Origin of the sequence: Vibrio sp. MM46 (genome assembly GCF_027587135.1) — a bacterium.
GTDB lineage: Bacteria > Pseudomonadota > Gammaproteobacteria > Enterobacterales > Vibrionaceae > Vibrio > Vibrio harveyi.
Genome location: NZ_JAPPTO010000001.1, coordinates 1 through 57,671, shown reverse-complemented (window position 1 = coordinate 57,671; position 57,671 = coordinate 1). Strand labels below are relative to the sequence as shown.

At 46.5% G+C, this 57,671-nt stretch carries 45 protein-coding genes and 1 pseudogene (1 of these 46 running past the window's edge); 28 read left to right on the top strand and 18 right to left on the bottom strand.

Annotated elements, in window-relative coordinates; all coding sequences use genetic code 11:
• Positions 1-788, top strand: a pseudogene (locus OH459_RS00225) (glycerate kinase); it begins 345 nt to the left of the window's first position.
• Between the two features lie 122 nt (positions 789-910).
• Here OH459_RS00225 and pulA read toward each other — a convergent pair.
• Positions 911-4,900, bottom strand: coding sequence for a pullulanase-type alpha-1,6-glucosidase (gene pulA / locus OH459_RS00220; RefSeq protein WP_269984611.1), 3,990 nt, complete (start codon positions 4,898-4,900; stop codon positions 911-913).
• Between the two features lie 513 nt (positions 4,901-5,413).
• On the opposite strand from pulA, the gene OH459_RS00215 reads away from it, so the two are divergent.
• The 6 genes from OH459_RS00215 (at position 5,414) to pdxY (ending at position 13,130) form a co-directional block, all read left to right on the top strand.
• The gene (locus tag OH459_RS00215; RefSeq protein ID WP_269984610.1) at positions 5,414-6,619 is read left to right on the top strand and encodes a tetratricopeptide repeat protein; all 1,206 of its coding nucleotides are present in this window, start codon (positions 5,414-5,416) and stop codon (positions 6,617-6,619) included.
• A gap of 497 nt (positions 6,620-7,116) precedes the next feature.
• Positions 7,117-7,563 carry a helix-turn-helix domain-containing protein gene (locus OH459_RS00210; protein WP_005447369.1) on the top strand — a complete coding sequence of 149 codons (447 nt, stop codon included), beginning with the start codon at positions 7,117-7,119 and terminating at the stop codon, positions 7,561-7,563.
• A gap of 710 nt (positions 7,564-8,273) precedes the next feature.
• Positions 8,274-10,454 carry an ornithine decarboxylase SpeF gene (speF, locus tag OH459_RS00205; RefSeq protein WP_005447371.1) on the top strand — a complete coding sequence of 727 codons (2,181 nt, stop codon included), beginning with the start codon at positions 8,274-8,276 and terminating at the stop codon, positions 10,452-10,454.
• 65 nt (positions 10,455-10,519) lie between these two features.
• Positions 10,520-11,830 carry a putrescine-ornithine antiporter gene (potE, locus tag OH459_RS00200; RefSeq protein ID WP_005447372.1) on the top strand — a complete coding sequence of 437 codons (1,311 nt, stop codon included), beginning with the start codon at positions 10,520-10,522 and terminating at the stop codon, positions 11,828-11,830.
• 146 nt (positions 11,831-11,976) lie between these two features.
• Positions 11,977-12,159: an AbrB/MazE/SpoVT family DNA-binding domain-containing protein gene (locus tag OH459_RS00195; protein WP_005447373.1), complete on the top strand. Its 183-nt coding sequence runs from the start codon at positions 11,977-11,979 to the stop codon at positions 12,157-12,159.
• 107 nt (positions 12,160-12,266) lie between these two features.
• The gene (gene pdxY / locus OH459_RS00190) at positions 12,267-13,130 is read left to right on the top strand and encodes a pyridoxal kinase PdxY (RefSeq protein WP_114321873.1); all 864 of its coding nucleotides are present in this window, start codon (positions 12,267-12,269) and stop codon (positions 13,128-13,130) included.
• A gap of 53 nt (positions 13,131-13,183) precedes the next feature.
• On the opposite strand, the gene OH459_RS00185 is transcribed toward pdxY, so the two are convergent.
• From OH459_RS00185 to OH459_RS00170, 4 genes are all read right to left on the bottom strand, one after another.
• The gene (locus tag OH459_RS00185; protein ID WP_009698044.1) at positions 13,184-13,678 is read right to left on the bottom strand and encodes a hypothetical protein; all 495 of its coding nucleotides are present in this window, start codon (positions 13,676-13,678) and stop codon (positions 13,184-13,186) included.
• A 169-nt stretch (positions 13,679-13,847) separates the two neighbouring features.
• Positions 13,848-14,525 (bottom strand): 3-oxoacid CoA-transferase subunit B, encoded by a 678-nt coding sequence (locus tag OH459_RS00180; RefSeq protein WP_005447379.1) that lies wholly within the window; start codon positions 14,523-14,525, stop codon positions 13,848-13,850.
• A complete protein-coding gene (locus tag OH459_RS00175) occupies positions 14,525-15,178 on the bottom strand; it encodes a CoA transferase subunit A (RefSeq protein ID WP_009701518.1) in 654 nt (217 codons plus the stop codon). Before OH459_RS00175 ends, OH459_RS00180 begins: the two co-directional genes overlap by 1 nt.
• Before the next feature lie 27 nt (positions 15,179-15,205).
• Positions 15,206-16,411, bottom strand: a complete 1,206-nt coding sequence (locus tag OH459_RS00170) for an acetyl-CoA C-acetyltransferase (RefSeq protein WP_188014490.1) — start codon at positions 16,409-16,411, stop codon at positions 15,206-15,208.
• Positions 16,412-16,591: 180 nt separating this feature from the next.
• Between OH459_RS00170 and OH459_RS00165 the strand changes: the two genes are divergently transcribed.
• Together OH459_RS00165 and OH459_RS00160 are read left to right on the top strand one after the other, a co-directional pair.
• Positions 16,592-17,479, top strand: a complete 888-nt coding sequence (locus tag OH459_RS00165; RefSeq protein WP_069217722.1) for a TIM barrel protein — start codon at positions 16,592-16,594, stop codon at positions 17,477-17,479.
• Positions 17,480-17,510: 31 nt separating this feature from the next.
• Positions 17,511-18,260 carry a sulfite exporter TauE/SafE family protein gene (locus tag OH459_RS00160; protein ID WP_047514355.1) on the top strand — a complete coding sequence of 250 codons (750 nt, stop codon included), beginning with the start codon at positions 17,511-17,513 and terminating at the stop codon, positions 18,258-18,260.
• 12 nt (positions 18,261-18,272) lie between these two features.
• Here the strand turns inward: OH459_RS00160 and OH459_RS00155 are convergent, their stop codons facing one another.
• Complete coding sequence (locus OH459_RS00155; RefSeq protein ID WP_017189707.1) at positions 18,273-19,163, bottom strand: LysR family transcriptional regulator; 891 nt, start codon at positions 19,161-19,163, stop codon at positions 18,273-18,275.
• Positions 19,164-19,233: 70 nt separating this feature from the next.
• Positions 19,234-20,676: a sugar porter family MFS transporter gene (locus OH459_RS00150; protein WP_005447390.1), complete on the bottom strand. Its 1,443-nt coding sequence runs from the start codon at positions 20,674-20,676 to the stop codon at positions 19,234-19,236.
• Positions 20,677-21,214: 538 nt separating this feature from the next.
• Between OH459_RS00150 and iolE the strand changes: the two genes are divergently transcribed.
• The 9 genes from iolE to iolG all read left to right on the top strand — a co-directional run bounded on the left by iolE (position 21,215) and on the right by iolG (position 31,162).
• A complete protein-coding gene (gene iolE / locus OH459_RS00145; RefSeq protein WP_005437833.1) occupies positions 21,215-22,108 on the top strand; it encodes a myo-inosose-2 dehydratase in 894 nt (297 codons plus the stop codon).
• A 93-nt stretch (positions 22,109-22,201) separates the two neighbouring features.
• Positions 22,202-24,073 carry a 3D-(3,5/4)-trihydroxycyclohexane-1,2-dione acylhydrolase (decyclizing) gene (gene iolD, locus OH459_RS00140; protein ID WP_005437835.1) on the top strand — a complete coding sequence of 624 codons (1,872 nt, stop codon included), beginning with the start codon at positions 22,202-22,204 and terminating at the stop codon, positions 24,071-24,073.
• Between the two features lie 98 nt (positions 24,074-24,171).
• Positions 24,172-25,347, top strand: coding sequence for a Gfo/Idh/MocA family protein (locus tag OH459_RS00135; RefSeq protein ID WP_005437837.1), 1,176 nt, complete (start codon positions 24,172-24,174; stop codon positions 25,345-25,347).
• A 12-nt stretch (positions 25,348-25,359) separates the two neighbouring features.
• Complete coding sequence (gene iolC / locus OH459_RS00130; protein ID WP_017189702.1) at positions 25,360-26,346, top strand: 5-dehydro-2-deoxygluconokinase; 987 nt, start codon at positions 25,360-25,362, stop codon at positions 26,344-26,346.
• Between the two features lie 181 nt (positions 26,347-26,527).
• Positions 26,528-27,397 (top strand): 5-deoxy-glucuronate isomerase, encoded by an 870-nt coding sequence (locus tag OH459_RS00125; protein WP_101905812.1) that lies wholly within the window; start codon positions 26,528-26,530, stop codon positions 27,395-27,397.
• A gap of 10 nt (positions 27,398-27,407) precedes the next feature.
• Positions 27,408-28,235, top strand: a complete 828-nt coding sequence (locus tag OH459_RS00120; protein WP_005437843.1) for a class II fructose-bisphosphate aldolase — start codon at positions 27,408-27,410, stop codon at positions 28,233-28,235.
• Positions 28,236-28,307: 72 nt separating this feature from the next.
• Positions 28,308-29,141 carry a MurR/RpiR family transcriptional regulator gene (locus OH459_RS00115; RefSeq protein WP_005447408.1) on the top strand — a complete coding sequence of 278 codons (834 nt, stop codon included), beginning with the start codon at positions 28,308-28,310 and terminating at the stop codon, positions 29,139-29,141.
• Positions 29,142-29,326: 185 nt separating this feature from the next.
• Positions 29,327-30,154, top strand: coding sequence for a sugar phosphate isomerase/epimerase family protein (locus OH459_RS00110; protein ID WP_269984609.1), 828 nt, complete (start codon positions 29,327-29,329; stop codon positions 30,152-30,154).
• 21 nt (positions 30,155-30,175) lie between these two features.
• Positions 30,176-31,162: an inositol 2-dehydrogenase gene (gene iolG, locus OH459_RS00105; protein WP_269984608.1), complete on the top strand. Its 987-nt coding sequence runs from the start codon at positions 30,176-30,178 to the stop codon at positions 31,160-31,162.
• Between the two features lie 79 nt (positions 31,163-31,241).
• Here iolG and sstT read toward each other — a convergent pair whose 3' ends face one another.
• The 8 genes from sstT to malT all read right to left on the bottom strand — a co-directional run bounded on the left by sstT (position 31,242) and on the right by malT (position 40,825).
• Positions 31,242-32,459, bottom strand: coding sequence for a serine/threonine transporter SstT (gene sstT / locus OH459_RS00100; RefSeq protein ID WP_026000277.1), 1,218 nt, complete (start codon positions 32,457-32,459; stop codon positions 31,242-31,244).
• A gap of 363 nt (positions 32,460-32,822) precedes the next feature.
• On the bottom strand, positions 32,823-33,899 hold the full coding sequence (gene rsgA / locus OH459_RS00095) for a ribosome small subunit-dependent GTPase A (RefSeq protein WP_050921718.1): 1,077 nt from the start codon (positions 33,897-33,899) through the stop codon (positions 32,823-32,825).
• Between the two features lie 254 nt (positions 33,900-34,153).
• Entirely contained in the window at positions 34,154-34,456 is a 303-nt protein-coding gene (locus tag OH459_RS00090; protein WP_009698030.1) for a glucose PTS transporter subunit EIIB, read from the bottom strand.
• A 177-nt stretch (positions 34,457-34,633) separates the two neighbouring features.
• Complete coding sequence (locus tag OH459_RS00085) at positions 34,634-35,101, bottom strand: copper chaperone PCu(A)C (protein ID WP_005447418.1); 468 nt, start codon at positions 35,099-35,101, stop codon at positions 34,634-34,636.
• Complete coding sequence (locus OH459_RS00080; RefSeq protein ID WP_269984607.1) at positions 35,091-35,702, bottom strand: SCO family protein; 612 nt, start codon at positions 35,700-35,702, stop codon at positions 35,091-35,093. Before OH459_RS00080 ends, OH459_RS00085 begins: the two co-directional genes overlap by 11 nt.
• 9 nt (positions 35,703-35,711) lie before the next feature.
• Positions 35,712-36,137, bottom strand: a complete 426-nt coding sequence (locus OH459_RS00075; protein ID WP_029788351.1) for a hypothetical protein — start codon at positions 36,135-36,137, stop codon at positions 35,712-35,714.
• 184 nt (positions 36,138-36,321) lie between these two features.
• Entirely contained in the window at positions 36,322-37,239 is a 918-nt protein-coding gene (locus OH459_RS00070) for a DUF368 domain-containing protein (protein WP_005437870.1), read from the bottom strand.
• Positions 37,240-38,116: 877 nt separating this feature from the next.
• Positions 38,117-40,825, bottom strand: a complete 2,709-nt coding sequence (malT, locus tag OH459_RS00065) for an HTH-type transcriptional regulator MalT (protein ID WP_009698026.1) — start codon at positions 40,823-40,825, stop codon at positions 38,117-38,119.
• Between the two features lie 567 nt (positions 40,826-41,392).
• On the opposite strand from malT, the gene OH459_RS00060 reads away from it, so the two are divergent.
• The 5 genes from OH459_RS00060 (at position 41,393) to OH459_RS00040 (ending at position 51,964) form a co-directional block, all read left to right on the top strand.
• Entirely contained in the window at positions 41,393-43,846 is a 2,454-nt protein-coding gene (locus OH459_RS00060) for a glycogen/starch/alpha-glucan phosphorylase (protein ID WP_005447423.1), read from the top strand.
• Positions 43,847-44,221: 375 nt separating this feature from the next.
• Entirely contained in the window at positions 44,222-46,402 is a 2,181-nt protein-coding gene (gene malQ, locus OH459_RS00055; RefSeq protein WP_005447424.1) for a 4-alpha-glucanotransferase, read from the top strand.
• A gap of 226 nt (positions 46,403-46,628) precedes the next feature.
• A complete protein-coding gene (gene glgB, locus OH459_RS00050) occupies positions 46,629-48,857 on the top strand; it encodes a 1,4-alpha-glucan branching protein GlgB (RefSeq protein WP_269984606.1) in 2,229 nt (742 codons plus the stop codon).
• Between the two features lie 177 nt (positions 48,858-49,034).
• Positions 49,035-49,712 (top strand): monofunctional biosynthetic peptidoglycan transglycosylase, encoded by a 678-nt coding sequence (mtgA, locus tag OH459_RS00045; RefSeq protein ID WP_005447428.1) that lies wholly within the window; start codon positions 49,035-49,037, stop codon positions 49,710-49,712.
• A gap of 191 nt (positions 49,713-49,903) precedes the next feature.
• Positions 49,904-51,964, top strand: coding sequence for an alpha-amylase (locus tag OH459_RS00040; protein ID WP_269984605.1), 2,061 nt, complete (start codon positions 49,904-49,906; stop codon positions 51,962-51,964).
• Positions 51,965-52,075: 111 nt separating this feature from the next.
• Here the strand turns inward: OH459_RS00040 and OH459_RS00035 are convergent, their stop codons facing one another.
• Positions 52,076-52,792: a DsbA family protein gene (locus tag OH459_RS00035; RefSeq protein ID WP_005447441.1), complete on the bottom strand. Its 717-nt coding sequence runs from the start codon at positions 52,790-52,792 to the stop codon at positions 52,076-52,078.
• A 90-nt stretch (positions 52,793-52,882) separates the two neighbouring features.
• Positions 52,883-53,206 (bottom strand): hypothetical protein, encoded by a 324-nt coding sequence (locus OH459_RS00030; protein ID WP_005447443.1) that lies wholly within the window; start codon positions 53,204-53,206, stop codon positions 52,883-52,885.
• A 422-nt stretch (positions 53,207-53,628) separates the two neighbouring features.
• Between OH459_RS00030 and OH459_RS00025 the strand changes: the two genes are divergently transcribed.
• The 5 genes from OH459_RS00025 (at position 53,629) to OH459_RS00005 (ending at position 57,186) form a co-directional block, all read left to right on the top strand.
• Positions 53,629-54,369, top strand: coding sequence for a nucleoside recognition domain-containing protein (locus OH459_RS00025; RefSeq protein ID WP_269984604.1), 741 nt, complete (start codon positions 53,629-53,631; stop codon positions 54,367-54,369).
• Positions 54,369-54,836, top strand: a complete 468-nt coding sequence (locus OH459_RS00020; RefSeq protein ID WP_005374849.1) for a YjiG family protein — start codon at positions 54,369-54,371, stop codon at positions 54,834-54,836. The genes OH459_RS00025 and OH459_RS00020 overlap by 1 nt, the downstream gene beginning before the upstream one ends.
• A 9-nt stretch (positions 54,837-54,845) precedes the next feature.
• Positions 54,846-55,970, top strand: a complete 1,125-nt coding sequence (locus OH459_RS00015) for a M20 family metallopeptidase (protein WP_188014500.1) — start codon at positions 54,846-54,848, stop codon at positions 55,968-55,970.
• 221 nt (positions 55,971-56,191) lie between these two features.
• Positions 56,192-56,566 carry a YkvA family protein gene (locus OH459_RS00010; RefSeq protein ID WP_269984603.1) on the top strand — a complete coding sequence of 125 codons (375 nt, stop codon included), beginning with the start codon at positions 56,192-56,194 and terminating at the stop codon, positions 56,564-56,566.
• A 176-nt stretch (positions 56,567-56,742) separates the two neighbouring features.
• A complete protein-coding gene (locus OH459_RS00005; RefSeq protein WP_050903021.1) occupies positions 56,743-57,186 on the top strand; it encodes a DUF6795 domain-containing protein in 444 nt (147 codons plus the stop codon).
• 133 nt (positions 57,187-57,319) lie between these two features.
• Here OH459_RS00005 and OH459_RS28240 read toward each other — a convergent pair.
• On the bottom strand, positions 57,320-57,671 hold a 352-nt coding region (locus tag OH459_RS28240), incomplete at its 5' end, for a DUF6795 domain-containing protein (protein ID WP_333482887.1).

The following is a 57,671-nucleotide window of genomic DNA, read 5'->3' as shown; positions in this document are numbered from 1 at the left end:
AGTTAATTTCGAATGCGCTTGACCGCGGTATTCAACGTTTGATCATCGGCTTAGGAGGTAGCGCAACCAATGACGGCGGTACGGGTATGCTGGCGGCGTTAGGGGTGAAGTTCTTAGACCGTTCTGGTCGTGAAATCACCCTCAATGGTGGTGGTTTGGTTGAGCTAGCAAGCATTGACGTGTCTGGTCTCGACGCTCGCTTAGCTGATTGTGAGGTGCTGGTGGCGTGTGATGTTGATAACCCACTGTGTGGAGAGAAAGGCGCATCAGCAATTTTTGGTCCGCAAAAGGGCGCAACGTCAGCAGATGTTGAGCTATTAGATTCCGCTCTCAACAAATTCGGCGAACTGACAGAGCAAGTGACGGGCAAGCACGTTCTGACTCAAAAAGGCGCAGGTGCAGCCGGTGGTATGGGCGCGGCGTTGCTTGGTTACCTGCCAGCACGACTGAAGCCGGGTATCGAGATTGTGCTAGACACCGTAAAGCTCGCAGAGCACGTAGCAGACGCTGATATTGTCTTTACTGGTGAAGGTCGTATTGACCATCAAACCGTGCATGGCAAGACACCAATGGGTGTGGCGAAAGTGGCGAAAGAATATGGTTTGCCAGTGATTGCCCTAGCAGGCTGCACAGGTGATAACTTCCAAGCAGTCTACGAATATGGCATTGATGCGGTATTCGTGTGTGTGCCACGCGCCATGAGCTTGCCTGAAGCGATGGAAGAAGCGGATACAAACCTAGTCAATTTGGCAGAAAACGTGGCGAGGTTGTGGCAGTTGCCACACTAACTCTCGCTGTGTTTAGGAGCGATGAGCTGTGGAGGTTTGTGGTTTTCGTCGTTGCGGAAAACAGACCCAAAAAAGGGGAGGTGTTACCCTCCCCAAGCTAGCACATGATTGCGCCTACTGTTTTACTTCTTAGTTACCGTTACGATTGGTGCCGCCTTGTCTGCCGCATTGAAGTGGAAGTTGTAGTTTCCTGCTTCAGCAATCGTAATTTTAAGGTTTTTGCTACCGCCACCGGCATTCATGGTGACCGCTTTACCTAGCTCCACGTTGCCGTCACCACCAAAGTTGGTCGCATCAGCCCAGTCTGCGCTTGCGATCTTCATTTCGTAGCTGCCTGCTGCTAGAGCGATGTCTAGTGAGTAAACATCAGCGGCTACGTAAGAGAATTTAGCGCTAGAGTCTTCAGCTGGCGTATCCCAAGTGGTGATAGTGCCGCGTAAGAACAGTGACGTGTCACCAAACGTTGGTGCATCTGCTGCTTTCGTTACTGAAATTACTGGTTTTTCTACGCTTTCATCTTGAACATTCAGTGCGTTTAGAGTGAAGTTGTATTTGCCAGTTTCAGCCACTGATAGCTTACAGTTGCCCGCTGCACCTAGGTCTAAAGAGTCACTTGCTTGGGTTGCTGCATCACAACCGATGTTTGGATTTGACCAACCTGAATCTGCAAACTTGAACTCGTGATCACCAGCTTCAAGTACACCTGTTACTGAGTACAAGCCATTGCCGATAAAGGTCATTGCCCAATCGCTGCTATCAGACCAACCGTTCATAGAACCCTTCACGTAAACCACAGTTTCGCCGTAAGGAGGAATGCTTGATACGTCTTTGTTGTCCTTGTTAACCGGTAGACCGTCGCCTTGTGCACCGCCCTGAGGCTGTACAAATACCGCTGTTGTTAGCGCAGGAACTGTGAACGTCTCACCCGCGAAGCTTGCACCTTTTACGATGTCGTCTGCTGAGTTCTTCTGAATCTCATGCAGCTCGAAACCTGTTGCACCTTTCACTGTGAAAGATTGCTCTTTAGACGTTGAGTTCACCACTGCCACAACGGCATCGTAGTTGGTGTCTAGGTCTTTACCTGCTGATTTACCGTCATCGATAGACATAACGATCAAGCCTTCTACTTGGTCTTTGCCTACGTTACGGAAATCGACGCGGTTCATTACCTCTTGTGCAGTATCTAAGCGGAACAGTTCGCTAGAGCTGCGGATTTTCAGTAGTTCTAGGAATTGCTTCTTAGTTAGCTCGATATCTTCAGCACTTGGTTTCGCAGAACTGTCACCAACGATCTTCTGGATAAGCTCCCAGTTTGCGCCATCTTTATCTTGACGAGGTAGACCGACGTTCCAGTTGTTGTCCGTACCGTTGAAGAACACACGGTTGAACCAGTCACCAGAATCGTAAGAGTCACGCTGCATCGATTTCGAACGTAGCAGCTCAGAACCCATGTGAATGAATGGAATACCTTGCCCCAACATTACCGTAGATAGAGACACGTTTTGCATACGAGCACGTTCAGCAGAAGGGGTGCCTGTAGCAATCTTGTAAGCGTTGTTGTCCCAAAGCGTTTGGTTATCGTGCTTAGATACGTAAGAGATGTTCTCTGATGGCATCTTAGTGTAGCCCGCAGGTGCACCGTTGTAGTCTACGTTCTTACCAAGTTTAGTGTCGCCCTTGTAATCAAGAAGAACGAATTCAGCCAAGTTACCCGCCATACCTAGGCGAACAAGATCTTGGTTGTGTAGACGACCGTTTACTGAATCAGCGTCTGTCTTCGTTTCTTCGTTAGCGTATGCCGCGTTACCAAAACCTTGGTTGAAGCGAAGTGGGTGGTTACCTTCTGAGTCTTTACCGCCATCGAATGGGCTGCCGCCACGAACTGCATCACGTAGACGGTCCGAGAAAGTACCGATCTCTGTGCCAGCCATGTTGACTTGCGTCGCTTGGTCGAAGCGAGCGTTTTGTGCCACTTCACCAAAGTCCCAACCTTCGCCGTAGAATAGTGTGTTAGGGTCAACTTTACGTACTTGCTCTAGCGCGTAAACCATCACGTCTTTTGGCTGGTGACCCATCAAGTCAAAACGGAAACCATCCACTTTGTAGTCGTCTGCCCATACTAACAATGAGTCAACCATCAGTTTACCCATCATTAGGTTCTCTGTTGCTGTGTTATCACAACAAGTTGAGTTCTCTACGCCACCCGTGTTTACGTTCAAGCGGTGGTAGTATCCAGGGACAATCTTATCCAGAACCGACTTATCATTTACGCCAGATGCGTTAGTGTGGTTGTACACCACGTCCATGATAAGTTTTAGCTTCATTTTGTGTGTTGCTTGAACCATTTCACGGAATTCAACAATACGCTTAGAACCATTAGGATCGGTCGCGTAGCTGCCTTCTGGCACTGTGTAATGGAATGGGTCATAGCCCCAGTTGAAGCTGTCTAGCATACGTAGGTCATTCATCAGAGCCTGAGCTGAACCCGTTGTTGGATCGTAGCTGTTTAGGACATCTTCAATGACTTTACTTTCGTTTTCTGTACCACAAACAGAAGCGGCTGGTTTAATGTCACAGAGTTTGCCAACCGTGTCAGTAATATCCACGCGGTTTGCTTCGTTTTCATCGACGGTAGCGATATCGAATGCTGGCAGAATGTGAAGCGTAGTGAGACCTGCGTCTTTCAAAGCTTGAAGGTGTGAAACCGATTCACGATCCGCTTCTGTCAGAGCAAGGTACTTACCATTGTATGCTTTGGTCCCTTTGGTATCGCTAAAGCTGAAATCACGTAGGTGCGACTCGTACAGTACGTGGTCTTCGTCTTTAGCAAGTTCAGGACGTTTGTAATCATTCCAACCTTGAGGTTTCAAGCTATCGCTGTCTAGGTCTACAACTTGTGAGTACAGAGAGTTTTGAGACAAGCTTAGCGAGTATGGGTCAGTAACAAGGCGGGTTTCTACAACACCTGTTGTTGGGTGGTAAACCTTAACTTGGTAACGATAGTATTTGTTTAATACGTCGCTTTGCGCTTCTGATGCCCAGATACCTGTAGCTGGATCTTCTGTCATCGCAACGGTTGCTTGTTCTTTCAAATCTGCATCGTAAATGATCAGGTCAACGTCTTGCGCTGTTGGTGCCCAAAGCTTGAATGTTGCTGCGTTGCCATCAACAATTGCGCCAAGTTCCTGACCGATTGCGTTACCTGCATCTTTGTTAGCAAATACGGCATCAAGTACGCCTGGTTTTTGTACTTCAGTTGCAGAAATAACATCGCCATCTGCGTTGTAAGCCACCATGACGATTTGCGATTTTAGAATGGTGTGAAGTACGTCAGCATCAACATCGATACCTGCTGCTTGTAGGCTAGAAAGGTGACGGAAACGTTTTTTCAGTGCTTCAGACAATTCACCTGCTTTCGTCAGCTCAACTGCTGTACCACCAGTGATTTGCTTGTCTTTATCCATCTTGATGTCGTTAGTCAAGCTGTAGTAAAGCTTCATTGAGTCTGCATTCGCCGCCGCTTCCCAAGCGATGGTATTAGCATCTAGCCAATGCGCTTTTTGACCGTCAATTTCGACAGGACGTTCTTCAATTGGTTCGTAGTAAAGCTCGCTGCTGCCGTGGAAGCCGAACAAACCTTTCGATTCACCTAGCTTAGTCAGCTCAACTTTTGAGTTTGCACTGCCGAATGCCTTCTCATCGCCTTTGTGTAGGATGAAGTTCATACAGTTGTGTGGGTCAGATGCGTCTGGGTTCACTTTCAGAACGTAGTAAGCACCGTAAGTGTCACTGATGCCGTCGAATGGGCGAGGTGACCCCCAGTCCGTGCCGCCCTCTGGGAGCCCCATTTCTTCAAGATCGGTACTGGTACAGCCTTCGCCATTCCAAAGGTGTAGACCCCAACCTTCGTAATCGCTTGCTGATGATGCAGCTGCGACATCGCGTTTGTAATAGATGACAACTTCGTTCTCTCCCGCAGGGTGTAGACCAGAGCCAGGGTTCGTTGTGTCATCGCTTGTGCTATCACTGCCACAACCGCTGATGACTGCCACAGAAAGGAGCGGCAGTACGGTTTTAGCAATCGCTGATAATTTAAATGTTTTATTGTCCACGTTTACAAATCCATTGTTATTGAATTGATAATAGATTGGCAAAATGCCGAAAAGGAAATGTTCAACAAGATGCTAATACACTGAACTATCAGCAAAATGTGAGAGCAGGCAGTTAAGTTTTTTACAAGTAAAAATTTTCTGTCACAGTAGATTTTGTTCACAAATTAAATAATAAAACGGTCTCATAGTGAGATATTCAGCACAGCCTAAAGATGTAAATTTTTATAGGAGGAGAAAGGGGGGATGATAGGGGCGGAGAATGTCTAAGCCCCAAAACTGTGACTCATTTCTATAAAATTAGGGGTGTTATTTTTTAATTAAAAATAAGTTGCGGTGATATCGAATAAAAATTCGCCATACTCGACCAGTAAACTTCAGATTTTACCTACATGGTCGTTATATAATAGAGCGGAGTACGCCAAAGATGGCGCAATTATACCCCGAGTTAGAATTTTGCAGATTTTCCCAAGCGCGGAAAGTCTCGGTGAGCACTGACCTAAAAAGAGGCGGTTTATGAGTAGTATGGGCATTGCTATTACAGCAACTGGCCTTTCACTCATCCTGATATTTGTTTGGATGATCTCGTTGTCGATGCGTAAGCAACGTCTAGAGGCAGAGAGGAAAGCGCGTGAAGTGGCGTATCGCAAGGCGATGCAAAAAGCGCGCGAACAAGAACGTAAAGAGCGTGAGTTTAAGGCGGAGACCGGTCATATTCCGACAATTCTCTATTTAGCGAAAGAATCAGAGCGAGACAATCTCAAGCGCGCTCTGTATTGGTACGACAAAGCTGCCAAACTGGATAACGTCACAGGTATGTATGGTGTGGTGCGTTTGGCTGAGCGAATGCGTGAAGATGTTATCTTAAGAGAGCAAGCGAATTTTTGGCGTACTGCGATTGCCGGTATGGAAGGTGATATCGACGCGAAATTTGCAACGGGTAAGGCACTTTTGTCTGGACGTGGTACCGAGAAGAATATTCCCAAAGGGCATCAACTCATCGAAATGGCAGCAGATGAGGGTTGTATTCCTGCCATGTTGTATATGGGGGAATGGCAGTTATCACCGGAGAATACGGCAGGGCGTAGTGCTGATGCTTTGTTCTGGTTTATGAAAGCTGCCGAGCAAGACAGTGCTGAAGGTAAAATCCAAGTGGGTTTGTGTTATCTAAGAGGCACTGGCACTGATAAAAGCATGGTGAAAGCGTGTTATTGGCTTGAAAGAGCGGCGGAGAGTGGCAGCGCAGAGGCAATGTTTCACGCGGGAGAAGCGTGGAAAGATACCGGTAAAACAGGCAATGCGATTGCTTATATTTGGCTGTTTTTATCCGCGAACATGGGCTATGAGGCAGCACGTGTCGTTCGTGATGAAGTCGCAAGCAACATCGGCGTGGATGTTGTAGTGGGGCTGCAATCTATCGCTAAACCGCTGCAGAGGAAGCTCGCATCTGGTTTCGTCAAAAAGCACTCTATCATTCGTGCGTTAAACAAGGTCTACAAACGTGAACCTTACTTCCCAGATCAAGATGAACTCAATGAGTTGCTGAGTGAAGAACATCATGAAGAAGAAAGTTTGCTTGATGGCGCACCAGAGCTGAACTTTGATGCTGAGGTTCCACCACAGCAAGAGTTTGCCTCTCCACCCAAGCAACCATCAAAAGAAGTGCTCGACTTTACTCAGAACTTCTTACAGCCACAGAATCTCAACAAGCCTCATTCGTGAGGCTTTTTTATTGCCCGTGTTATAAGAAATTCCACCAAGTGCATATACCCAAGCATCTCTTAGGTATAAAGAGGTGAGTGATCTTTATGCAATTTTTCAACAGAAATCCATCACTTAATCACCTATCGTTATATAAATCGACAAATAGAGGGAAATCCCCCCTTGTTGGAAATACACGAATTAAGCTCCAATCCAATATTATTGATTAGCCAATAAAACGGCTATGAAAATAATTTGTTAGCTTAATTTGTGTTGATCTATCTAGATTCATTACTTTAACTAATATTAGCTATTAAGTTTTATATTACTAAATCTTAATTTCTATTTTCGGTTTTCTATTATCTCTATTGATCTTTAACTTAATTGAGCGCAATATACCCAAAAAATAAAATAGCGCACACTCTGCGTATAAATACAGTAAGAAGCAACCTGTTATTATCCTTTTCAACATAAAGGGGCAAACTCACGCTCTTTTTATGTCTATTAGAGATTTGTGTATGTTGAGAATCATTAGTGCAGATAAGTTCATCTCTTCAAGGTTTATCTTGGAATACAGCAAAGTGGAATTTGCATCTTTGTTGGGAGTTTCCGTTGCTAAGATAACCAATATAGAGAATGGCAAAACATCGATTCCTCCGGTGTATGATTATGCCATCAACCACTTGCTCAGTGAGCACCCGTTTAAAGACAGCGCTGTTGAGGCTCTAAGCTCGCATGAAACGCTGAACTTCGCCCGTCGTGTGGATGTAAACAGTAAGGTGCAGCGCTTGTCTTGTAAGCGCTGTGACAGTCGAAGGTTACATGTTATGGCTGGCATGAGTGGTCTGTACTTTGTGGAATGTATGGACTGTAAGCACACCATGTACTCGTCTGGAATCGCGGTGAAACGGTATCAATTGTGGTCGAATAATGGCGTGAGGCTCGATAGCCATTTGTTTGATTAAACTGGCTCTCGCTGCTATCAAAGTAAAACCACCAAAGTAAAACAATAAAGTAAAAAGCCATCAGCAGAAATGTTGATGGCTTTTTGTTTATACCCAAGTAACCTCGATATGCTAGGTTCAGCGAGACTGACTTGGTTTGTAGACGCGGCGGCGATTTAAAGGTTTAGTGGGTCTAAATCAAGAATCGGTAACAAAGTATACAAGCCAAGGCAGCTCACCCTTTGGGAGCGTGTCATTGACCCGATTGCTGCGTCAAACAACTTGGAAAGAGCTGGCTATTACACTGCGTTGTTTTCCTTGCTCTCGAATCAATGACAACGCTCTGAACCCTGCATCTTGAAGTTACTTGGGTATATAGTTTATAAATTGTTAAATATAAGCGTAATTATTGTTTGTATTTAATCTATTAAATCAAAGTGATTAAATATAGAGTGATGAAAATCGCAAAATTTTATTTTCTTTTGATTCCTTTTTTAATAATAACTGGTGAGGTCACATAATTCTTCACCTAAATTCAATTTAAGCCAGAATCTAATATCATTGGCTTATCGAAAGGAAAGTGATAAAGATCGCGAAATTTTATTTCGAGAAAATAAGAGTTTTAATTATGAACTAATAATCACGAAATTTGTTTTTTGAATTTTAAATATTAATTTCGTTTGTAATATCTGTGCTTGTCGTCTTTACAGAACAAATAAGAGATATTTCAAATGAAACGTTTAATTATCGGTGTTAGTAATTACATGCCAGAAGACTTCAGTTTATTATCTGAATCTTTGGATGAGCAATTTAACCGAACTTTAAAACCACTTGAACACGTCGAATTAACTGACGTTGGCGCTGCAATTATTACTTCTGCAGATATTAAGGCTGGTCTACACAAAATTATTTCTGAAACGGGTTATGGCATTCCGGTTTTCTTGGTCACAGATGAAACCCCAGTTTCAGCAGAAGATTACGTATGGTTAACCGGCGTTATCGATTTGGAAAGACAGTCAATCGAATACTACGGTCGCCAAATCAATGAGGCTGTCACCAAATACGAATGTCGCCTACTTCCACCTTTCTTCAAACAATTGACTCACTACGTGGAAATGGGCAACTCTGCATTCGACTGTCCAGGACACCAAGGTGGCCAGTTCTTCAAAAAACACCCAGCAGGTAAACAGTTCTACGATTTCTTTGGTGAAAACCTATTCCGTAGTGACTTGTGTAACGCGGACGTTGATTTAGGTGACTTGCTGATCCACGAAGGTTCTGCTCACCAAGCTCAAGCACACGCAGCAAAAGTGTTCAACTCAGACAAAACCTACTTCGTACTTAACGGCACTTCGGCTTCAAACAAAGTGGTTTGTAACGCGTTAGTGACCGAAGGTGACTTGGTGATGTTTGACCGTAACAACCACAAATCAAACCACCACGGTGCATTGATCCAAGCGGGCGGTATGCCGGTTTACCTAGAAACGGCACGTAACCCTTGGGGCTTTATCGGTGGTATGGATGAGCACTGTTTTGATGAAGAATACATCCGTGCTCAAATCGCGAAAGTGTCACCAGAGCGCGCTCGTGATGAACGTCCTTTCCGTCTTGCGATCATCCAATTGGGTACTTACGACGGTACCATCTACAACGCACGTTACGTGATGGATAAGATTGGTCATCTATGTGACTACATCCTATTCGACTCGGCATGGGTGGGCTACGAGCAGTTCATTCCTATGATGAAAGACTGTTCTCCATTGCTACTGGATCTGAAACCAGAAGATGCGGGTGTGATTGTGACTCAGTCTGTTCACAAGCAACAAGCAGGCTTCTCTCAAACATCGCAAATCCACAAAAAAGACCACCATATCAAAGGTCAGGCTCGCTACTGTAACCACAAACGCTTCAACAACGCGTTTATGATGCACGCGTCAACTTCACCATTCTACGCGCTGTTCTCAGCATTGGATGTGAACGCGAAGATCCACGATGGTGAAGCGGGTCTGCGCCTATGGCGTGATGCGGTTAAGACTGGTATCGAAGCACGTAAAGAAATCCTGAAAAGTTGTGAGCTGATTCGTCCGTTCATTCCTGACCAAGTTGATGGTCAACCATGGGGCAGTTACGACACCGATCTTATCGCAACCAATAAGAAGTTCTTCATGTTCGAGCCAGACGCAAGCTGGCATAAATTTGAAGGCTACGGCGAAGGTCAGTACTTCGTTGACCCATGTAAATTGCTACTCACTACAGCAGGTATTGCTGAAGATGGTAGCTACGCAGACTTTGGTATTCCTGCAACGTTATTGGCTAACTTCCTACGTGAGAACGGCATCATCCCTGAGAAGTGTGACTTGAACTCTATCTTGTTCCTTCTCACTCCAGCAGAGGACATGGGTAAGATCCGTCATCTTGTGGCGCAAATTAACCGCTTCGAGAAATTTATTCGTGATGATGCGCCGCTAAACATCGTGCTTCCTCGCGTCTATGAAGCGAACAAAGAGCGTTACCGCGGCTACACCATCCGTCAGCTATGTCAGGAAATGCATGACATGTATAAAGAGCTGAATGTGAAACAGCTACAAAAAGCGATGTTCCGTAGCGAATACTTCCCAACTATGGTGCACAAACCAGATGTGGCAACACGCAAATACTTCCGCGGCGAGTGTGATTACTTGCCTCTGAAAGAAGCGGTAGGTCGTGTCGCTGCAGAAGGTGCGCTTCCTTACCCTCCAGGCATTATCTGTGTGATCACGGGTGAAATCTGGACTCAACAAGTGGTCGATTACTTCTTATCTCTAGAAGAAGGCATCAACCGATTCCCAGGCTTCGCACCAGAGATTCAAGGTGTGTACCTAGAAGACGTCAATGGTCGCACCACCGCCCATTGCTACGCCCTTAAAGATTAATCTACCCCGTTCGCATCGTGACTTGGTTGTCGCGGTGCGAACCGTTTATTCGTGGAGAATAATTTATGAGTACTGAAACCAAAAAAATGTCGGTGGTGCAGCTAACCATTCTGACATTCATTAACATGGCTGGCTCGGGCATCATTATGCTGCCAAGTAAGCTGGCGCAAGTGGGCACGATTTCGATTCTATCTTGGCTGATTACTGCGGCGGGTTCATTGGCTCTTGCCTATGTATTTGCAAAGTGTGGTCGCTTTAGTAAACGTGACGGTGGTATGAACGGTTATGCGTCGTACGCGTTTGGTAAATCGGGTGCGTTTATGGCGGGTTGGACCTACGGCTTGTCGTTGTTGATCGCCAACATCGCGATTGCGATAACCTGTGTTGGCTACGGATCTGCGTTTTTTGAAGTGACCTTGTCGCCAGTAGAGACCTGTCTGTACACCATCGCTATCCTTTGGATTTGTACCTTCGCTAACTTTGGTGGTGCGAAGATTACTGGTCAAATCGGCTCGTTTACGGTCTGGGGCGTTATCCTTCCTGTGTGTTCTTTGGGTATTGTTGGTTGGTTCTACTTCAGCCCAACCATGTACGTAGAAGCGTGGAACCCACACCACCTACCATTTGGTGAAGCGGTAAGTGCGTCGATCGCGATGACACTTTGGGCATTCCTAGGTCTTGAATCGGCTTGTGCGAACTCAGAAGCGGTAGAAAACCCAGAGAAGAACGTACCAATCGCAGTATTGGGCGGTACGCTGATTGCGGCAGTGGTTTACATTGTTTCAACCAACATCTGTTCTGGTATCGTAGCGAACTCTGAGCTTGCTGCATCTACAGCGCCATTCTCAACAGTATGGACAGTGATGCTAGGTTCTACGGCTGGTAAAGTGGTTGCAGGCATGGCAGTTCTTGCTTGTGCAGGTTCACTACTGGGTTGGCAGTTCACTATCGCGTCAGTATTCAAATCATCTTCAGATGCAGGCTTCTTCCCGAAACTGTTCTCACAAGTTGATAAACGCGGTACACCAATCAAAGGCATGGTGGCTATCACGGTTATCCAATCGGTGCTTTCTTTAATGACTATCTCGCCAACATTGAACGAGCAATTTGAAGCACTGGTTAACCTAGCGGTAGTGACAAACGTTATCCCTTATATCCTATGTATGGGCGCAATCTTCATCATGCAGCAAGTGGCGCACGTGCCTGAGCGCGAGATGAAGACAACGAACATCATCGCTCTGATTGGTTCTCTGTACAGCTTCTATGCGTTGTACGGTTCTGGCTACGAAGCCATGATGTGGGGCTCTATCGTTACCTTCCTAGGTTGGAGTGCGTACGGTCTGATCGCTTCTAAACACGAACCTCTCGTGAACTAAGTTTTTTCAATCGAGCCTTCCCATACGCGGTGTGGAGGGCTCTTTTGCTTTTATCCATAACCTTTTGATTTGAAACACTAGGTAAGTTGAGGACACAACACCACTCATAACGTGAAAACTCATTTTCGACAATTGGGGGACGAAAGATGATTAGCCAACCTGTTAAAATCGGTGACGATACCGTCGTAGTCATTCCAAGCGTGATCCTGACTGAGCTCGGGATAAGGGAAGGGGACACCCTCGAAATTGCGCTCAATAAAGACAAAATGGAAATTAAGAAAATGGTACTGAAAACCAGCTCTCCAATCGATTCGAGCGAAGAAGGCTAGAATTGAGTTAGAGAATCTTGGTTTGTCGGATACACTACTGGTTTCGCAAATCTGGCGCTCGCCGCTGTCTTTGAACTATTGATAACAACAAGAAGAGGTCTGGTACTATGCAAGGTATCCTCTCTATACAATCTCATGTTTCTTTTGGTCACGCTGGTAACAGCAGTGCCGTTTTCCCAATGCAACGCATGGGCTTTGAAGTGTGGCCTATTCACACGGTTCAATTTTCTAACCACACCCAGTATCAAGAAGGTTGGACGGGGCGTGCGTTCTCGGCTGATGACATCAGCGAACTGGTTCGTGGTCTTGGCAACATTGGTGCGCTAGAAAAGTGCCAAGCGGTTCTGACTGGCTATCAAGGCAGTGCTGAGCAATGTCTGGCAGTTGAAGAAACCGTCTCCAAAGTAAAACAAGAAAACCCAGACGCACTTTATGTGTGTGACCCAGTGATGGGCGCGCCAGATAAAGGCTGTATTGTGGCGCCGGGTATTGCAGAAAACTTGTTAAACCGTCTGATGCCAATGGCAGATGTGATCGTGCCTAACCAGTTCGAGTTAAGCCAATTTGCAGAGATGGAAATTCATACGCTGGATGATGCGATCAACGCTTGTCAGCGTGCACTAGCAAAAGGTCCTAAAGTGGTGTTGGTGAAACACCTTTACTGTTTGTCTGACGATAGCTTCAATATGTTACTTGCGACGCAAGAAGGCACTTATTTAGCGAAGCGCCCTCATTTTGAATTTGCTAAAGCCCCCGTTGGTGCAGGTGATTTGATCTCGGCGATTTTTACCGCTGGCTTGCTGAAAGGTTGGACGCCAAAACAAGCCTTCCAACACTGCCACGACGCGTGTTACGGCGTACTTAATGCGACTTACCAAGCGGGCGAATGGGAACTGCAAACCATCGCAGCACAACAAGAGTTCGTTGAGCCGAGCAAGCACTTCCCATTGGAAGAAGTGACATTAAGTTAAGTCTTATCATTGGTAGGAAAGAGGGAGCACAGTACTCCCTTTTTTGATCTTCATTAACAGCCAGTGGTGTCAATTCTAAAGCTGTGTCCATCAACGCCTTTGCTGTCCATTCGATAGTAGGCGTAACACTGATTTGCCATCAGTGCCTCTGGTGATTCGTCACTGCCGTAACCGACAATTGAATAACGATTGTTTTCGATAAAGACCAAGTCTGCTTGTTTCATCTCATCAGTGATGGTCAGATTGTCGAAAAATCCAACTTGCTCACCACACTCACTCTGAGTCTCTGGATAACCGTTGTAGAAATCTTGATAGCCAAGAGCTGTCAGGACGCACTGGTTTGCGCCTCGGTCCTGCTTAAACGCTTTTGCATTGTTGTGTAGGAGCGAGACGTAATACTGCATGTCAGCGAACAGAACTTGGATTGCAGCACTGCGGGCAGCAGAAGTACGTTGGTTAGAATAATGGACTGTGGCTATGGTTAACCCTCCGAGTACCACGGCGGTCAACAGCCACTCTTTTGCTGAGAATCCAGACAACAATCTCATTGGTTTTTACCCTATGTACAACTCAACCATATGCGTAACTGAGCGGGATTCTACGCATCGATTTTCGAAAATTTAAGGGCAAATAGCGTGTTTCAGAAAAACCTGACAGAAACTTGAAGTACGATCAAAGTATGAAAAGAGGAGCATAGTGCTCCTCTTGATTTTTGGATTAGTTTGGTGTCGGCATGGGAATAAGGCTAGGTGATACAATCAGTTGGGCTTCCGTCGCCGCTTGTACCTCTTCAACGGAAAACTCCGGTGCGAGTTCGGTTAACATCATGCCTTTATCGGTGATTTTGAACACGCCCATTTCAGTGACAATCAAATCTACCTGACCCACAGCGGTCAGCGGTAAAGTGCAATGCTTAAGCAGTTTTGGATTGCCTTTCACCGTGTGTTCCATGGCGACAATAACTTTCTTTGCGCCGACCACAAGATCCATTGCGCCGCCCATTCCAGGCACCATTTTGCCCGGAATGATCCAGTTGGCAAGATTGCCACGTTCATCCACTTGCAGTGCTCCGAGCACGGTTGAATCCACGTGACCACCGCGAATGATGGCAAAAGAGTCCGCGCTATTAAAGTAGCAAGAGCCTGCTATAGCGGTGATGTTTTGTCCGCCGGCATTGACCAGATCAGGGTCGATTTCTGCCTCAGATGCCAGCTTATCAATGCCAATTAAGCCATTTTCCGCTTGCAGTAATAGCTCGACGTCTTTGTCTACTTCATTGGCAACCAACGTTGGTAGACCGATTCCTAGGTTAACGATGTCGCCATCTCTCATCTCTTGAGCAACGCGCCATGCAATGCGGCGGCGAACGACTTCTTTATCTAATTGTGCAGTCATTAGTTGTCCTCCACTAAGATGTAATCGACGTACAAACTTGGGGTATGCACGGCTTCAGGCTCAATATCGCCCAATTCCACAATCTGCTCTGGTTCCACCACCACGGTTTCCGCCGCAGTTGCCATTAAAGGGTTAAAGTTCTGAGTGGTTTTGCTATAGAAAACGTTGCCACGACGGTCAACTTTAGATCCACGAATCAGTGCTAAATCGGCCTTCAGTGGCATTTCCAAGAGATATTGTTTGCCGTCAATTTCAATCACACGTTTGTTCTCTGCGACGATGGTGCCAAGTCCTGTTGGTGTTAGTACGCCACCCAAACCTGCGCCAGCACTGCGAATGCGCTCTGCCAATGTACCTTGAGGAACAAGCTCCACTTCAAGTGTGCCTTCATTCATTTGTTTGCCCGTTTCGGGGTTAGTGCCGATGTGCGAGGCATACAGTTTCTTCACGCGTTTTTCCGCGATAAGTCGACTAGAACCTCGACCCGGTGAGCCTGTGTCTGTGCTGATTAAGGTAATGTTTTTGATGTCTTTTTTGATCAACAAGTCAATTAAACGTTCTGGTGCGCCTGTTGCCATAAAGCCGCCAATCATGATGGTCATGCCGTCGTGCAATAGGCTTTCAATTTGCTCTGTAGTGGCTGCTTTTTTCATGTTTTTCGTGTTCATGAGAGGCTCCTTCTAACAACGTTTCAAAATTAACGCCGTGCCCATGCCACCGCCGATGCACAGTGATGCCAAACCGTAATCACGGCGAGTGCGCTGCAGTTGATAAACCAAGGTGGTTACAATGCGGTTACCTGATGCGCCGATTGGGTGACCAAGTGCAATGGCTCCGCCACTTAAGTTACTGCGTTCTAGCAGCCACGCTTCATCGATATTGTGTTGCTCGGTAAGGGAACGAACCACGCCAAGTGCTTGCGCAGCAAAGGCTTCGTTAAGCTCAAAAACGTCGATATCTTCAATCGCCATTTCGGCTTTGGCTAAGGTATTGGCAATCGCGGACACTGGACCTAAGCCCATCACCTCTGGGGCGATAGCCCCTTGTCCGTATTCGATGAGTTCAGCTATTGGCTTGAGGTTATGGCGTTTTACGGCACTTTCTGAAGCGAGCAAAATTGCGGATGCACCATCATTAATACCGGATGCATTGCCTGCGGTAACACTGCCTTCTTTATCGAATGCAGGACGCAGTGCTTGTAGACCTTCAAAGGTGCTGTCGGCTTTCGGATATTCATCGTTCTTTACTTCGAATTGGCGCTTGCGCTCCACTATTGTAATTGGCGCAATTTCTGCTTCAAAATGACCATTTTCTATCGCGCTGATCGCTTTACGTTGGCTTTGTAAGGCAAAGGCATCTTGGTCTTCTCGGCTGATTTGGAATTGCTTGGCGATGTTTTCTGCCGTAACACCCATGTGGTAATTGTGGAAGGCATCTGTCAAACCATCTTTGATGATGCTGTCTTCTTGGAGTTGATGACCCATGCGATAACCGCGACGAATCTGACCGGAAGAGATGTATGGTGCGTTGGACATACTCTCCATACCACAAGTAAGCACTAGCTCTACGTCGCCTGCTCGGATATGGCTTGCACCGTCCATGATGACTTTCATACCACTGCCACAAATCATATTGAGTGTGTAAGCCGGAACGGACTCTGGAATGCCTGCCTTCATTGCGGCTTGGCGACCCGGTCCCATGCCTACGCCTCCAGTAAGTACGTTGCCAACAATCACTTCATCGATTTGTTCTGGGGCAATGTCCACTTGCTCCAAGGCTGCCTTGATGGCATGAGCGCCCAGTTCAACACTAGACAATGACGCTAATGAGCCATTAAAGCTGCCAATTGGGGTGCGCTTTGCCGCCACAATAAAGATTCGTTCCATACCGCTGTTTACTCCGTAATCGTTCTGTCATAACCAGTGTAGGGAGTGCGATGTGGTCGCGATATAGCCAGGAATTCAAAGCCGCTTTGCGAAAATGCAAAGTACAAACGAGGCGTAAATCACGAACTTTTACCCCTACCAATCTTAAGGTGAAAAGAAATCAACTTAGGAGAAAAACACATGCTTGATCGTATTGCTTGCGCCCCATGTTGCTGGGGAGTGGAAGAGGCATCTCATGCGACCAATCCAAGCTGGGGAAAGGTGTTAATGGATGCAAGTGACAGTGGCTTTCGTGGTATTGAATTGGGACCGGATGGTTTCTTCCCTGAAGATCCTGAACTGGTGAAAAGTGCGTTTCGTGTACGTGGACTGCAGGTGTGCGCTGGCAAGGTACAAGTGCCATTTTGCGACTCTGCAAACATGTCTGCCATTTTGGAAGAAGTCGACACCGTCTGTCAGCGTTTAGATTCGCTGGGCGTAAAGAATTTACTGATCATGGAAGGCATTCATACGGAACGTTATGGCTATATCGGACAAAGCGTCACTGCACCGCGTCTGAATATGGAAAATAAACGGACCATGATTGTTAACCTTGAGCGAATTATTCGTGTGGCAAGCCAATATGGTTTGCGCAGTTTGCTTCATCCGGGCATTGGCGGCTACATCAGTTATAAAGATGAGATCGATTTTGTCATGAGTCAGATTCCCGGGACCAAACTGGGATTATGCATCGATATCGGGCATGTGTTTTTAGATGGGATGGACCCGCTAGGGATCATTCGTCAGTACGGATCACGCATCGAGCATATTCATGTTAAAGATATCTCGACGGACAAATTGAGACTAGCTATCCGTGATAAGTTGGAGTGGGTTGACGCCTATAGTAAAGGATTGATCACTCCCTTAGGGGATGGCGATATCAAGCTGCAACAAGTGATGAGTGCACTTAAAGCGGTCGACTATCAAGGTTGGATCGTGGTCGAGCATGAGCACGGCACCGCAGACGTGAGTCAGGTTTCGCGTGATTTAAAACGCAGTCGCGATTATCTCGCTCAGATTGTGGCGTGATTCGAAACTAGATGATGAAAAGGCAGTAATGATGCTCAGCGATCCTTGGTTCTATCTTTTGGCGATTCCTGCGGTGCTAATTTATGGCATTGGTAAAGGTGGGCTCGGTGGAGCGCTGGGCATTTTGGCTGTTCCTATGATGGCGCTGGTGATACCGCCAACACAAGCGGCGGCGATTTTATTACCGATTCTATTGGTGATGGACGCATTTGCGGTGCGTCATCATTATCGAAATGCCGATGCTCGAGTACTCAAAACTATGTTGCCGGGGGCTTTGCTTGGCGTGGTATTAGCGGGGTTATTTTTGAGTATCACCCCAGAGTCAGGGTTGAAGATCACCGTTGGCGTGCTGTCTTTGCTGTTCTGTTTTCAGTATTGGCTAAGTGGTGAAACTCCATCTCAATCAGGGAAGTTAGGCGCTTGGATTTGGAGTATACTGAGCGGTTTTTCCAGTACCGCAATTCATGCTGGTGGCGGTCCAGCGAGTATCTATTTACTGCCGTTGAAACTGCATAAAATCAACTTAATAGCGACCATGGCACTGTTGTTCGGCATAGTGAATGTAGCGAAACTCGTACCTTACATTTGGCTTGGCGAGTTTGATTCGACCAACTTAATGACTGCGTTGGTGTTGATTCCACTCGCGCCTGTTGGCGTTAAGATGGGTGTGTATCTTTTGCATCGCGTCAGTCAGGAAAAAATTTATCAGCTCTGTTACTTGTTCTTGTTTCTTTCAGGCGCCAAGCTGACTTTCGATGGCGTGAGCACTTTATTGTTTTAACTCCAATCCGACTTAACAAGGCTTTTCCAATAAGAACTCTTTGAACTTTATTGCCACTGGAGATGCAGTTTTGGGTGAATGGTAATACAGATTCAAACTCCAAATACTGGTCTCATACTCTTCCAATAGTGGTACCAACTCGCCTTTCTCGACTGCTTTTTCGGTGACGAACTGCGGCAAGTAGGCGACACCAGCTCCTTTTAAGGAGCCACTTAGTAATAGGTCGCTGTCGTTCACCTCGATTGTTTTTGGCACTTTGAGTACCATGTTTTCCACACCTTGGCGGAAGATCCAATCATTGCTGCCCGTCAGTGTGGTTGCAATTAAGCAAGCGTGGTCTCGTAGTGCTTCTGGGTGCGTGGGCAAGCCATATTTTTCTAGGTATTGCGGCGAAGCCACGACGATAAACGGGCACTGCATCAGCTCGCGTTTCACCAATAATAAATCTTTTTCACGGTAGCCTTGGAAGCTGGCATTGGCACTGATCATTAGGTCACAAGTACTGGCGTGATCCAATGCCCAAGGAGTGACGTTGATGTTGAAGGTCACCTTTGGGTTGAGTTTGGAATACTCGGCGATTTTATCCATCAGATAGTGATTGGCATAGACGGGCGTGCACGCGATGTTGATGTGACCTTTTTCACTGTCTTGGAAGTCTTCTAACTTGCGACTGATGCGCTCTGCGCTATCGACCAAAGGAGAAAACTCTTCGTATAAGGTTTGCCCCGCTTGAGTGGCTTCCAATAACCGATTCGATCGGCGACATAAGGTCGTACCGAAGTGTTGCTCCAGTTCTTGCAGCCAACGGCTTCCTGCGGAGACCGAAATGTTGAATTTTCGTGCTGCGGAGGAGATAGACCCAGAGCGGATCACATAGACAAAGAACGCCATTTTATCGAGCATGAGTTTTGCCTCCAAAGCAAAAAGGGAACAAGTGCGATCACCTGTTCCCTTTGTAAAACATTAAGTTATCTTATGCACGTGCTTCAGTCGCACTTCCAGATACTTTTTTACCCAGTTTTTTCGCCATCGCTTCTTCCATTTTCTCTAAGCTGACGCCTTTCGTTTCAGGCACATACTTAACAACGATGACCATACAGATGAGTGACAAGACGCCGAATAACCAGAAGCTAAATGCGCCATTGAATTGCTCTTTTAAGTAAGGGTTTTCGTTTAGCATTGGGAAAGATTGCGTCACGATGAAGCCTGTAAACCATTGTGCGCCGACGGCGATGGCCATAGCACGAGAGCGAATGCTGTTCGGGAATATTTCTGAAATCATGGTCCAACATGCACAACCCCATGATGTCGCGTAAGACACTACGTACAAACACAATGCGAACAGTGCTGCGTAGCCTTCGGTTTGTTGGTATAGCACATAGCCGACCACGAACATACCAAATGCACAACCAAAGGTGCCGTATTTCATTAACGGTAGACGACCTACTTTATCAATCAGGTACATACCAAGTGCGTTACCACCGATAAAGACGATGCCGACAAAGGTAGTTTGGAACAGCGCGTTTTCTGTTGAGCCAGTGATCGGTTTTAAGATCTCAGGTGTGTAGTACATGATCACGTTGATGCCCGTTAACTGTTGAGCCGCCGCAACGAACGTACCAATCACTAAGATGGCGAACAATAATGGCGAACGCAGGCTGACTTTGTTCTTCTTCGCACCGACGGTTTCTTTCAATGACTCTTGGATCTCTTTTATCAAACGATCTGCGTGTTTCGGGTTTGAGATACGAGATAACGTCTCTTTGGCATCGTCTACTTTGCCTTTCAAAACCAGCCAACGTGGTGATTCTGGGATGAGGAACAACAACATTGCGAAAAGCGCGGCAGGAATCACTTCAGAGCCAAGCATCCAGCGCCAGCCCATATCCACTAACCAAGCCTCTGACATGCCTTTTGCGATGAGGTAGTTGACGTAAAACACACCCGTTTGACCGATAACTGCCGATTGCTGGAACATGCTCACCGCACGACCTCGGAAGTCTTTTGGTGCGACTTCTGACATATACATTGGTGATACCACACAAGCCAAACCTACAGCTACGCCACCGACGATACGTAGAACCACATAGAAAGAGAAGGTTTGAGCGAGTGCAGAGCCAATGGCGGATATGATGAAGAGAATGGCGGCGATGAAGAGGGTGTTGCGTCGACCGTATTTTAGGGCTGCCCAGCCTGCGCTGACCGCACCGATGATACTACCTAATACTACGCTGGATACGGCCCAGCCAGTTTGAGCTGGTGACAATCCGAAGTAATCACGGATTGGACCAATTGCGCCAGAGATAACAGCAGTGTCGTAACCTAATAAGATGCCTCCGAGTGCAGCGATACAACAAATCCTAACGATGTAGGCGATATTGTGCTTTCGAGCTTCGGCCTTGGATGTAGCTTCCATTGTTTTTTCCTTTATTAGATCCCCAAGCTTTCCTTTAACCATCGAATAAGATCAAGTTGGGTAGCGGCCAATACTCTGTTTTGTAGGGTACGAGTATTGGGTATCTATATTGCCGACTTTTAATGTTTATTAGATGTATGAAAATTATTTTTCATTTGTCGGTTGCATTTATCATATTTACTCTTTTGTTATTCGACTAGGTGTCTGTTCGTTTTTTATCCTAAAGTGTTACCCAAATCAAAAAATGAAAAACATTTTTCATTTTTAAATGTCAGTATAAATTATTGAAAATAAAGGCTTTAAATAAAATGAGATCTGGCGCAAGTTTGCTTGTAGGGCTTGCTGTGATTGGCTTTTTTCATGATTTAACAATTTGATGACATCGATTTCATGTTGTGAAAAATATTTTTCATTTAAAGTTTTTTTCGCTAATGTAATTTCCAGTGAAACGAAATCGGTGAAAGAAAAGCATCTATAAAAACCACGCTTTTACTTCACGACATTTATTAAATAACGGAAACATTGTCGGAGAATAAAAATGAGCAACGTGCAATATGGAATTAGCCCACTGACTTGGACAAATGATGACATGCCAGAACTGGGCGGCGATATCCCATTGGAAACGTGTCTAAGTGAAATGGCAGAAGCTGGTTTCACTGGTACAGAGCTAGGTACTAAGTACCCACGTGAGCCAGAAGTTCTAATCCCTCTACTAGAAAAACATGGCCTAGTGCTCGCTTCTGGCTGGTACAGCGGCAATCTCATGAAGCTGACTGCGGAAGAAGAAATCGCAGCGATGCAAGAGCACATCAAATTGCTTAAGGCTGCTGGCTGTAAAGCAATGGTGTTCGGTGAAGTGAGCAACACGGTTCACGGCGACATCAACACGCCACTTTCTCAACGCGTGATCCTTACTATGGACGAGTGGAAAACCTACTGCGCGAAGTTAACTCAAGTTGCTGAATACCTGCTAAACGAGCACGACATTAAACTCTCTTTCCACCATCACGTTGGCACCATCTGTGAAACCGAAGATGACATCAACATCATGATGGAATTCACCGGCGAAGCGGTTTACCTAACTCTAGATACGGGTCACATCACTTACGGTGGTGGTAATCCAGTGACCATGATCAAACGTTGGGGTCACCGCATTGGCCACATGCACTTTAAAGATCTTCGTCTAGAAGTGATGAAAGCCGCACGTGATGCAGACAAATCATTCCTAAACGCAGTGCTTGATGGCGTATTTACTGTTCCTGGTACAGGTGACGTGGATTACGACGACGTATTCGCAGCACTGAAAGAGCGCAACTACCAAGGCTGGTTGCTGGTTGAAGCAGAGCAAGACCCAGCGAAAGCGCACCCATTGACGTACGCGAAAACCGCTTACGAGAACATCACAGGCTACGCGAAGAAATACGGTCTATAAGAGCACAAGTAAGGAAGGGGAGATTCGTCTCCCCTGTATCAAGCCGTGGAGACAACGCGGCTACAAAAATGATTGATACTACCGGGGAAGACAATGAAAACTGTACGCCTAACTGTTGCAGAAGCGCTAGCTCAGTACCTAGCCGCACAAATGATTGAAATTGATGGTAAAAAAGAACAGCTATTTGGTGCAGCATTCGCCATCTTTGGTCACGGTAACGTGACGTGCTTTGGACAGCAGCTAAAAAATATCGAAGACAAAATTCCGACTTGGCGTGGTCAAAATGAGCAGTCGATGGCAACAGCGGCAATCGCGTATGCCAAAGCGAACTTACGTCGTCGCATCGGTATCGCGACCAGTTCAATTGGTCCGGGTGCAACCAATATGGTTACCGCAGCAGGTATCGCGCACACAAACCGTTTACCAGTGCTTTTGATTTCTGGAGACGCTTACGTCAGTCGTCTGCCAGATCCTGTGCTTCAACAGCCAGAGAATTTCTACGATCCTTCGATCACTTGTAACGATGCGTTCAAACCGCTAACACGTTACTGGGATCGCATTATCTCGCCAACGCAATTGATGCACTCATTGCCTCAGGCTATTGACACCATGCTTGACCCAGAAACCTGTGGTCCAGCGTTTATCGGCTTACCACAAGATATTCAGGGCGTAGCTTACGATTTCCCTGAAGTCTTCTTCCAAGAAAAAGTACACCGCATTCGTCGTCCAGAGCCAGAAGTGGCAGATCTAGAGGATGCAAAAGCGGCGCTGCTTAGCGCGAAACAACCTTTGGTTATCTCTGGCGGTGGCGTGCATTACTCACTAGCAACGGACGAGTTGGCTGCCTTTGCGAAAAAACACAACATCCCTGTGGTTGAGACCATTGCTGGTCGCGCCACGATGCTGCAAGACAATCCTCTAAACGCAGGTCCAATCGGCGTGACAGGTTCAGACTCTGCAAACTACATGGCAGCGCATGCGGATGTGGTGTTGGCTGTGGGTACTCGCTTACAAGACTTCACGACAGGCTCTTGGTCGGTGTTCAAGAACCCAGATATGAAGCTAGTTACCATCAATACCGCACGTTTTGATGCCATTAAACATCGTGCTATTCCAGTTAAAGCAGACGCAAAACGTGGCTTAGTTGAGCTGTCTAACCTACTGGGCGATTTCCGTAGTAGCGACGAGTGGGCGGCAACGGCGAAAGCGCAAGCGGATGAATGGAAAGCCGTGGTGCATCGCCGTACTCACCCTCAACCAGGCGACCTACTCGACGGTACGTCTTCTTATGCAGAAGTGATTGGCAAGCTCAACAAGTCTATGCAGCCGGGCGACACGGTACTTACGGCAGCGGGTGGCTTACCAGCAGAGCTTGCGATGAACTGGCAGAACTACCAAATTGGTAAGTTCGACATTGAATTCGGCTTCTCTTGCATGGGTTATGAAATCGCAGGTGGCTGGGGCGCGAAAGTTGCGAACCCAGATAACGATGTGGTTGTGCTCGTCGGCGATGGCTCTTACCTGATTCAAAACTCAGACATCTACTCGTCAGTTCTGACGGGTCACAAGATGATTGTCGTGGTATGCGACAACGGTGGTTTCGCGGTGATCAACAAGCTGCAAAACAATACGGGTAACGAGTCGTTCAATAACCTATTGGAAGACTGTCGCCGTCCTGATGGCGAGGTAGCTCGCGTGGACTTTGCTAAGCATGCCGAAGCGCAAGGCGCAATCAGCGAGAAGCTGACCTCAATCGACCAGTTTGATGACGCATTCCAACGCGCTAAAGAAGCCGACCGTACATACGTGATTGTGGTCGACATCGACCCAGTATCGCCAATGGCTTGGTCTAAGTGTGATTGCTGGTGGGAGGTGGGACTTCCTCAAGTGACACGCAATGACGACACCGCAGAGAAAGTGGCTGCATGGGAAGAAGGCAGAGCAGCACAACGCGCCGGCGTTTAAGCCCAAACCGATTTATGTATCAAAACATCCAGCTTTAAAACAGATTTCAACAATTCGATTTATAGGCTCTTGAGCAAGAGCCTATCAAGGAGTCAAACATGTTTAATGAAGAACGTCATTTTGAGCAACCAATCCGTTGGGCAATGGTCGGCGGTGGTCGTGGCAGTCAGATCGGTTACTCGCACCGTAATGCGGCGCAGCGCGATGGTTTGTTTAAATTGGTCGCTGGTGCATTCGATTTGGACGCGGATCGTTGTCGTGATTTCGGTGAGAACTTAGGTCTCGATGGCGACCGTTGCTACGCAAATTACAAAGAGATGTTTGAGAAGGAAGCGCAACGCGAAGATGGCATTCAAGCTGTTTCGGTAGCAACGCCAAACTCAACTCACTACGAAATTTGTAAAGCAGCACTGGAAGCCAACTTGCACGTGGTGTGTGAAAAACCAATCACCTTCACGACGGAAGAAGCAGAAGAGCTCAAACAGATCGCAGCAGAGCGCAATCGCGTGATTGGCGTGATGTACGGTTACAGCGGTTTCCCAATGGTTCAGCAAGCGCGTGAAATGGTGAAGCGTGGTGATCTGGGTGAGATTCGTGTGGTGAACATGCAGTTTGCTCACGGCTTCCACAACGAAGAATACGAGAAAAACGATCCAGGTTTGAAATGGCGCGTCAGCCCAGAAGTCTCAGGTCCAACTTATGTTCTGGGTGATGTGGGTACGCACGCTTTCTACCTGTGTGAAGTGATGACGGGTCTTGAAATCGACCGTTTGTCTTGCATGCGTCAAAGCTTCATCAAGTCACGTGCTCCGCTCGAAGATAACGCTCACATCATGATGCAATTCAAAGATGGCGCAGTCGGTACGCTTTGGGCGTCGGCAGTGAATGCAGGTTCGATGCACCAACAAAAAATCCGCATCGTCGGTTCGAAAGCGTCCATCGAATGGTGGGATGAGCAACCAAACCAACTTCGTTTTGAAGTGCAAGGCGAAGCACCACGCATTCTAGAGCGTGGCATGGGCTACCTATACCAAGATGCACCGGGTGTGGCTTCTAACCGTGTTGGTGGTGGTCATGCAGAAGGTTACTTCGAATCATGGGCGAACTTGTACCACCGTTTCGCGTTGGCATTCGATGCGGCTGATCGTGATGACCAGCAAGCGCTGTCTGAAATTTGGTTCCCAGGTATCGATGCAGGTATCGAAGGCGTGCGCTTATGCGAGAAGTGTGTGGAATCGGCAGACCAGAACGCCGCTTGGGTTGAATACAAATAATAGGAACAGACGATGACAAACATTGCACTTGAAACAAATCGACCATTGGATGCCATCGTTTTAGGACGTGCGGGCGTAGATCTCTACGCTCGCGAAGCTAAAACCGACATGGCAGATATCTCTGGCTTCAACAAATTCGTTGGTGGCTCAGCCGCGAACATTGCGGTGGGCATTGCCAAGTTAGGCGGTAAGGTCGGCTTTATTGGCTGCGTGGCTGACGATGCATTCGGTGGTTACGTTAAAGGTTACATGACGGAGCAAGGTATCAACCTTGATGGCATGAGAACCGACGACTCTGGTTCGCGCACCTCGGTGGCATTCACAGAGATGAAGCCAAAAGATTGCACCGTGCTTATCTATCGTAACAACGCATCGGATTTGACCATCAAGCCAGAAGAGATTGATCCCGCTTACATCGCTAGTTCAAAAGTCTTGGTTGTCACGGGAACGGCATTGTCGGAAAGCCCAAGCCGTGAAGCCACTTTGATTGCGATGCAGCACGCGCGCCGCAGCAATACCTTAGTGGTGCTGGATGTTGATTACCGCCCTTACTCTTGGCGCACAGATACCGATGCTTCGATTTACTACGGCATTGCCGCGGGTCTTTCAGACATCGTGATCGGTAACCGTGAAGAGTTCGACATGATGGAAACCGTCATTGCTCCGGGCAACACCGATGATGACCAAACGGCGGCTCGCTTCCTAACGGAGAACACCCAAGTCGTGGTGGTGAAAGCCGGTGAGCATGGTTCGAAAGTGTATGACCGTACGGGTCATAAGTTCGAGCAAGGTATTTTCCGAGTCGAAGCCAATAAGCCATTTGGCTCTGGTGACTCATTCGCCGGCGGTCTAATTTGGACGCTAGTTACTGGTGGTTCGTTAGAAGAGGGCGTACGCAACGGCACGGCAGCAGCGGCGATTAATGTCAGCGGTCATAGCTGCACAGAAGCCATGCCAACTAAGGAACAACTATTCGATTTTATTGAGACGCGAAGTTAAGCACGGTTTGGTGCTTTCGGGCACCACATTGCTGCGCGTTTGGTCTCCCGGGCCGGTATGTCACTTTGAGGGTAACCAAACAGTGCGCGTACACACCATCGTGGCCCGGCTTTTTTGTTAAGCCACTTTCAGAAGGATAGGGCAGCCTCGTTTCACTACGAGCTGTGAGGAGAAAAGAAAAATGGGAAAACACATTCCACCATTTGATAACAAGAATGAACCAATTATTGGTGCGAACGACGAAGTAACGCCGCTATGTTACTTCAACCAAGTGTTCTTGAATCAGAACGAAACCTTTGACCATGTCATCGAAGGGTATGAGTCTGTCATCGTATTGGCTGGCGGCACTTGCAGCATCATCGTGACGAAAGACGGTGAAAGTGAAACGTTCGACAACATTGGTAAACGCAAATCAGTTTGGGACGGCAACCCAGAAGCGGTTTACGTACCACTTGGCTACCGCGCGACCATTCAATGTGTGAGCGACAAAGCTGACGTTATGATTGCAGGTGGTAAGTTTGAAGCGTCACTGGAGCCTTTCTGTGTCCGCGAAGAGAACGTAGACATGGTGCAATATGGTTCGGATGACACCAAAACTCACCGCAAAATCAAACACGTACTGGGTCAATCCAACGCAGACAAACGCGGTCGCTTATTGGTGAGTGAGCTGTTCACCGTTGGTGCAGGTGGTTGGTCTGGCTTTCCACCACACAAGCACGATGAAGATCGTGTTAAGCCTGATGGCAGCAAAGAAACCCTTTACGAAGAAGTGTACCAATTCCGCTTTAACCCAGATTTCGGCTTTGGTGCGCAGTTCCTATACGAGCACGAAGACGACTTTGGTCCGGTTTACCATGTGCGCACGGGCTCTGTGATCGCCATCGACAAAGGTTATCACCCAAGTGTGGCGGCGCCGGGTTATGAAATGTATTACTTCACCATCATCGTTGGCAAAACAGAGAAATCTTTGATTCAGCATTTTGATCCGCACCACGAATACCAAGTGGAGACGATCCCTGGCATCAAAGACATGATCGCGAAATTTAAGTAGGGGAATCATCATGTTGGTAAATTTGAATGACCTATTGCCGGAGGCTGCGGCGTCTAACTACGCTGTCCCTTGCTTTAATGTGTTCGGCTTTGAAGATGCACGTGCTGTTGTTGAAGCAGCAGAGCAAGTGAACAAACCTGTAATTCTGGCGTGTAATAAAGACGTTGTGGACTTTTATGGCGTCGAAACCGCTGCGGCGATGTTCCTAAATCTAGCGCATAAGAGCACGGTGCCTGTCGTGCTTCACCTTGACCACACTTACGAAGAAGACATCGTCTTTCGCGCGCTTAAAGCTGGGTTTAGTTCTGTGATGTTTGATGGTTCGCAACTGACGTTGGACGAGAACATTGCTCGCACTAAGAAAGTCGTTGAAGTGGCGCATGCTCTAGGAGCATCGGTAGAGGGGGAAATTGGTTCGGTGCCTTACGAAGAAGGTCGCGACCACATAAAATCTATCTACACAGAACCGGAAGATGCGGCGCGCTTTGCAGAAGAGAGTGGCGTAGATTGTGTCGCAATTTCCGTCGGTAATGTTCACCGCTTAACCGAGCCGACTTGTACTATCGATTTTGGTCGCCTAGACCGTATCGCAAATGCTGTGGCTGTGCCGTTGGTGATTCATGGTTCGAGTGGTATTCGCGATGAAGACATGCTCAAGCTGAAGCAAAGTCGTGTGTCCAAGTTCAATATTGGCACCTGTTTGCGTCAGGCTCTGGGTCATAATCTTCGCGATTACATGAATCAGGAACCGCAAAAGTTTGACCGTATTTACTTCATGCAAAAGGCGATGCCGTACGTGAAAGAAGAAGCGGTACGAAACTTTGAATTATTATCTTAAAATAGCGGCCCCTTTTGTTACTATAAGGGGCCTCTATCTCCAAGCGTTCATTGATAGGAGAGCAGTATAACTATGGATGTTGAAGTGAAAGCACCTGCAGATTTAGACACACTAAAAGAGTTAATCGCAAAGCGTTACGACAGTTTGAGCGGACGTTTGCAGCAAGTCGCGGATTTTGTAACCGACCAGCCGATGCTGGTGGCGGTAGAAACCATGGCGACCATTGCCAAGCAAGCCAACGTACCATTGTCGACCTTGAGTCGATTCTCTAATGCGATGGGCTTTGATGGCTTCACTTCTATGCAAGTACTGTTTCGCGATCAGTATTTGAATCGCCCGAGAGATTACAAAGAGCGCGTTCGTAAAGCTCGTGAGATGGAGGACGTCCCACATGACTCGCCTCAAGCCATCTTCCAAGATTTCGGACACGCAAACATTGAAGCACTAGAACAGCTTCAAATGTCGGTCTCTCCACAAAAACTGGAACGTGCAGTGGCTCTGATGGATGGAGCAGAAACCATCTACATCCAGGGGACTCGTCGCGCTTACCCAGTGGCCTTCTATCTTTGGTACGCCCTCATGAAATCCGACAAGAGTGTAGTGCTCTTGGATGATCACGGTGGCATGTTGTCTCCGTTAACTCGACGAATGAACGAAAAAGACGTTCTGTTTGCTATCACCTTCAATCCATACGCGGAAGAAACCAGCCAACTGATTGATGATGCTTGCAAAAAGAACGTACCGATTGTCTGCATTACTGATAACCAAATGACGCCTCATGGCAGCAAAATGGATGTCTGTTTTGAAGTGCAAGAAGGCGAATTGATGGGCTTCCGTTCGCTCAGCAGCTCCATGTATTTGGCGCAGGCGATTGCGGTGAGTCTGATTTGTCGAGAAGTGAAGTAACTTCATCGCTCAGTAATCTCAAATAGGGACGCGATCCTGCGAGCGAATAAGCAGTAAAGCGCGCAGATTTTTCCATACCTTTGTCCACTGATTAAGTGCAACTTAGCGGTTGCGCTGCGGGTTTGCTCGAGCTGAATTCGGCTTATGTCCTGCAATGTACAGGGCAGTGAGAAGAGGTAAATCTGATGCGCTTTGCTCTACATGGCATGTGCTCTCTGCACAGCAATATCCTATCTGATGTCCGACTTGCCAAAGAAACTGGCTACCAAGGGCTCGAAATTCACACCGAAAAACTCTGGCGTTATATTCAAGCTGGCTTCTCCGCTGAGCAACTCAAACAACGTATGGATGAGTTTGGCATTGTCCCAACGGCGATCGACATCATTGGCGCGGTTGAAGTGACCGATAAAGCTAGCCAACGTCAATTGTTCCAAGATTCAGAAACGCTGTGCCGTTTTGCGCAGGCCGTGGGTGCACCTACCATCCAGCTCAATGCTTTTGAGGCATTAAATGGCTTAACTAAAGAGCAAAACATCGAACTCACGGCACAGAACATTCGCCAGATTGTCGACATTGGTAAGAGCTATGGCATCCGTTTCCAATATGAAGGCGCGGCTTGGACTCCAATCGCCAAATTGGAAGATTACTTCCGCCTGTACGACGCCGTCGGTCGTGACAACTTTGGTTTTGTTCTGGATACATGGCACTTATGGGCATGTCGCGGAGCAACGTTGGAACAAGTGGCAAATATCGATGCCGAGCTGATTTTCAACGTGCACCTGTCTGATGGCAAGCGTCCTGCTCCGGGTGAGGCTTGGCCTGATGAGCGCGCTCTACGTGGTTACTTGTTAGGACAAGGTGAAGTGCCATTGAAAGAGTGGGTCGATGCGATTCGACAAACGGGTTACGACGGATTCTACTCTGGTGAATTCCTCAATGACCAACTCTGGGAAGGTGACTATCACGATATCGCCGCAGACATGCTGACTGGCATGAAGCGTCAATTCGACTAAGTGACGCAAAAGGAGTTTCCTATGTTTAATATTGCTTTATTTGGAGCGGGTCGAATTGGTCAAGTGCATGCGGTCAATATCGAACGTTCACCAGAAACCACGATTTATTCGCTTATCGAACCTTATGAGGTCTATGCGGATCAGTTTTGTGCGCAGTATCCGCAGACCAAACGCCAAACCGTAGAAGAGGCGATGGCGGATGAGAACATTCATGCGGTGTGTATTTGCTCGTCAACCGATACTCATGCGGATTTGATTGAGCGAGCAGCAAAAGCAGGTAAAGCGATTTTTTGTGAGAAGCCTATCGACCTTGATTTGGGGCGAGTACGTGATTGCTTGGGCGTAGTAAACCAGCATCAGGTGCCTTTTTTGTTAGGCTTCAATCGCCGCTTTGACCCGCATTTCTTGAGCCTTAAGAAAGTGCTGGATGACGGTCAAATTGGCGAACCAGCAAGCGTAGTCATCACCTCTCGCGATCCTGCGCCACCGCCAGCACAATACAGCAAATCGTCCGGTGGTATGTTCCGCGATATGACGATTCACGACCTCGACATGGCGCGGTTTATTTTAGGGGAAGATCCAATCACGGTTACGGCACATGGCAGCTGCAAGGTAGATCCTGCCATTGGTGAAGCGGGAGATATCGATACCAGTGTGGTGACGCTTACATTCCCTTCTGGTGCGATGGCGACGATTCATAACAGTCGTCGCTCTGGCTACGGATACGATCAGCGTCTCGAAGTGCATGGCGAGAAAGGCATGCTGCAAGTGGCGAATCTGACCGAAAATCTAGTCAGCCACAGCACAGAAATAGGGCAAGTAGGCGCAACACCGAAGTACTTCTTCTTAGAGCGTTATGAGCGTGCTTACGTGGCAGAGTGGCAACACTTTGTTGAAGTACTTAAAGGCGAAGCACCATGCTGCTCGGGTATAGATGGTGAGATTGCTCTGACGTTAGCGGATGCCGCGTTAGAGTCGATGCAAACAGGGAAGACGGTTCGTTTGTAGGTCATCCCTAGCAGGAAACAAAAAGGGGAGCCGCATTGGCTCCCCTTTCTATTATTGAGATCTTAAAGATGCTTAAGTCTTACTGAGCTTTTTGCTGTTCTGATTTGCAAACAGCGGCAGTGAAGATAACGTCTGTTGAGCTGTTTAGGGCTGTTTCAGCAGAGTCTTGAATCACACCGATGATGAAACCAACGGCTACAACCTGCATTGCTACGTCGTTTGAGATACCAAACAGACCACACGCTAGTGGGATAAGTAGCAGAGAACCACCAGCAACACCTGATGCACCACACGCTGATACTGCAGCAACAATACTTAGTAGTACCGCTGTCATTAGGTCAACGTCGATACCCATAGTGTGTACCGCTGCTAGCGTTAGGGTTGTGATAGTGATTGCTGCACCCGCCATGTTGATGGTCGCACCTAGTGGAATAGATACTGAGTACGTATCTTCGTCTAGGTCTAGTTTCTTACATAGGTTCATGTTCACTGGAATGTTCGCAGCACTTGAACGCGTAAAGAATGCCGTTACGCCACTTTCACGTAGACATTGGAACACCAACGGGTATGGGTTTTCTTTCGTTTTGAAGTATACGATCGCAGGGTTAACCACTAGCGCAATGATAAACATTGAACCTAGTAGTACCGCTAGAAGGTGAGCGTAGCTTGCTAGTGCACCAAAACCTGTTGTTGCAAACGTTGAGGCAACCAGACCAAAGATACCAAATGGCGCAAGACGAATGATGAAACGAACAATGTGGGAAACACTGTGGCTTAGATCTTCGAATACCGCTTTTGTTGTTGCTGATGCGTGGTGAAGTGCAAGACCAAGACCCACACCCCAAGCAAGAATACCGATGTAGTTTGCTTCTACTAGCGCGTTTACTGGGTTATCAACCAGTTTGAACAACAAGGTTTGGATAACTTCTGCAATACCTTGTGGTGGTGTTGCACCTTCAGCGCCCGTTACTAGCGTTAAATTGGTCGGGAAAAGGAAACTTAGTACTACTGCGGTTAGTGCCGCAAAGAAGGTACCCGCTAGGTAAAGAATTACGATTGGACGCATGTAAGTGTGTTGGTTTTTCTTTTGGTTTGCGATAGACGCAGCCACCAAGATAAATACCAATACTGGAGCAATCGCTTTTAGTGCACCAACAAACAAGCTACCCAGCATACCAACGCTTTCTGCGTGGCTTGGCGAGATAGTCGCAAGCAGAATACCTAAGACGATACCGACGAGGATTTGGAGAACGAGGTTACCGCGAGCGAATCGGGCAACGAGACTGTTGTGTTGCATTTGCATACATCATTCCTGCAATTTTTGACTCAGCAACAGCGCAATATTCAGTCATTACACGGCGTAATGTTCCCTCGCATGAAGGGGCTGAATCTTGTGGTTGTGCTGCTAAGACATCCTGATTATCAATTATCCTGTTTTTATAAATCCAGCCATTTTCTTGCTGAATATCACATATCTTAACTTGGTAATATTTTGTGTCTAGTTTTAGTTTGTTCTTAGTTTAAATGTTTGTTCAATGTTATCGTTATTGGTCTTTTGTGTTGATTTGTATGGCGAAGTATGAATGATGGTTTTTCATAAAGTTATTAAAAAAGGAGGCGTTAGCCTCCTTTGTTCTATTGATTACGCAAATACAACAAACTAGTAACTCTGTTGGCGTTTGCGCTTTCCGTCAACAATACTGCGAATCATTTTGCCGAACTGTTTATTCTGCGCTCTTTGTTCTGCGAGACTCGCTCCGTTATGGGCTTGTTCACGCAATAACTTCTGATAGTTAGTAAAGCGTCGTAGCTCAAGAGAGCCATCTTCAATCGCAGCTTGAACCGCGCAACCTGGCTCGGTTTGATGTTGGCAATCATTGAATCGGCAGTTATCAGCTAAGGCTTCAACATCAGCGAAAGTCTCACTCACGCCTGCCTCGCAATCTGCCAATTGGATCTCTCGCATTCCCGGCGTATCCATCAAGATCCCACCGGATGGTAATAGGTGGATTGAGCGTGAGGTTGTAGTGTGTCGACCTTTGCTGTCATCCTCACGAATACCACCAGTCGCTTGTTCTTGCTCGCCAAGCAGGGTGTTGACTAAGGTCGATTTTCCTACCCCTGAAGAGCCAATAAATGCGACGGTTTGACCTTCGCCACACCAACTCATTAATTTGGCAACGTCTGATTCATCCAAACCATTAACGCTTTCCACCATAAGCAACGGATCGAGCTTTTGTACCTGAGCTTTGAGCTCGTCAACATCGTCACATAAGTCTGCTTTCGTCAGCACAATCACGGGCTCTACATCAGCTTCATTGATGAGGGCCAAATAGCGCTCAATGCGACTGAGGTTAAAGTCGTGGTTGAGTGAACAAACGATGAAGACAGTATCCACGTTGGCGGCGATAAGTTGCTCGGCGACCTTACTACCTGCGGCTTTGCGGCTGAATAAACTGCGGCGTTCAAGTAGGCGAGAAAACTGCTGCTGACCATCCAATACTACCCAATCACCAACGGTCATGCTGGGTAACGAGGGATGGATAGGTAAGTGAGTTTCACCTTGTTCGCTAACCACAACGTAACCACTACGATGGTGAGCAATCACTCGCGCGAAAAGCGTGTCTTGGTAATCGTCTAACGTCAGTTGTTGTTGAAAAAAGGGTTTCCAACCTAATAGCTTTAATGGGTTAGGTTGAGTTAGTAGTGTTTCACAAAAAGAATGTGTTTTATTCATTGTTGAATTATCCCAGACGCAACAAAGCGCCTTAATACAAATCGCATTAGGGTCTAATTCGCATAGAGCTGACCCCGGTGAAAACCGGGCAAAGAAGGGAGGGGGTGTGGCTTAGCCACGAGAAAAAGTTGGACGTTACCCTTTCACTGCCCAGTTAGTGTTATTCATTACAATCATCATATTTCCTCTTAAGTTGGTGAGTTAACGGTCGGAGTATAGCGACTGTACTCTGATTCTTACAACTCCTTTGCGTTTTATATGTGTTTTATTCGACGTTCTTCCATCTCTTGTGAATAGGTGTTGGCTTTTACGCCGTAGATGATTTGGATATGTCGTTCATCAATGATCACGACACCATGCGCTCCATGCTCCTTCAGTGCTTTTTGATTCACAATGGTGGTGTCTTTTAGTGTGAGTCGTAGCCTTGTCGCACAAGCACCAGTTTCCACCAAATTACTCATGCCACCAATAGCGTCAATGATGGTATCGACATCCTGTTCTAGGTTTGGATTTACTTGCGTCAGCATTTTAAATACGCGAGAAAGGGCTTTTAACATGGCGAGAAACTCGTTTGCAGCAAAGCCTTGTTTATATCTCAGCAGCGGCTGTTTCGCTCTGATTTAGGACACAAAATCATGTATTGATAGTTTGGCGAATACGGCTTAGAGAAAAGAGATAGGAATAAAAAAGCTCCTCACGTTGGAGGAGCTTTGAATCGATGAAGTGAAGAAGCACTAATGATGATGTTCGTGCTTTTTCATTCCTGCCATGACTTTTTTGACTGGTGCAGTAAAGCTTTGCTTTTGGCCGTTGTCGTAAGTCACTGTCACTTCGATTTCGTCGCCTTCATTAAGCGGCTTTTTAAGGTCAAATAGCATGATATGCAGGCTGCCCGGTTTTAGCTCGGTGGTCTCTTTTGCAGCGAGTGTGATGTGGTCTACTTGGCGCATCTTCATTACATCGCCTTCTTTAATCACATCGTGCAACTCGACTTTACCTGCTGCAGGGGTTTCTGCTGCGACAATATTGATGTCTTCTTGGCTTCGGTTAGCAAAGGTCACAAACACAGCGCTCGTCACAGCACCTGGCGCCATTGCTCGTGCATACGGTTCGTGTGGCATCACGTTTAGGTTTGCTTGTGCCAAAGGGCTTAGAAGTAGGGCGGAGAGGGCTAACGTTTTGATTGCATGCTTAGCTTTCATTGGTTTTTCCTTCTGCTGTTAGTTTGGTTATCGCTTCGACAATTGGCGCAGGCGTTAAGGTGTGTGGCACTTTAGTGATGAGTGTGCCGTCAGGCTTCAAGAAGTAAAAGTAAGAGCTGTGGTCGAGCGTGTATTTCAGCTCTGAGCCTTCTAGCTCCGTTTTACGGAAAATGACACCATATTTGTGGGCAAGTGGGGTGGTCACGTCGAGTGGTGCGGACAGGCCTTCAATCATCGGGTGGAAGTAGTGGGCGTACTTGGCTGATGCATCTGCCTCGTCACGTTCTGGATCAAGCGAGATGAACATTGGGCGCAACTGCGTTTTTTGCGCATCGTCGATTTGATTGAGTGCACCTGCTAGCATGGCTAATGAGGTTGGGCATACGTCTGGGCAACGCGTAAAGCCAAAGTAAACAATGCGAATGCGATCATCGCTGGTATCGAAGATATCGACAGGTTTATCGCCTTCGCCAAACAACACGCTTTGCTCGGTAGTGACTTGTTGTTTTTTCTCTACGTCTTTTTGTCCATCTAGGTACGTTTTGGTACCAAAGCCAAGGACAAACGCAACCACGAGAAAGAGAGACCAATTACGGCTCATATCAATTCCTTATCTTTGCATTTTGAGGGCCGGGTAGATGGTGTCTTTACCGTCGGAAAGTTCACCAACCCACGTCATTGAATCTTGTGTACAAACGGGCAATGTCACATCACCCACAAACTTACCTGGTGCCACTTTCTTTAGCATGAATTTTGGCTCGCCCATTTCCATTTCTCGACCAACCAAACTTAATACGAGCTGATCCGCTTCGCTGTCTTGCCATTCGACTTCGAGCTGAGCTGGGATAAGAGGTTGAGCAGTATCGACGCTAAGCGTCATCGCAACATTATGTTGGATACAAGGTTCAGTAGAGAGGAAACAGTATTCATCGAGCGACTTAGGCTCGGGCGCTGAAGAGAAGTTTTTTATTAGGGTAGGCGCGTAAAAGCCAGCGACCAGTGCCACGGCTATCCCTGCGATTTGTAACACTTTCATTAAGATTCAGTATTTATCACTTAACATTGCCTGCATCCTAGCACAGATGGGATGTACGAAAACTCGTAACTTCAACAAATTGTGCACTATCCCCATCTATTTGAAACCTATTGTTTGTAAAGCGTAAATAAAAAAAGCGGAGCCAATGGCTCCGCTTCTTAAATGATGGAATTGTGGTTCAGATTTACTTGTTTGAATCCGCAAACTTCTCTAAACCAAGTACTAACGCGATAGCGGCTAGCATCATGATCACGGCTAACACCAGTTGTGATGGTTGAGACGTGATGTGCTCAAACTCAAACGGTGATAGGTTTTGCTCTAGCAATGGCACTTGCTCACCCTTCGAGTTAGTACGCCATGTTAGCGTTTCCTTCCAAGGCCAGATCTTTGGTAGCGTACCGATCATTAAGCCAGTTAGGAACATTAAGGTTAAATCGCGGAATTTGCGCAGTAACCAAGACAACAAGTGAGAGAAGGACAGCAGGCCAGCAACACAGCCAACAAGGAACAGCGCAAGGATATCAATTTGGAAACCTTTTACCGCGCCCAATACAGGAGCATACATGCCGATCAACAGCAAAATAAAGCTGCCTGAGATACCCGGTAGAATCATCGCACAGATTGCGATAGCTCCAGCCAGAATGGTGTTGATCGCCGTTGGCTCCATATGAAGTGGTTTTAGCACCGTGATGCTGTAGGCGAAACCAATGCCGATCAATAACGCAACAAAACGGATAGCGTCACGCTTTTCTACTTGGCGAATGATGTGGTAGACAGACACCAAGATCAGACCAAAGAAGAATGACCAAATTGGAATTGGATGAGTTTCCAATAACCAACTGATTAGTTTTGCCAGCGTCGCGATGCTGGTGAAAATACCCGCAAACAAAGAGATAAGGAAGAAGCCGTTAATGTGATTAAACGCAGCTTTGAAGCCATCCTTTTTCCAAATCGAGAAAAGTGAAGGGTTAATACGTCGAATGCTTTCTAGCAGTGTGTCATAAATGCCAGTAATAAATGCAATGGTACCGCCTGATACGCCTGGGACAACATCGGCTGCACCCATCGCCATTCCTTTGAAGTAGGTGATTAGATAGTTCATTTCTCAAGTACTAAGTCATGTAGATGGTCCTGAGTATACAAACATTGATGTCAAAAAAGTATGAAATAGTGGTGAGGAAAATATCTAAATGATTGCTTATCTAGGATCTGTTGAACTTTCGTGGTTAAGTTTTGTTCTGATGGGCGCATGGTTAAAATCGTTGTAGGCAAGGAAAGGAGTGTATTGCTTAGTCATTCTAGGCAAACACTCGCTGTAAAAATCAGCTTGAAAGGCCAACAGAACCTAGCAACGTTAAGCTTTTTGGTTAGTTTAGGTGAATAAAAACAGAAAGATACGCGATAAAGAAATGGATTTGTTATCAGCTGTAAAGGGGCGCTTGATTGAATAAATGTCAGCGTAAAATCGATAAATTTGTTGAATGAAGTCGTTTGGTGACTTATTTATCACTTATGCCACAGAGTTGCGACTTGCAACTGCAATTTGCATTTTGACTTTGCATATTGCAAATTTTGTAACATCTTGGCAGTTTGATATGAGATCTTGTGCCCAAAAATAATGCTTTTCAAATTGGCATGATTAATGCATAATCCTTTTCGACCCTTCTTAAGCCGAGGGTCACCTAGCCAACTGACGTTGTTAGTGAATATACATTGTTCACATCATACATAAGCCAATCGCCTTAATTGCGGTTGGCTATTTTTTTGTCTGTCGTATACCCAAGTGACTTTGAGATGCAGGATTCAGAGCGTTGTTATTGATGCGAGCGCAATGAAAACAACGCCGTGTAATAGCCAGCCCTTTCCAAGTCGTATATATGTACAACGTTTCTTACAGGCTTTGCAATTTGCATGAATGCCCACAAAAAAGGGGCTGACGCAATACGCCAACCCCTGTTTAGCTACTCTCTTTCGAGTGATCAGTAACCCATCAATTGCAGCAAGTTCTCCGCCGTCACAATCGCTTCCTTACGGTTTGCAATGTTGAGCTTTTGGTACAAGTTACGAATGTGAGTCTTAATCGTTGTGCCTGCTACATCTAACTCTTGAGCGATTTGCTCATTGCTAAAGCCTGAGTAGATCAAACCAAGCACTTGCCATTCACGTTGCGTGAGTGGACTGGTTCGAACCAGCTCCGGCACGTTCGGGTGGTTCACCAGTTTCTCAATAAAGTCTTCATCAAAGTGAATCGAACGGCTGCGTTGGTTTGAAGAGATGTCTTTCATCAATTGCTGAGCACGGTGACGTTCTAAATCGCCCAGCTCATGACGAAGACTTAGCTTCTCTAGTAGACCACCAATCGTTGCACCGTCGATTAAGAAGTTGCCGACCATACCGGTTTGGTTTGTCATCACTAGTGCTTCTTTCAATAGTGCTTTTGCTTGCTCTTCGTCTTTCTGACGCGCGGCAAATACCGCTTCAACCACAAGGTTGCGATTGGTATCGGTCACCAAGTTAGTACGACGAGCTTCGCTTTGTAGGAAGTCCAAAGCTTGTCGCGCTTCGTCATATTGGCCAAGGTTGATGTGAGCACGAGCAATATTGCGCCACTGTAACTGCAAGAAGTGGTTACACGCTGATTCCGGGCGAACTGCGGTGTTCAACCATTCTTGAATTGCTTCTGTGTTGCCACGAGCTTGCCAAAACAAAATCAGAGAGAGCGATGCGTTTGCCGTCCAGTCTACGTGATAAGTGGATTGTTTCATCAAGTGCTGGATGTGTTCGATAAACTTACCCGCTTTGTCTAGTTCACCGCGACCAATCGCAATACGCGCCAACATTGAGTAGCTATGTAAGTGCTTACTTGGTGAGTGGTTTTCTAGAATTTGTAGCCCTTTGTATGAGCACTCTTCTGCTTCATCCAAGCGGTTCCAGCACCACAATACTTGCGCGCGAATTCGTAATAAAAACTCGTGAAGAGGAACATGCTGAAGCTGTTGATCTTCAATCAAGCGGAAGCCGGAATCTTGCAGCTCAAATGCTGCTTGGACGTAACCTTGCGCGATCATGATTTCACTTTGTTGCAAGATTGCCCATAACGCTTGGTGGTAAACCTGATACTGACGTGCCAGTTTTTCGGTTTGTTGCATCATTGGTAATGCGCGGTCAAGTTTACCCAGTACGTGGTTTACTTCACCAACGACTGACGTCGCCACGATACGGCTGCGGTACACCGTTGGGTCAAGTTGGCTCAGTGCTAACTCGGCTAACTCTAATGCACGCTCTGGTTGGTTGCTGTTGATTGCAACCTGAGCGAGTAGGGCATTAGCTTGACCTTGATAGCCAGAATCAAGTTCGATATTACGTTTCTTATGTTCTTCTTCGGCTTCTGCTAGAAGCTCACCAACCTGGTTGTAGCGGTGTTGGCTTTGCGCCAACCATGCGCGCAACATCGACAGTTTCGGGTGGCTGAAGAGTAAGTCTTTATCAAGCTGGTTGATCGCCGCTTCTAGCGTTGTTAACTCACCTTGGTTGAACATCTTCCAACCAAATTCATTCAAGATTTCTACGATTAGATCAGTGTCGTCAGATTTCTGTGCGTGGTGAATAGCTTGATGCGGTGCTTTCTGTTTTAGCCAGGCGACAGCTGCGTTGCGGTGTAGATCTTTCTCTTGTTGAGGAATACGCGCTTGACGTTCATGCGACAAAAATTCGCCAAACAGATTGTGGAATCGGAACCAGTTTTGTTCACCTTCCAGTGGATAGATAAACAAGCCGTATCGATTGAGTGACTCAATCATGCCGAGTGCATCTTCACGTTGTGTCAATGCAAAGACGAGTTCGTCGTTGAAATGGTCGAGTACCGACACTTGCATTAAGAAATGACGTGTCTCTTTGTCTAGTAGATCAAAGACTTCTTCGACTAAGTAATCCCATAAGTGTGCATGATTAAACTGAGACACCGACTCTACGGTTTGTGCCAGAGTGCGGTTCTGATGCTGTGCTTGTAGGGCGATAAGTTGTAACGCTGATGGCCAACCTTCAACGTAAGTACGTAAGTTGTTCGCCATGTCTTCATCGATGCCATCGGCAATGCGTTGGTTGAAGAAGCGTGTGGTTTCTTCGGTATCGAATGCCAACATTTCATTGCCGATTTCGATCATCAAGTCACGGACACGAAGGTTCGCAGTGCCTAATGGCGGTGCCGCACGGCTAGTAACCACTACAGTAAGGTTGTCTGGCATGTGCTTTAAGAAAAAACGCATGGACTCGTGAATTTCGTCGTTAGTGATCAGATGGTAGTCATCGAGTACGACGTAACACTCATGCTGAAAATCTGCCATTTCAGCGAAAACTTCGCTGAATAAAGAGCGTAAAGAAGAGAACTGACGCTTTTCAGCCAATTTTTGAGCGTTAGAGCAGTTGTAGTTGGTCGCTTTGTTTAAAGCTTGCAGTAGATAGTTAACGAAGCGGAAACCATCGTTATCACTGTCGTCGATACTGTACCAACCTACATTGGGTTTGTCTGACAGCCACTGTGCCGCCATGGTGGTTTTCCCGTAACCAGCCGGCGAGCGAAACAATACCAGTTTGTAGTAAGGCGCTTGTTGCAGTAAGTCCAACACTCGCGGACGGACGATTGCGTTGTGCAGGCGACCTGGGCGAGTAAGTTTAGATGGAATCCACATTATAAATTCTGTCCTTAATTTTTTGAGCTAGCGAAACTAGAAACTGACTCACACCACTAAATTCTAGTTTGTATAAAAAGTGTACAGGCTTGCGAGTCGTTTTGGATGTTACGACAACAGAATTGGTTGTTACTTTGATCCACTTCCTAATTCTCAAGAGTTGATGCAAATGCCACCAACTACGCCCTGTATTTGTGATTTTGGTCACTTAAACATCGATGGTATTGATCCCATGTAGAGAGAGTTGCACATCTATTAAGGAGAAATTATCAATGTTAAAAGACGTAATGTGATCGATAAGACAGTTTTTACATTGGAGTAGGAAGGGGGAATAAAAAACGTCATGAACAAATTTTAATCTTTCTCACAGATGGCTGTGATCCGAATCACTAAGAATAGGGTTATAGGCTGCCGTGTTGCGATTTGGATCACTAAGTTTGCAAGCTTACGCCCTCTACGCCCTACCCCCTCCTCCTTGTAGGGAGGACAAATGGGAGGATGTTTATTCACAGAGGGAAATGCACGATGTATGGCAGATGAATTACTAAAAGACGTGAGAATTTCTTAATGAAACCTACTCAACAGAAACAATTTGACAAGAAGTCGTTCCAAGAAAGCGTAAAGAAACATCTATCTGTGACTTACGCTCACACGGTTGAAAATGCAGATAGCCGCGCATGGTACCTAGCAATGGGTCGTGCATTGGCTGAGTTTACGACTTGTGATTTGCTTGCTACTGAAGCAGACGCTCGCATCCAAGAAGCGAAAAGCGTTAACTACCTTTCACTAGAATTCCTTATCGGTCGTTTGACTGGTAACAACCTAATCAGCATGGGTCTTTACGAAGAGATCACTGAAGCGATGGCTGAGCTAGGTCACAACCTAACAGACCTTCTAGAAGAAGAGCGCGACCCATCACTGGGTAACGGTGGTCTAGGTCGTCTAGCTGCATGTTTCATGGATTCATGTGCGGCTCAAGAATTCCCAACAGTAGGTTACGGCCTACACTACGAATACGGTCTATTTAAGCAGTCGTTTAAAGATGGTCGTCAACAAGAAGCACCAGACGCATGGCGTGGTGTAGAAGGTTACCCTTGGGAAGTGGCTCGTCCAGAGCTAGCGCAAGAAATCGGCTTCTACGGTCACGTTGAAGTGGTAAACGAAAACGGTAAAGAAGTTCGTAAATGGGTTCCTGGCATGTCTGTAAAAGCAATGCCTTGGGATCTGCCTATCGTAGGTTACGAATCAGATACTGTTTACCCTCTACGTCTTTGGGAATGTCAGGCAATTGCACCATTCTCACTAGAAAGCTTTAACAACGGTGATTACTTCGAAGCTCAGCACGCACTGATCGACGCAGGCAACATCACTAAAGTGCTTTACCCGAACGATAACCACGAGAAAGGTAAAACACTGCGTCTAATGCAACAGTACTTCCACTCTGCAGCATCTGTACGCGACATCCTACGTCGCCACGAAGCAGCAGGCTACTCGCTAGCGGATCTACCGAAGCAAGAGACTATCCAACTGAACGATACGCACCCAACAATCGCTATTCCTGAGCTAATGCGCATCCTAGTGGACGAGAAAGGTCTGACTTGGGAAGCGGCTTGGGAAATAAGTTCTCAGACTTTCGCGTACACTAACCATACGCTACTTCCTGAAGCACTAGAGACATGGCCAGAATCGCTAATCCAGCGTCTACTTCCACGTCACATGGAAATCATTTTTGAAATCAACCACCGCTTCCTACAAGAAGTTCGTAAGATGTGGCCTGGTGACGGTGAGAAGCAAGCTAAGCTTTCTATCATCCAAGAAGGTTTCAACCGCATGGTTCGCATGGCAAACCTATGTGTAATCGGTTCTTACGCAGTTAACGGCGTAGCAGCACTTCACTCTGAGTTGGTTAAGAAAGACCTATTCCCAGAGTTCCACGAGATGTACCCAACTCGTCTACATAACGTAACAAACGGTATCACGCCACGTCGTTGGTTGAAGTTCTGTAACCCAGGTCTATCTAAGCTAATTACCGACAAGATCGGTCCTGAATGGCCAGCAAAACTTGAGCAACTAGAAGGTATCGCTAAGTACGCAACAGACGCGAAATTCCAAAAAGAGTTCATGGCTGTTAAGAAAGAAAACAAACAGCGTCTTGCTGATTGGGTTCTAGATAACATGGGTATCGAACTAGATACTAACGCTATCTTCGACGTTCAAATCAAGCGTCTACACGAGTACAAGCGTCAGCACCTAGATCTGCTACACATTCTGTCTCTATACCACCGCATCCTAAACGAACCTGGTTTCGAGTGTGAGCCACGCGTATGTTTCTTCGCTGCGAAAGCTGCTCCAGGTTACCACCTAGCGAAAGAAATTATGTTCGCAGTGAACAAGGTTGCAGAGAAGATCAACAACGATCCACGTATCGGCAACAAACTGAAAGTGGTCTTCATCCCTGACTACCGCGTGAGCATGGCTGAAATCATCATCCCTGCGGCAGACGTTTCGCAACAAATCTCTCTAGCAGGTAAAGAAGCATCTGGTACAGGTAACATGAAGATGGCTCTTAACGGTGCCCTAACTATCGGTACGATGGATGGTGCTAACGTTGAGATTCGCGAAGAAGTGGGCGACGAGAACATCTACATCTTCGGTCTTGATGTTGAAGGCGTGAAAGCGGTTAAAGCAGCTGGCTACAACCCTTACGACTACTACAATGCTGACCACTTACTAAAAGCGTCTCTAGACCTACTAACAGGTGATGAGTTTACGCCAGGTCAACCAGGTCTACTACGCGCTACATTCGATAGCCTACTCGATGGCGGTGACCCGTACCTATGTCTTGCTGACTTCGCATCTTATGTGAAAGCGCATGAAGAAATGGGCAAACAATACAAAGACCAAGCTGGCTGGGCTAAGAAAGCCATTCTTAACACTGCCCTAGTTGGCAAGTTCACATCAGACCGCTCAATTCGTGACTATGTGAACAACATCTGGAAACTAGAAGCGGTAAAACGTTAAAAGTGATACCCAAGTAACCCCAGGATGCTTTGTTCAGCGAGATTGACTTGGTTTTCAGGCAAGGCAACGATTTGAAGATATAGTGGTTCTATATCAAAAATTGTTAACGAAGCATGTAAGACAAGGCAACTCGCCCTCTGGGAGCGTGTCATTGACCCGATTTCGGTGTCAAACAACTAGGAAAGAGGCTGCTATTCCACGGCGTTGTTTTCCTTGAACTCGAATCAATGACAACGCTCTGAACTGGGCATCTTGAGGTCACTTGGGTATAAGACCAAGGTAGCCGAGCGCTACCTTTGGTCATTTTCAAGAATTAGTTATTGATAACAATAAAACCCTACATGGAAGGTGTTGGTATTACCTTCGGAGAAAGCGATGAAAGAACAAACAGCATTAAAGAAAGTCGCAGACATGGCGCGATTAGCTGATAGCTACGTCAGCGCGTGGGGAGACGAGGCAAAAGTTTCTGAGGAGACACTACGCCGCTTGCTCACTTCACTTGGCTACGATACTAGCAGCGATGAGAAGCTATTGGCTTCTGCTGAGAAAAAACATAAGAAAGACGTACTAGCCCCTGTTCTTGTTTTACGCGACGGCGACCCAGTCGAAGTGGAACTAAACCTAGGTACGAGTGCTCGTGAGAGTGAATTTAGCTGGCGTTTAGAAACAGAACAAGGAGAGGTACTTGAAGGCTATCTTCAGTCGCAAATTGTTCGTGATGAACGAGCTGAGGGTGGCCCTCTAGTGTTTGCATTGCCAAAGAATTTGGCATGGGGTTACCACAAACTGATCATCAGCCGTAAACGCCGTAAGACACCTTACGAAATGTCGCTGATCATCACACCGAAAGCGTGTTTCAAACAAGAAGATCTAAACCAACATAAAAAGCTATGGGGTCCAAGCATTCAGCTTTACACACTGCGTACTCAGCACAACTGGGGTATCGGTGACTTTGGTGACCTTAAGCAACTGGTCAGTGATATCGCCTCTCGTGGCGGTGACTTCATTGGTTTGAACCCAATTCATTCATTGTTCCCAGCGAACCCTGAAGGTGCGAGCCCATACAGCCCGTCTTCTCGTCGTTGGCTGAACATCATGTACATCGACGTAAGCTCTGTGCCTGAATTTGCACTAAGTGCAGAAGCACAACAACGCGTTGGCAGCGCTGAGTTCCAACAGCGTCTGCAAAAAGCTCGTGAAGCACACTGGGTGAACTACACCGAGGTTTCTGAGCTTAAGATGAACATTCTTCCGCTGCTATTTAGCGAGTTCAAAGCACGTCATCTAGACAAGAACACTGATCGTGCGCGCGCGTTCCTAGAGTTTGTAGAACTTGGCGGTGAGAGCCTACTTCACCAAGCGGCATTTGATGCTCTGCATGGTGAATTACACGCTGAAGATTCAAGTGTTTGGGGCTGGCCGGTATTCCCTGAGAAATTCCGTACGTTTGATGCTGCGGCAACTCAGAAGTACATCAAAGACAACTCTGACCGTGTTCACCTGTACATGTACCTACAGTGGATTGCAGACGATCAAATCAAAGAAGCACAGGCTCTTGCAGAAGAAAAAGGCATGGCGGTTGGTCTATACCGTGACCTTGCTGTTGGTGTTGCAGATTCAGGCAGCGAGACTTGGGCTGATGATGGCAACCTAGTACTGGATGCAAGCATCGGTGCGCCACCAGATATCCTTGGTCCTCTGGGTCAAAACTGGGGTCTGCCTCCGCTAAACCCACAAGTGTTGGAAGCGACAGGCTACGACGCGTACATCAAGTTGCTACGTGCAAACATGAAGCATTGTGGCGCACTGCGTATTGACCACGTTCTTGGTCTGCTTCGCCTTTGGTGGATTCCAAAAGGTGAGAAGGCGACAGAAGGTGCATACCTGTACTACCCAGTTGAAGATATGCTAGCAATCCTAGCGCTAGAATCTCATCGTCATCAGTGTTCTGTAATCGGTGAAGATTTGGGTACCGTGCCTGATGAAATCGTTGATATCCTTCGTGACGCAGGTGTTCACTCATACAAAGTATTCTTCTTCGAAACATCAAAAGACGACGGCGGCTTCATTTCTCCGAAGCATTACGCTGAGCAGTCTATGGCGGCATTGTGTACGCACGATATGCCAACTCTACGTGGCTTCTGGCACTGTGATGACTTGAAGATGGGTCGAGAGATCGGTCTGTACCCAGACGAGCAACAACTGGAAGGTCTGTTTGATGACCGTTTGAAGTGCAAACAAGGCATCCTAGACAGTGTTCGTTGGCATGGTTACCTACCAGAAGGTATCGGTCATGATGCGCAGTACGTACCAATGGATGGTTACCTAAGTGAAGCATTGCAACTGCATGTGGCTGCGGGTGACTCAGCACTACTGAGTGTTCAGCTTGAAGACTGGCTAGAAATGGACCAACCGGTAAACATTCCAGGTACTGTTGACGAGTATCCAAACTGGCGTCGTAAACTATCGATGAACCTTGACGAAATCTTCAGCCGTGAAGACGTTAACCGTATTTCTAAGCGCCTCACTGAAGTGCGTGCGAAAGCGAGCAAATAAGGTGGAATGGGTGATGTAGGAGTTCGCGAATTTAATTGCGCTGAGGTACGAAAGTACAGCCTAGGTCACTCATTAAATCGGCACAATCCGTTAGGATGAAGTACCGTTATTATGCCCGCAACAATAGCGGGCATTTTTGTTTTTTGACGCTATTTTATTCATCTCTTGGATAGAGTGCGGTTTTTTATAATTGTGTGAATTCACAACGTTTGGCTGAGGAAATCCGATGTTCAAAAACCATAAGGAGAATATCGGTGCTAGGGAGAAAGATTTGAAAACCAAGGTAAAGAAAAAATACGAACGCGCCTATGAATTACTAGCTGAGGCGGCTTACTCAGACCCATTTGCGTCACTTGGTCCATTCATCGATGATGGCGAAGGATCGTTACGAGTTTGGATGCCGGGTGCAGACAAAGTTGAATTGGTTGTCAGCGGTGAACCTCGTGTTGAGTTAGAACGCGAAGGCGAGAGCGGCTTCATCTTGAAAGAGAAGCGTGACCTGCACCTAACTCACTACCAACTTGCTGTGGATTGGGATGGCGTGGAACAGCTCATTGACGACCCTTACCAGTACCACAACATTTATCAAGAATACGAACACCTGCACACGCCAAAAGACATGTACCGCTACATGGGATCGCAGTTTGTGACAATCGAACGCGGTGGTGAAAATATCTCTGGTGTGCGCTTCCTTGTTTACGCCCCTCATGCTTCTGCCATCAGCTTAGTGGGCAGCTTCAACCAGTGGGATGGTCGTCGCCATCCAATGCAACGTCTCGACTACGGTATCTGGGGCTTGTTTATTCCTGGTTTGGAAGAGGGCGTACAATACAAATTCGAACTCAAAGGTCCAAATGGGGAAGGGCTCCCTCATAAGCAAGACCCTTGGGGCTTCTACTCTGAACAATACCCATCATTCGCGTCGATCACTTACGATCACAACCGTTACCAATGGCAAGATGCAAAATGGCAAAATCGTCCCGTCACACAGAAACGTGATGAAGCCTTATCTTTCTACGAACTGCATGCGGGTTCTTGGAAGCGTAACGCAGATGGGGATTTCCTAAATTACCGTGAACTCGCGGCTGAGTTAGTGCCTTACCTTGTGGATATGGGCTACACCCACGTTGAGCTGATGCCAGTTTCAGAACACCCGTTCTTTGGCTCTTGGGGTTACCAACCTGTAGGGTTGTTTGCGCCGACGAGTCGCTACGGCTCTCCAGATGATTTCAAATTCTTTGTTGATGCCTGTCACCAAGCTGGCTTGGGCGTGGTACTGGATTGGGTACCTGCGCACTTCCCATCGGATGATCATGGTTTAGCGAACTTTGATGGCACACCACTGTTCCACGATCCAGATCCTCGCCGCGGTTGGCACCAAGACTGGAACTCTTACATCTACGATCTAGGTCGTGAGCATGTGCGCCGTTTCCTTGTGTCTAACGCACTGTACTGGTTTGAGCAATTCCATATTGATGGTATCCGTGTGGACGCTGTTGCGTCGATGCTCTACCTAGACTACTCACGCAGTCACGATCAGTGGATTCCAAATGTGGACGGCGGCAACGAGAACTACGATGCGATCGCAACGTTGAAGTGGATGAACGAAGAAGTGTACAAGCACTTCCCGAATGCAATGACCATTGCAGAAGAATCGACGGCATTCCCGGGCGTATCTGCACCGACATTTATGGGCGGTTTAGGCTTTGGCTTTAAGTGGAATATGGGTTGGATGCACGACAGTCTTTCTTACATCCAAGAAGATCCTATTCACCGCAAATACCACCACAATACCATCACGTTCCCGCTTGTTTACGCACACAGCGAGAACTATGTGCTGTCGCTATCTCATGATGAAGTGGTGTACGGCAAAGGTTCTATCCATAACAAGATGCCAGGTGATGAGTGGCAACAAACGGCGAACCTACGTGCTTACTACGGTTACATGTATGGTCAACCGGGTAAGAAGCTAAACTTCATGGGGGCAGAGCTTGGTCAAACCGCAGAGTGGAATCACGATGACCAGTTACAATGGTTCTTACTTGAGTTTGGTCGCCACCAAGGTGTGCAAGCACTGATTCGCGACTTGAACCACTTGTACAGTGACGAAGCGGCGATGCACGATCAAGATTGTGTGCCTGCTGGCTTTGAATGGCGTCTGCAAGATGAAGCGGAAGCAAGTATCCTTGCGCATGAACGTATTAGCCAAGATGGCGAACGTGTATTGGTGATCAGTAACTTCACACCAGTGCCTCATGAGCGTTTCCGTTTGGGTGTGCCGATGGAAGGCAAGTACGAACTTTTGTTGAATACTGACGACGCGAAATACGACGGCAGCGGCTTTGAGGTACTAAGCAGCGTCGAAACGCAAGAAGTAGAAAGCGAGTCGTTACCTCAATCTCTTGAGCTGCGTTTACCACCTCTATCGACAGTATTCTATAAACTGACGAAATAACTTTCATTAATCAAACAGTAAGCCCGGTTTACATTGTAAATTGGGCTTTTTTTAACCAATTTTTGACCTTGTAAACTTGTTGTTCTACCTTGAATCAGGCAACCTTCGCTCCCATTTACTTGAACACCCACACGTGTAAAAGTGGCGTATTCCTTACTCTGGCTAGGCAAATAAAGCATGCTGAAAAGACTGAAGTCGTTTCTATTCAAAATTTCATTGGTTTTGTTACTGACTCCCGTTTTGCTGGTGGGCTTCGTCAAATACGTGAATCCGCCTCTATGGGGATGGAAGATCAGCCGCATGATCTCGCCACCAGAAGGCTATCCAGAGAGTAGCCAGCAGGAGTGGGTACCGCTGTCTCAGATTTCAAAAAATATCCAACTTGCGGTGATGGCTACGGAAGATCAGAAATTTCCTCATCACTATGGGGTGGATTTTGATTCACTGTTTTCTGTTATCTCACAAGCCGGCGAGAACGGACCTTCTCGTGGTGCAAGTACGATTACTCAGCAAACTGCAAAGAACGTATTTCTGTTCCCTTCACACTCTTATGTGCGCAAAGCGTACGAGCTCTACTTTGCTCTTTTAATGGAGGCAATGTGGAGTAAAGAACGCATCCTCGAAGTGTATTTGAATGTCGTGGAGTTTGGTCCCGGTATTTACGGTATCGAAGCTGCAGCACAAAACTATTACGGCATTCGGGCTAGCCAACTGACCCAATGGCAAGCGGCGAGGTTAGCGGTGGTTCTGCCGAATCCTTACAAGATCAAAGTGTATCCGCACACTAATTACACTCAACATCGCACCAATTGGGCTCTGACCCAAATGCGCAATCTTGGCAACGTCGAGTTATAAGTTTCTCTTTTCCTTAACTATCTTGTGTCCGTAAATAGAACTACGCCCCGATAAAGGCAAAATGTGAAGCGTCACAAGCTTTAGGGCGTAGCCTTATAGAATGATGTGCTCAGTTTTTCATCCATTTACTATTAGTGTGAATAAAACTACAACACGAATACTGCGTCTATGCGCAACCAATGGACTGAACGATGAAACTGAATCTGATTACGACTACCTTATTACTTGCATCGGCAAGTGCCATCGCCGAGCCAAACATCACCATATCTACCACGACCAACAGCCGTGACTTTCCTTTAAGTGCAGAGCAGCCTTTGGTTGTGCCATTAACCAAAGACGGCTATACGCTTAAAATCACTGGCGTTGAAGGCGATTGCGTTGCGCCCGATGGTCAGAAAGTTAAATTCAACAAACCGATCGCGCTGAATTGTGGAAAGCCAACGGAATTGCCGTTAAAAATCCGTTTTACTGGCGATTACTCTTTCGCTTTTGATGCGGAAGCGAAAACACTGCGCTTCAAGCGTGAACCTAAGAAAGCTGCCAAGACAGAATTCAAACGCCCAATCCCACAAGTGCAATGTGAGGTTTACCAAGGCGGCGAAGTCACCATCGCGTTAGGTGACAGTTTCCCAGATGGCACCAAGTTGCGTGATGCCTATTCTGGTCAAATGGTCGAAGTAAAAGATCAGCAAGTATCGCTGACGCCAAGCAAAGACTCTGGCGGTTTGGTGCTACTAGAGCCAGTGAAGAAAACCAAAGAAGCAGTGCCGTTTGATTATCGTAATGCCAACATTTACTTCGTGATGGTCGACCGTTTCAACAACGCCGATACGAGCAATGACAATAGCTATGGGCGCAAGAAAGACGGCAAAGAAGAGATCGGTACCTTCCACGGCGGTGATCTAAAAGGCGTGATCGAGAAACTGGATTACATCAAGAGCCTAGGTACAGATGCGATTTGGTTATCGCCAATCGTTGAGCAAGTACACGGCTTTGTGGGCGGCGGCGATAGCGGCTCATTCCCGTTCTATGCTTACCACGGTTACTGGACGCGTGATTTCACCAAGATTGATGAGAACTTTGGTAACGAAGATGACCTTAAAGTGCTGGTGGAAGAGGCGCATAAGCGTGGTCTCAAAGTCTTGATGGACGCGGTAATCAACCACACTGGCTACTCAACGTTAGCCGATTTGCAATTTGACGGTATTGAGGTGTTAAAGCCAAACGCTGACCTACCGAAGAAGTGGGGGGATTGGCAACCAAAAGCGGGCGAAAATTGGCATAGCTACCACCAGAATATTGATTACCAGAGTCCAAACTGGGCGAAATGGTGGGGCGGTGATTGGGTAAGAACCGGTTTGCCGGGCTACCCTGCTCCGGGCAGCAGCGATATCACTATGTCATTGGCGGGTTTACCTGACTTTATCACTGAATCAGACAAAGCCGTGAAGCCAGCGCAATGGCTATTGGATAACCCCGGCACACGTGTAGAAGCGCGTGACAATTACGCCGTTTCCGATTACTTGATTGAGTGGCAAACTGATTGGGTGAAACGCTTTGGTATTGATGGTTACCGTGTTGATACGGTGAAGCACGTTGAAGGTGATGTGTGGAAGCGCTTGAAAGAAGAAGCATCAAGCAGTCTAGAGCAGTGGCGCAAAGAGAACGGAAAATCGGGTCTGCCATTTTGGATGATGGGTGAAGTATGGGGGCATACCGCTTATCGCAGCCCTTACTTTGACGATGGCTTTGATGCGTTGATTAACTTCGACATGCAGAAGAAATTAGATAAAGGCGCGGCGTGTTTCAGCCAAATGGCAGACACCTACCAAAGTTACTCAGACACAATCGCCAACGAGAAAGACTTCAACCCAGTGAGCTACATGTCTTCTCACGATACCGAGCTGTTCTTCTCTCGCTTCAAAGACTATGGCATGCAGCGTAACGCCGCGAATGCACTGCTTCTAAGCCCTGGTGCTGTTCAGGTTTACTACGGTGACGAAGTGGGTCGTAACATTGGTCCTTACGCGGATGATTTCCACCAAGGCACACGCTCTGACATGGTATGGAAGCTATCTGATGAGAAGCAAGCGCTGCTCAAACACTGGCAAACTCTAGGTCAGTTCCGTAAAGCGCATCCAGCGATTGGTGCGGGTCAGCATCAAGTGATTGAACAAGAAGGCGCGTACGTGTTCTCTCGTTCACTTGGCAATGACAAAGTCGTTGTGGCGTTTGTGGGGCGTGACAAGTAGTTAGAACTTCGTTTTAAGCCTAGATAGAAAAAGCCCTTCCTTGAGTTCTCAGGGAAGGGCTTTGTTGTTTTGATGCTTACTTACTATTTCAATAGCTATCGATTTCGATAGTTATTTCTTTAGCTCTTGGTCGATAACTTTCTCAAGCTCTTCGAAAGGCACATAACCCGGAATGACTTGGTCATTAATGATGATCGCTGGTGTGCCTCGTAGACCTAAGCGAGTGAAGTACTCGTAGTTTTTATCCAACAATGCTTTGGTCTCTTTGTCGTCGACAAGCTGTGCTTCTGTGCCGGTCTTCTTAGCGATTTTTTGTAGTGAACTTGCATCATGTGGACCCGGCTTCTTCACCAACAAGTCGTGCACTTCTTTGTACTTGTCATGTTGGTTCTGCCAAACGTTCAATGCGTAACTTGCCGAGTTGTAACCGTTCTTTTCGTACTGTTCTTTGAACGATACCGTCATGTTCAGCACTTTTACCTGTGGGTATTCTTTCTCTACCTTCACCAACTCTCCTTCAAGGCGTTTACAGAAAGGACAGCTGTAATCGGTCACGTTGATGATCGTCAGCTCCGGATTCTCTGCACCGAAGTAAGAGTGCTTGCCGTCATTCAAATACGCGCGTGCTTCATCCAATGTTGCGTTGAAGGTCTTTTGATAAGCGACATAATCTTGCAGATTCTGATGTAGTGCGTCGAGGATCTGCGGGTTTTCTTTCAGCAGTTGAGTAATTTCTTGCAGCTTCTCTTCTGACGTTTTTTCTGCTGCGTGTGAAAATAGCGGAACAAGTGCGATAACCACAGTTAATAGTGTGCGAGTGAATTTCATGATTTTTCCTAAAACTCTTTTTCTTCGCGTTTCTTGTGCGAAGTGATTAAAAATAAAACAATTGATTTGGGGGTGAATAGCAATCGGGTTTTATTCTCTAAACACACATAGCTTGAGGTGCACCCGATATTTGTCGGGTATCGGTTCAGTATGATGGCGGAAAGCATTGCGCTCGCTGCCACTGATAGACAGCAAGACAAACGCAAATAGGAATAAGGGGACAATGAAGCTGTCGAGATGGTTTTGTGAAACCTGAATCAGTTTTTCAGACAATTCACACTGCTTAGTCAGTCCTTTTTCGCTCTTTTGCTGTTGCCCAGTGGCATGCTCAGTCGTCACTTGATCGCCAATGAGAGGACAAGATTGAAAGAGACCTACATTTTTACTTAAACAGATCACGACAACCCAAGCCACAAGGGCGAGTGTCCATCGAGCGATGTTGGATTGTGATCGAAGCAAAAGGCAAACCCTGAGTAAGTCTCTAAGTAATGACCGCACCACCCTAAATTAAATTGCACAGAAAATTTGTTAGTTTTCGGTCAAGAAATCTTAAATAAGCAACAAATCATGAAGCACGTCGAGAATGTGGCTAATAGCAAACTTGTTCCAAACTTTAACTTGCTTTGTTAATGGATTGAACTTGCTGATTCTCAGATAAATCTACCTTATCTTGGTCATAAATATTTATTATCTTTTAAATGTGATTCAAATCATAAAATAAAACTTCATAACTAAGCAGCATGACTGTTCGGTAAATGGATTGATTTTGATCATCTCTCTAGCACGTCGTTCAGGGGATCATCTATGCGTTCTGTTCCACATATATAGGTGAATTTATGACAAGCCCTGTTCATGCTGAACGCAAGGTGACGTTCGGGTGTTACATTGCACTCGCGTTTGCGGTTGTGTTCTTTTCTGGTCTGATGCAATCCAACGAATGGTACGGTGTATTCGACTTTACAACGCTTAATGGTTCTTTCGGTAAAGTCGCTTACGGCGTGACGGAAGGTGCAGATGGCGCGGTACAAGCTGCGACCACATCTTTCCGTGGTACTGGTGGTAGCGGTGCTCGTGACGGTTTCATTTTTGCGCTTACTTTGATTCCAACCGTTATGTTCGCGTTAGGTATGATCAACGTACTTGAGCACTACGGTGCACTTGAAGCCGCTCGTAAGCTTCTTACTCCTCTTCTACGTCCTCTAATGGGCATCCCTGGTAACTCTGGTCTGGCTCTGATTGCTTCTCTACAAAGTACCGATGCAGGTGCGGCTATGACGCGTCAACTAAAAGATGAAGGTCACCTAACTAAGCGTGAAACGGACGTATTTACCATGTTCCAGTTCACTGCGGGTGCAACCATCGTGAACTTCTTCTCATCGGGTGCGGTATTGTTCACGTTGACGATGGCAGACGGCTCTCTAGCAGTAACTTCTTCTATTGGTTTGGCGGTTGTGGTGATGTTCGCGTTTAAGATCATTGGTGCGAACCTGTTCCGTATCTACCTAAACATGACGGAAGGTAAAGAAGACAAGCAAGACCAAAACAAATCAGAGAACCTAAAAGAGGAGACGGCATAATGGGTGACGTTAAAGCGAAAAAACCAATGGTGACGGATATCTTCGTCGAAGGTGCTAAGAAAGGTTGGGTGATTGCGACTACCTCTACGGTGCCTAACGTATTGATGGCGTTCGTTATCATCAAAGCGCTACAAATCACTGGTGCGCTGGATCTGATGGGCACTGTGTTCTCTCCAATCATGGCAGTGTTTGGTCTTCCGGGTGAAGCAGCAGCGGTATTGATCGGGGCTTGGATGTCGATGGGCGGCGCGGTTGGCGTAGTGATTACACTGTTTGACCAAGGTATCCTGAACGGCACGCACATTGCGATTCTTGCGCCTGCTATCTACCTAATGGGCTCTCAAGTTCAGTACATGGGTCGTATCATGGGCCCAATTGGTACTGAAGGTCGTTACATCCCAGTTATGATTGCAATCTCAGTATTGAACGCATTTGGCGCAATGCTAGTGATGAATCTGTTTGTCTAGGAGTGAGTCATGCAATTCTCTCTAAATGAATATCTAGAAGAGCTACGTCCGCTAATCAATGTGGATTGTGGCACTTACACTACTGATGGTATCGAGTTCATCGCTTCTCAATTTGAAGAGAAGTACCAAGCGATGTCAGGTTGGAGCATAAAACGCATCGACTGTGGCAGAGCCGGTGTTGGTCTTGAAGTTCGAAATAAGCCGGAAGCTGAGCAAATCGATGTGATGCTAATTGGTCACATGGATACCGTGTTCCCTGTGGGTACCGCTGAGCTTCGTCCAATGTCTCAAGATGCAGAGAAAGCCTACGGTCCAGGTGTGTCTGACATGAAATCTGGTTTGCTTAACATCGTATACGCGATGCGCAATCTAGACCAAGCGGTGTTGGATAAGTTATCTATCGCTATCTGCATGAACCCAGATGAAGAGACTGGCTCTTTGGATTCTGTGGATTGGATTCAATCAGTTGCGAAAAACGCAAAGAATGTTCTGGTTGCAGAAGCGGCACGTGCAGACGGCGGTTTAGTGAAAGCGCGCAAAGGCATGGCTCGCTACAAAATGACCTTTAATGGCGTTGCTGCTCACGCAGGTAACGAGCCAGAAAACGGTCGCAGCGCAATCACTGAGATGGCGAATTGGATTTTGGCTGTCAATGCAATGACCAACTTTGAATCTGGTACCACGTTGAACGTCGGTATTGTCTCTGGTGGTAACGGTGCGAACATAGTTCCGGAACATGCTGAAGCGATCGTGGATGTGCGTTTCTGGAGCAACGAAGAATACGATGATGTCGATAGCAAGCTAAATGGCATGCTGGAAACACCATTCGTTGATGGCGTGAGCATTGAGTTGGTTCGTGAAGCTTATAAGCCTTCTATGGTGCCAAGTGCTCAAACGGAAAGCCTGATGACATTAGTTGAAGAAGCCGCAAGTGAACTGGCGATCGACATCAACTGGAAAGAAGTGGGTGGTGGCTCTGATGCAAACAACACGGCCATTCTTGGTGTTCCAACTTTGGATGGTCTAGGGCCTATTGGTGCGGGCTTCCACAGTGACCAAGAGTACTTGTTGCTTGAGTCTATCGAACCACGTATCAAAATGCTGATGCGTGTCCTGGAGAAGATTGCTCAATAAGGCATTCTGCTTCTAAAGCTTGGTTCCCAAAGCTTTTGGTTTCAAAACTTCTGATTCCTAAGACTTTTTGCTTCCAAGGCAATAATCCCCGGACTTCGGTTTGGGGATTTTTTTATCTAGCCAATTGTCTTCCTTTCTTCATTATCATTACTCGCTATTAATCCTACGTTCAGGTTCATCGTCTTAATATCTATGCCACAGTCATAAGTTTAGGAGGCACGATGACCACAAGCATGTCTGTAAATTCGGCGTCCGATGACGTCTTAGACCAAACGATGCAAGCACCAGATGAGAAAACCTTCTGGCGTAAAATGAAAAATTCCGTCAAGAAAGCAGGCGAAGAGATTGCTGTTATGGGCATCAAATCATGGCTTGCGATGGCAGATTCCAATACCTCTGTTCGCCACAAAGCTATCTTAGGTGGCGCACTGGCTTATTTCGTCCTGCCAACAGATATGGTACCAGACGTACTAGCAGGTGTCGGCTTTACCGATGACATGGCTGCACTTACCCTAGCGGCGACCTCGGTCGGCAATGCCATCACCGACGAGCATGAAGAACAAGCGAGAGAAAAGCTGAGTTCGATGGTGAAGTAGGTGGGGAAACTGCCCATCAAACATGTTCAATGTTTGGTTTAGTTCAAATAAGAAATTGTTATTTTTAACATTTACTCAAAGCACACGAGTTCGTCGTAATGTTGTTTACCGTGGTGGATTTGGTCTATTGGAAAGTATACTTTCGGATTCAAGTTTTTAGCTAAGGGTAGCCTTCCATGTACAGGTATACGCCAGATATCCGGGGTATGTTAACTTTGAACGGAACACCGTTGTCATCTCAATTAGTGGTCCTTCGAGTTGGTGTTCGTGGAACCATACATGAGTTTCAAACTCTTACTGATGCTAGCGGAGCGTTTGCCTTCCCTGCATTTGAAGAGCGTAAATCTCAAGGCATATTGAGCCTAAATCAGAAATACGTGCTCGTTTTCCTGAAGACTCATCTAGCAAATGGAGAAGAGGTGACGATATGGGAGTCTTCAATTGATGGTTATGAGACTTATGAGTTTGCTAGAGAAAATATGGGAAATTTGAATTGTGAAGTAACCAATGAAGTTTACTACTTCGCTTTTTCTTATTTTGGAAATGGTGAAGATGATACTTATGTGTACAGTCAGTGCAAACTAACTGGTTATGTGGAATCAGGAGTATACGAAAGTTAAGTAGTGAATTCCTTTAGAGAAATATTCTGCGAATTAGCACTTTGATTGATATGTTTAAACTTGATTTAGGCGTGCAGGTATAGCTTTTGCTTTTAAAGAACTTTGAGTTTAATAATCATCACAATCATAAACTCTATGAAAAATGTTTTTTATATAAAAATCCATTTAAATTGCAGGAGCTAACCACCATTAGATCTCGAGCATTTTCTAGGTTTATATTCTTGAAAAAGTATCGAAACTCGGTATCTTCAAGCTCACAGTAAAGATTACTTAAGTTTTCCTCTATAAATATAGGTGGTGAAACGTAGTTTAACTGAGACTCCCAAATATATTTCTTTTCTTCATTTATATAGGTGTATATCCCTATGTATGAGTATGTTTGATTCAAAGCGAATTCTTTGAACCTTTGAGAATGTATGACTGGTTTAAAGTGAAATTCACCGAACTCATTAGTACTTGAACTCCTTTTGTAATTATTCTTTAAA

Bases quoted from the DNA above. Each gene is read 5' to 3' on its own strand.
- OH459_RS00215 (WP_269984610.1), top strand. From the start codon at position 5,414: ATGAGTAGTATGGGCATTGCTATTACAGCAACTGGCCTTTCACTCATC.
- OH459_RS00210 (WP_005447369.1), top strand. From the start codon at position 7,117: ATGTTGAGAATCATTAGTGCAGATAAGTTCATCTCTTCAAGGTTTATC.
- speF (WP_005447371.1), top strand. From the start codon at position 8,274: ATGAAACGTTTAATTATCGGTGTTAGTAATTACATGCCAGAAGACTTC.
- potE (WP_005447372.1), top strand. From the start codon at position 10,520: ATGAGTACTGAAACCAAAAAAATGTCGGTGGTGCAGCTAACCATTCTG.
- OH459_RS00195 (WP_005447373.1), top strand. From the start codon at position 11,977: ATGATTAGCCAACCTGTTAAAATCGGTGACGATACCGTCGTAGTCATT.
- pdxY (WP_114321873.1), top strand. From the start codon at position 12,267: ATGCAAGGTATCCTCTCTATACAATCTCATGTTTCTTTTGGTCACGCT.
- OH459_RS00185 (WP_009698044.1), bottom strand. From the start codon at position 13,678: ATGAGATTGTTGTCTGGATTCTCAGCAAAAGAGTGGCTGTTGACCGCC.
- OH459_RS00180 (WP_005447379.1), bottom strand. From the start codon at position 14,525: ATGACTGCACAATTAGATAAAGAAGTCGTTCGCCGCCGCATTGCATGG.
- OH459_RS00175 (WP_009701518.1), bottom strand. From the start codon at position 15,178: ATGAAAAAAGCAGCCACTACAGAGCAAATTGAAAGCCTATTGCACGAC.
- OH459_RS00170 (WP_188014490.1), bottom strand. From the start codon at position 16,411: ATGGAACGAATCTTTATTGTGGCGGCAAAGCGCACCCCAATTGGCAGC.
- OH459_RS00165 (WP_069217722.1), top strand. From the start codon at position 16,592: ATGCTTGATCGTATTGCTTGCGCCCCATGTTGCTGGGGAGTGGAAGAG.
- OH459_RS00160 (WP_047514355.1), top strand. From the start codon at position 17,511: ATGCTCAGCGATCCTTGGTTCTATCTTTTGGCGATTCCTGCGGTGCTA.
- OH459_RS00155 (WP_017189707.1), bottom strand. From the start codon at position 19,163: ATGCTCGATAAAATGGCGTTCTTTGTCTATGTGATCCGCTCTGGGTCT.
- OH459_RS00150 (WP_005447390.1), bottom strand. From the start codon at position 20,676: ATGGAAGCTACATCCAAGGCCGAAGCTCGAAAGCACAATATCGCCTAC.
- iolE (WP_005437833.1), top strand. From the start codon at position 21,215: ATGAGCAACGTGCAATATGGAATTAGCCCACTGACTTGGACAAATGAT.
- iolD (WP_005437835.1), top strand. From the start codon at position 22,202: ATGAAAACTGTACGCCTAACTGTTGCAGAAGCGCTAGCTCAGTACCTA.
- OH459_RS00135 (WP_005437837.1), top strand. From the start codon at position 24,172: ATGTTTAATGAAGAACGTCATTTTGAGCAACCAATCCGTTGGGCAATG.
- iolC (WP_017189702.1), top strand. From the start codon at position 25,360: ATGACAAACATTGCACTTGAAACAAATCGACCATTGGATGCCATCGTT.
- OH459_RS00125 (WP_101905812.1), top strand. From the start codon at position 26,528: ATGGGAAAACACATTCCACCATTTGATAACAAGAATGAACCAATTATT.
- OH459_RS00120 (WP_005437843.1), top strand. From the start codon at position 27,408: ATGTTGGTAAATTTGAATGACCTATTGCCGGAGGCTGCGGCGTCTAAC.
- OH459_RS00115 (WP_005447408.1), top strand. From the start codon at position 28,308: ATGGATGTTGAAGTGAAAGCACCTGCAGATTTAGACACACTAAAAGAG.
- OH459_RS00110 (WP_269984609.1), top strand. From the start codon at position 29,327: ATGCGCTTTGCTCTACATGGCATGTGCTCTCTGCACAGCAATATCCTA.
- iolG (WP_269984608.1), top strand. From the start codon at position 30,176: ATGTTTAATATTGCTTTATTTGGAGCGGGTCGAATTGGTCAAGTGCAT.
- sstT (WP_026000277.1), bottom strand. From the start codon at position 32,459: ATGCAACACAACAGTCTCGTTGCCCGATTCGCTCGCGGTAACCTCGTT.
- rsgA (WP_050921718.1), bottom strand. From the start codon at position 33,899: ATGAATAAAACACATTCTTTTTGTGAAACACTACTAACTCAACCTAAC.
- OH459_RS00090 (WP_009698030.1), bottom strand. From the start codon at position 34,456: ATGTTAAAAGCCCTTTCTCGCGTATTTAAAATGCTGACGCAAGTAAAT.
- OH459_RS00085 (WP_005447418.1), bottom strand. From the start codon at position 35,101: ATGAAAGCTAAGCATGCAATCAAAACGTTAGCCCTCTCCGCCCTACTT.
- OH459_RS00080 (WP_269984607.1), bottom strand. From the start codon at position 35,702: ATGAGCCGTAATTGGTCTCTCTTTCTCGTGGTTGCGTTTGTCCTTGGC.
- OH459_RS00075 (WP_029788351.1), bottom strand. From the start codon at position 36,137: ATGAAAGTGTTACAAATCGCAGGGATAGCCGTGGCACTGGTCGCTGGC.
- OH459_RS00070 (WP_005437870.1), bottom strand. From the start codon at position 37,239: ATGAACTATCTAATCACCTACTTCAAAGGAATGGCGATGGGTGCAGCC.
- malT (WP_009698026.1), bottom strand. From the start codon at position 40,825: ATGTGGATTCCATCTAAACTTACTCGCCCAGGTCGCCTGCACAACGCA.
- OH459_RS00060 (WP_005447423.1), top strand. From the start codon at position 41,393: ATGAAACCTACTCAACAGAAACAATTTGACAAGAAGTCGTTCCAAGAA.
- malQ (WP_005447424.1), top strand. From the start codon at position 44,222: ATGAAAGAACAAACAGCATTAAAGAAAGTCGCAGACATGGCGCGATTA.
- glgB (WP_269984606.1), top strand. From the start codon at position 46,629: ATGTTCAAAAACCATAAGGAGAATATCGGTGCTAGGGAGAAAGATTTG.
- mtgA (WP_005447428.1), top strand. From the start codon at position 49,035: ATGCTGAAAAGACTGAAGTCGTTTCTATTCAAAATTTCATTGGTTTTG.
- OH459_RS00040 (WP_269984605.1), top strand. From the start codon at position 49,904: ATGAAACTGAATCTGATTACGACTACCTTATTACTTGCATCGGCAAGT.
- OH459_RS00035 (WP_005447441.1), bottom strand. From the start codon at position 52,792: ATGAAATTCACTCGCACACTATTAACTGTGGTTATCGCACTTGTTCCG.
- OH459_RS00025 (WP_269984604.1), top strand. From the start codon at position 53,629: ATGACAAGCCCTGTTCATGCTGAACGCAAGGTGACGTTCGGGTGTTAC.
- OH459_RS00020 (WP_005374849.1), top strand. From the start codon at position 54,369: ATGGGTGACGTTAAAGCGAAAAAACCAATGGTGACGGATATCTTCGTC.
- OH459_RS00015 (WP_188014500.1), top strand. From the start codon at position 54,846: ATGCAATTCTCTCTAAATGAATATCTAGAAGAGCTACGTCCGCTAATC.
- OH459_RS00010 (WP_269984603.1), top strand. From the start codon at position 56,192: ATGACCACAAGCATGTCTGTAAATTCGGCGTCCGATGACGTCTTAGAC.
- OH459_RS00005 (WP_050903021.1), top strand. From the start codon at position 56,743: ATGTACAGGTATACGCCAGATATCCGGGGTATGTTAACTTTGAACGGA.